We start from the raw sequence: 42,913 nt of genomic DNA, 5'->3' as shown, positions 1-42,913 counted from the left end.
TGTTTCTCGACAATTCAAGTATATATAAATCAGTGAATCTGTGCTTTTTTTATGCGCGAAATTGTATGAATACCCCAAGAAATATTATAGAACCTTTTTTTGCGGGTATTCAATAATACTCTGAAACTGAAAAAAACCGCTAGGCATTAAAATGCACTAGCGGTTTCTCTTATTTTTGCTCATCTTCACCAATTTTGTCTTTTGAAATAGCTGGTAAAATTGGTTGTTTTACATTACTATCTGTCACTTTTTCAGTGTTATATTTTGCTTTTAACTCAAAATATTTATCGACAGCACGTCGAGCTATCTCGTTATTATTTGATAAATGCTGAGTAGTGTTTGTTGTTGCCCATGGAATCACAACTGCATAAGCGATTTCAGGATTATCATACGGTGCAAAGCCAACATGTGTTAAGTTAATCGTATTTGTTCCATAATACTCACGTAATGGTCCATAATAAACTACCTCAGCTGTACCCGTTTTCCCTGCCGCTGTATACGGTGCATTTGCAAATTGTCTTTTTGCTGTACCATTTGCGCCCGTATAAACACGACGTAACCCTTGTTTTACATAGTTAATTTCATCTGATGAATTATCAATTTGATTTAAAATTGTTGGTCCTATTTCCGTCACTAATTGTCCTAGCGATTGCCCATCTTTTGATGGCTCACGTACCTCTTTCACAACATGTGGCTGAATGCGATAGCCGCCGTTTGCGATTGTCGAGATATATTGTGCCAATTGTAACGGTGTATACGTATCATACTGCCCAATCGCTAAGTCGAGTGCTTTACCCCCATAGGTTGGACCAGTTGGACCTTGTACCCCACTAAATTCATTTGGTAAATCAATCCCTGTATTTACACCTAACCCGAATTGTGCATAAGAATTACGCATTTTAGGGAATGTATCGTCTTTTAAACGAAGTGGCATCCCATAGCTATATGGAGTTCCATTAATAAGCAAAGCTGTTTTAAACATATAAACGTTAGAAGATTGCTCCAAGGCTCTTAAACCATCCATCGTAATATAGCCATTACGGTTAAAAATAGAAGATTTCTTTTTAGTATTCAATAATTGAATCGGTTCATCTCCAAATACAGTACTTGGCTTAATAGCTCCTAATTTATATCCAGTTAGTAATGTTGCTGCTTTAACTGCAGAACCAGACTCATAAGCTGTTGTGAAGGTACCATACGAATAATCGACGACTTCATTTTTCCCTGTTTCAGGATTTTTCTCAATCTTCTTACCAACCATCGATAAAATATCGCCTGTATTTGGGTCCATCATTACTAAAAAGGCACGATCAAGTAAACGGGAACCCCCCTGTGATTTTAATTTTAGCAACTCTTCCTCAACAATTTTTTCAGTTGCAGCTGTTAACTCGCTATCTAGTGTTAAGACTAAATCTTTACCAGGCTCACCTTCATAGGTTGTAACGGTATCGATTACCTGTCCTTTTTTATTCGTAATATTTTTAACAACTGATTTTTGACCTTGCAGTAAATCTTCATATTGCGCTTCAATATAACTTTCACCAACACGGTCATTTCGTGAATAATCACGAGCTAAATAATAATTCAGCTTTTCTTTTGGAATCCCTTTTGCTGGTACTGTTGTGCGTCCTAAAATAGCGAGTGATGATAATTTCAAACGCTTCCAGTCAGTTGTTGTGTTAACGCCTGGTAGTTGAGTTAAACGCTCAGAGACACGTGCAAATTCATCGGCAGATACATTTTCACTCTTAATAATTTGCGGTGATAAATTGTAGCCTGATACCATCTCTCGAAAGATTGCTAGTACTTCTAAGTCCTTATCTGTCAATTGTAGTATTTCTTCGTTTGTAATTCGTTCACGTACAAGTTTATCAATCTGTGCATTGATTTGACTTTCTGGTACATTTTCTTGTGCTCTAATTTTCTTTTTTTCTTTCTCTGTTACCTTTGCATAGGCAGCGTCATGATTTTTTATGATCCAAAAATCCTGTTTATCACGTAAAGTGACACGGTTTGTTGGCTGCTCAATCAATTGTGCTAGATTTTCGGCTATGTCTAGCATATCCTCCGTTTTTGTCGTCGACATTTTCGTATAAGTAATAGCATTTTCTGGTTGGTTATCCACTAAAATACGCCCGTATCGATCATACATACGGCCCCTTGGCACACTTGTATTGACAGCTACCTCCTCTTTACTCTCTAAATCGCGTACATACTCTTCCCCTTTTACGATTTGCATATAGCCAAGTCTAAAAATTAGCATCGAAAATACGATAAATATAGCAAAGAAAAGGACATTCATACGAAATGTTAAATTAGAGTGATGTTTTGCTTTAACACTCGTCGCGCGATTTTTTCCCGGTGCTTTGCGCATATGTATTCCCCTCCTCATCTAATTACAATTTAAATACACACGATATTTAGTATACCATTCGAAGGTACGACAGGAAAGCATGCACTTGCGAATTTATGATTGAAAACATCATTTATTTGACGGCACTTTAAGTTGAAAAGTTTCTGTTTTTTACCGATTACTAGAAAAATAATTTTCACATTAAATATTGGGAGATGAGGCACAATGTGAAGCTTCCATAAAAGTTCCGGCGATCCCCCTCCCTTTCAGCTAACTTCTGCCAATTTTAGGAACGTTGGAGAATTCACCTTCACCTAATATTCCTAAGATTATAGAACCTAAAAAAAGACAGCAAAAAAGGCTATGCCTCGGTGACTCATCACCATTGACATAGCCTTCAAATCAATTATGCCTCGGCATAATTTCATCCGGAATCGGAAAGAAGTTAAACAATAATTATTATTTTGCAGCTTGGAATTTAGCTTCTACTACATCCCAGTTTACTACGTTCCAGAATGCACCGATGTAATCTGGACGACGGTTTTGGTAGTTTAAGTAGTAAGCATGCTCCCAAACGTCTAAACCTAGGACTGGAGTTTTACCTTCCATAACTGGAGAGTCTTGATTTGGAGTAGATGTAACAGCAACTGAGTCACCATCAACGATTAACCAAGCCCAACCTGAACCGAAGCGAGTTGTAGCAGCTTTTGCGAATTCTTCTTTGAATGCATCAAAAGAACCGAATTTAGCATCGATTGCTTTTGCAACTTCGCCAACTGGAGTTTTTGAACCGCCTGGAGCGATTAATTCCCAGAATAATGTATGGTTAGCATGTCCGCCACCGTTGTTACGTACAGCAGTTTGTTTGTCAGCTGGAAGAGCATCAATGTTTGCGATAAGATCGTTAATATCTTTTTCAGCAAATTCAGTGCCTTCTACTGCTGCGTTTAAGTTTGTTACATAAGTATTGTGGTGTTTAGAATGGTGAATTTCCATTGTTTTTGCATCGATATGTGGTTCTAATGCGTCATAAGCGTAAGTTAATTGTGGTAATTCGTAAGCCATTGTTAAGTTCCTCCCTAAAGTAAAGAAATAATTAGTACATTCCTAGATTATCAAAATTGGTCAAACCATTCAACGAAAAATACTTCAAATTGAAGATTTCAGCCTTTTGACTGAAAAGCACATACGATTACTATCCTACCCTGTTTTTAAATGGTTAAACTTCATATGGAAGAAAATCATATCGCTATAAAGAACACAACAATCATGACGATTTGAATTACTGCTTTTGCAAGTGTTGATGTTAAGAAGCCAACGAGAGAGCCAATACCGCTTTTCACAGCCTCTCCAAATGTACGGCGTTCTACGATTAACTCTCCAATGACAGCTCCTAAAAATGGGCCGACTACTATACCTACAACCGGAATGACGAACGGACCAATTAATAAACCAAGGGTACTGCCCCACATACCAGCATTTGAACCACCAAATTTTTTAATCCCAAAGGCAGTTGCTACAGAATCAGCAACAAATAATATAACAACAAATATAATTTCACTCGCCCAGAACCACCAGCTTAGCTCCGCAAATGAAAAAAATAATCCATATACTATAAAACCACCGAGTAAAAAAAGCACACCTGGAATTATCGGGTATACCAATCCAACAAATGAAATGATAAAGCAGGCAATCACTATAATCCAGCCAACAACTTCCATAAAAATTCTCTCCTTTTGTCGTGCATCAGGTTAGTTAATCAGGAGAAGCTATTCTATTCTACTGACGTGAGCCGAGCCACTTCCTCGGCTCAATCAGCTATAAATGAGCATGCATAGCTCAAAATTAACAAAGAAATCCTGTTCCTACTCAACCAGCCTGATCGTGCATTGCCTTTCATACGGATTCACTAAGCTAAAAGTTTCGTTCATCTAATGTCTAATTCCTAAAATAGAGTCAGCTATATTTACAGCATGATCTCCTATACGTTCTAAATTGCTAACGATATCCGTATAGACGATTCCCGCCGCTCCATTACATTCATTTGTATTTAAGCGCGCAATATGCTTTTGTCTTAGCTTATCTTCCATATCATCTATCAAGCTTTCGAGCTCAGTTACTTCCTGCGCCAGGCTCAAACTAGCTGTATCCAGAGCCGCTAAACTCTTTCGTACAGCTTCAATCGCTAAGCTAAACATGCCTATTAAATCTTGTCGTGCTGACTTACTTAAACTTACCTCATGATGATCTTTATATTGTAAAAGCTCTAAAATATTTTCAAAATGATCGCCAATACGTTCAATGTCTCGTACATTTGTTAGAAGTGTATGGTGTCTTACTGAGTCTGCACGAGAAAGTGGCTGCTTAGACACCATCACTAAGTAATTCGTGATCTCCTTGTCTAAATGATTGAGCGCTACTTCTAATTGTAAAACTGTTGGAATGTGAGCAGCTTCACCTGTTTTCATATATAAAAATGTTTCTTCTAAACCATGAAGGGCATGATCCCCCATACGTAACACTTCCTCTTTCGCTTGTCCAAGTGCAATCGCTGGAGAAGAATCAATGAATGCTGGATCTAAATGCTTCGTTGTTACATCAATATTTCCATCATGCCCAGGAACTAGCTTCGTGACAAGTACAACCAATCCTCCAATAAACGGCAGCTGAATCATCATATTAATAATGTTAAATGAGCCATGAGCTACCGCTATTTGCATTTTCGCATCTAAATGGAATAGCCCGCTAATCCACTGAACGTAATGTATAAATGGTGTGAAAAACACCATGAAAATAATAGTACCTATAATATTAAATAGCACATGTGCCGCTGCCGCACGTTTAGCATATATAGAAGCACCAAGTGAAGCTAATACTGCCGTAATAGTCGTGCCTATATTTTCACCAAATAAAATAGGTAAAGCACTATCTAAGCCAATTAAATGCTCAGCATACAAGCCCTGTAGCACACCAACAGTCGCTGTTGAGCTTTGGACGAGCAATGTAAAAACTGTCCCAAGAAAAATCCCTAAAATGGGCTGATTGCTTAGATGAAGCGTTAATGATTCAAAGTCCGCTAATTGATGAAGTGACTGCATGCTTGCACTCATTAACTCTAATCCTAAAAATAATCCCCCGAAGCCAAATACTATTTGCCCGATATACTGATATGTCGCTTTCTTAAAGAAAAATAACAGCCCTGCACCAATCGCCAATAACGGATAAAAATAAATGCCGAGATTAATACCAATAATAAATGCGGTTATAGTCGTTCCAATATTGGCCCCCATGATGACACCGATTGCTTGACGCAATGTTAAAAACCCTGTACTCACTAGCCCAACCGTAATCACCGTCGTAGCAGTGCTCGACTGGATACAGATCGTCACAATTATGCCTACCAACACTCCCATTAAAGGGTTTGTTGTAAAACGATTCAACCATTCACGCAGTCGATCATCTGCCGATTTTTGGAGCCCATCCCCCATAAATTTAATAGAAAATAAAAAGACTCCTAAACCACCTAAAAATTGAAACAGTATGCTTTGCCAATCTATTGTCAATTGTATTCGCTCCAATTCCTACGTCTCTACTACTCTATTCCTAATCTTTAAATGATAGTATAGAAAAAGTAAAGAAAACCTTTAACTTCTTTACACAATATTAACATTTCATTATCGTATTCTCAGTTATTATTACTTATTTCATATCTTGTCAAAGTTGAACATGGTAAAATAGCGATTGGAGGAGATATGTTTATGAAACACTCACAACTATTTATCGATAGCTTAATTCATCCAAAAAAACTTGCTGCCTATCGTTTATTACCTATCGGAAAAGTCATCCAATATACCTTTCTTCTCATTACTGTTGTTACAGTTTTCTCATTTGGTCGTTTTACGGCTGGATTGTCTGTTGATACATTTGATATGAATAGTTTAAATGGTATAACTGAATACATAGAAGGCGTTAAATGGGTATTGTATCCCGTGACATTCATTATGCTTTTTGTTTTTACTACGATGCTTATTTTTGCACAAATTGCTCTCTATGCTTTGGCAGGTCTACTGATTTTAAAAGTCATGAAGCGTCGCGGAGAATACCGTCATATTTGGCGTACTACGACATTTGCTATGACTTGGGCGACTCTAATAAGTATGCTATCAGATTATCTACCGATTAACAGTACAATTATCTCTGTTTTCTCTTTATTTTTAACAGTGACTCTACTAATTGTTGCCATGACAAAGTATCCAAAACAACCAAACACAAAATAATGTGCATGATTCCCCTCTCTTCTAAATATAGTGTAGAAAAGGAGGGGATTTTTTGCGTGCATTAGTGTTAACAGCTATCATCATTATTTTTGCTTTTGTCGTGAAAGTAGATTTAACAGAAGGTTCATTACATTTTGCTGCCATTTCTCCGAAAAATACGGAAAACGCCCTTTGTGAAAAGCAGCTAGAGCCAGATTATATCACTATACAAACTATTCAAGGCGATACCATTCACAGCTTATTTGCACTTCATCCTGCCAAAGTACCCATGACCTTTCCTGAACGTTTACAACTATTTTATGAATTAAATCCGCACTTACAATTACAGGCTCTTATTCCTGGTGAAAATATTAAGCTTCCACTGTCCTTTGAATTTGAAAACAAATGTGGAAAATGAAAAGTTAGCGTTTCTTCCTTGTCCTTATTTTCTTACACTGCTAAAATAAATGTCAGTGACGGTCGAAAGTATGGCCCGAAAAGGAGAGAAAGTTAATGAGTGAAATTTGTCACCGTACAAATACACGTCCCGTACGTGTCGGTAATTTAACAATTGGTGGTAGTAATGAATTATTCATTCAAAGTATGTGTACAACAAAAACACATGATGTCGAAGCAACAGTAGCAGAAATTCTTCGTCTTGAGGAAGCAGGCTGTCAAATTGTTCGCGTCGCAGTACCAGATGAGCGTGCAGCAGATGCGATTGCAGAAATCAAAAAACGTATCAATATTCCATTAGTAGCTGATATTCACTTTGACTATAAATTAGCATTAAAAGCAATTGAAAATGGCATCGATAAAGTTCGTATTAACCCAGGTAATATTGGGCGTAAGGAAAAAGTTGAAGCTGTTGTTAATGCAGCTAAGGCTAAAGGCATTCCAATCCGTATCGGGGTAAACGCTGGTTCATTAGAACGTCATATTTTAGAAAAATATGGTTACCCTACTGCAGACGGTATGGTAGAATCTGCCCTTCACCATATTAAAATTTTGGAAGACTTGGACTTCCACGATATTATCGTATCCATGAAGGCATCAGACGTAAATCTAGCGATTGAAGCTTATGAAAAAGCGTCTAAAGCCTTTGATTACCCTCTACATTTAGGAATTACTGAATCAGGTACATTATTTGCTGGTACAGTAAAATCAGCAGCTGGCCTTGGTGCAATTCTATCAAAAGGTATTGGTAATACACTACGTATTTCACTATCTGCAGACCCTGTTGAAGAAATAAAAGTAGCACGTGAACTATTAAAATCATTTGGTCTTGCTTCTAATATGGCAACCCTTATTTCTTGTCCAACATGTGGTCGTATCGAAATTGATTTAATTTCAATTGCCAATGAAGTAGAAGAATATATTTCTAAACTTAGTGTACCGTTAAAAGTAGCTGTTCTTGGTTGTGCGGTAAATGGTCCTGGTGAAGCACGCGAAGCCGATATCGGTATCGCTGGTGCTCGTGGTGAAGGTTTACTATTCATGAAGGGCAAAACAGTTCGTAAAGTGCCTGAAGAAACAATGGTTGAAGAGTTGAAAAAGGAAATCGATAAATTAGCAGCAGAAATGGCAGAAAAACGCGCGGCTGAAGAAGCAGCAAAAGCGAACGCCTAAGGAGGTGCTAGCATGAAAAAGCCCCGTTTCGGTATTGATATCGATGGAACAGTGACATGTCCTAGTACACTCATTCCACATATCAATAAACAATACAATGTAAATATTACACTTGACGATGTGTGCGAATATGATTTTTTATCAGCATTTCCCCACCCCGTTGATCCTATAGCATTTAATACATGGTTTAAAGAAAATGAGCCGTTTATGTACGAAGTATCTGAAGTGGCGAAAGATGCGAAAGATATTTTAAATACGTGGAAAGAAAACTACGAACTTTATTACATCTCTGCTCGTGGTGAGAATGTATCAGATGTTACGGTAAATTGGTTTAAATCACAGTCTATTCCTTACGATTATATCGAGCTCATTGGTAGTCACGATAAGATTTCCGTAGCAAAAAAACATGGTGTTGAGGCATTCTTTGAAGATAAGCATGATAATGCGGTCATGCTTGCAGAGGACTTAAAAATACCAGTCGTATTATTTGACACTCCGTATAATCGTCTTGCGGTTCCGGACAATGTCGTACGAGTTTATAACTGGCAAGAAGCCAATCAATTTATCACTAACTATTTTAAATAAATAAAGGAGTCGTGTTCATGTATTGAACACGACTCTTCTTCTTTTATACATCAAGTATCCCTCGTAACCAACGCTCCACAAAATTTTCAAAGGTAATGCCATAATTTTCATAAACAGCATGGTATACGAAATAAGTTCCTAATCGCTCAAGTAATTCATCATTAATCTTCATCACAAACCGCTCCCTTTCTTTAATTTACTTAATTTTCAGATACTTAAAATTACAATTTCTCGAACATTCTAGTGGAGGTCGCATCGTTGCAAAACCGTCACAATCTGCCACCTTCATGCCCTTTCTTCATAGTTTTCTTTTCGTTAATATAGTAGTAACAACTTGCAATACTGGAGGGACTACATGTGAGATGGATGACAAAGGTAGCTTGTATAGCATGTCTTTGCACGCTGCTAGCTGGCTGTGGTGATCGTTTATCTGAAATTAAAGAAGCGGTTTCAGGCATAAATTCAGCAGCAGAAACTGCAGCCAGTGCAGTTGGTCGTGATGTACATGCTATACGAGCAAATGCCATTAACTATAAAGATACATCTTTTACGGTTAATGACCTGTTTAAAACTATTTTACGTGACGTACGCTGGGATTATGACGCTGAAAAAAGAGAGCTTCATGTGAGAGGCACGTGGCAAGCACCACTATTTTCTGAGCAGCAGTGGGATGATACAATGAAAAAACAACTAGCAGAAACAGGTGTAGTAAAGGTTACGTGCACTTTTGAGAACAATAAAATTGATAGTGCTCTTACAAATGTAACACTTATTTTTAATGACGAAACGATTCTAGAAATGACTGGCGAAGATGCACTTCATCACCTATATGATACATATTTACAAAAAGAAGCTTCGTAGCTTTTAAACAAGGCTGTTTTCTCAAAGATTGTTACTGTTTTTAAAAAAAAGGCAGATTTAATCTACAAAACATGTAGATTAAATTCTGCCTTTTTTTCTGATATTTCGTGAATAGAAAATTTAACTAAAGCTCCTCGTTTGTTTAAGTAATTCACAAGTTGCCAAAAAAAATTTCTTAGTATATTCGGTAAATCACAATTTTATCCTGTTATATTTTTTAATTAAAGTAACTAAAATTGCAAGAAGAAATACGAAAAGACTATTTATTAGCATACAGTAGGCACGATTAATATCTTTTACTTCCCCACCGTAAGCCCCGTTCATAAAAATGGCACCGCCTACTGAACCAGGGATACCATAAGCGAATTCAAAGCCCGTTAAAGAGTTTGTCTGTGTGAATTCTGATACACCAATAATAGCTGCACGGATTGCGCGGTAATAGTGTTCTCTTCTCTACTAAAGGCTGTTAGGTTCGTAAGGTATAACAACCCCCACAGATACCTCCTTCCTTTAAGCTCAAGTTAGAACAGTTCCCTAAGACGGTTAATGGAATGTCTTCCGTATAGCAATAGTTCACAACGTTTACGATTGGGCTACATCTGTTTGGAAAAATGACTACATCGGCTGGACCGCCTGTTTTCTTTTAATTGTAAGTGTCATTGTCTAGTTGCAGCTTCTTCTAGGCTGTTATTCTGTGATGCTAGGTGAGGATATGTATTTTTTCTAAATAATACTTCACGATAGCTAAATATTCTCTGGAGTAGTACTTAATACGAAATTCAGATGGTGTTGCAGCTGGTAAGCCGGTAACGTTTAGTCCTAAATCTTCAGCAATGGATTCGGCTCGATATAGATGGAATCGGTTTGTTACAACTACAACTGAGGAATCTTTTTCTATGTAATCCATTGAATACTGAAAGTTTTCAAGAGTGCGAGTAGAATTGGATTCGGTGATGATTCGTTGTTCATCAATACCTAATTGCATTAATGATTCTTTAATTACAGAAGCTTCAGACACAATTTCGTCCTGCCCCTGGCCACCAGAAGCGATTGCAATTGTATTTGGATTTTCTTTTAAGTATGCAGCTGCGGTCTTGATGCGCTCGAACAGCAGACTAGACGGTTGATCCCCCGATAAACGTGTACCTAAAATAATGAGGTAATCTGCATTTTCTTTCGCAGTATCTTTGCCTTGAGACACGATAAGTAAGTGTAGGCAAAGGAAAAAAACAAGTACTGCTGCGAGCAATATAGTGATAAGCTTGAATACCTTCTTCATAATAACCTCCTTTTACACTGTAACGATTGACATTATATAAATTATCGGTAGCAAATTTCAATTTATGAGATTGTTTTTTAAGGCTTTTCTAAAAGATCGTTGCTATTACTACCCTTTATATCTTTTCTTAAATAGCCTGTGGAATAAATATAAAACGACAGTTAATAAGCTCAGAATAGAAAATTGTATTGTTGATGTCTAAAATATAAATATAACATCTTCGCGTAAAACAATCTCGCCAGGTGGCAGTTCTTCAGAGGGCGAAGGGAATAAAATTAAAAGGAATAAATAATAACAGAACAAAAGAATCCTAAGAAGGCTATTTTATGTTCTTCAGCAAATAAGCCCTTTCACCAAAAGAAATCTTACAATTTCGAAATATTGGACTCTCATATTTGAAACCAACCAAACTAGCAAGTTATAATCAAAGTATCACGTGATGGTTTGGAGGTGTTTGCATTGGGACAGAGAGATTAAAAATTGGCGAGCTTGCAGAAAAAACAGGTATTACCAAAAGAACAATTGATTATTATACAAACATTGGCTTATTAGTAGCAGAACGTTCTGCATCTAATTATCGCTACTATGCCCCTACAATGATTGAACGACTTCATATTATTGAGCAACGCAAACAGCAAGGTCTTTCACTCATAGATATACAACATGAACTAAACATCACTCCTCATGAAGAAATCGATGTACAAATGCTACGTGTAAAAATGCAAGACTTAGAGCAGGATGTAACTTTTCTACTTGAACAAATAAACAAACAAGACAATAAAGATATTGAAAAGATTAAAAAAAATGTTTCTACCGAAAGTATTGCACTCATGCAATCTTTACTTTTACTTATTTATAATTAGGAGGTGACGTTCTGTTCATACAGAACGACTATTTGGAGACCATACTCAACTTATCGATTTTTACCATTTTATTAGCTTTAACTGGCTTTTTCGTGGCAACGGAATTTGCTATTGTAAAAGTACGTTCCTCAAGGCTTGATCAATTAATTGCGGAGGGCAATAAGAGAGCCATTTCTGCAAAGTATGTTGTCAATCATTTAGATGAGTACTTATCTGCCTGTCAGCTTGGTATTACTGTAACAGCGCTTGGTATCGGGATGGTCGGTGAAAAAACCTTTGAATTTATGCTACACCCTCTTTTTAACTTGATTGGCATTTCTGATAAATATATGACGATCTTTACAATTGGTAGTGCTTTTGCCATTGCAACATTTTTACATGTTGTTATCGGGGAGTTGGCACCAAAAACTGCAGCGATTCAAAAGGCTGAAACGATTACACTCCATTTTGCCAAACCTATTATGTTGTTCTATAAAGCGATGTATCCATTTATCTGGTTCTTGAACGGCTCAGCTCGAGTATTAATTAGCATATTTGGTATGAAGCCAGCTTCAGAGCATGAGTTATCACATACTGAGGAAGAATTACGATTACTGCTATCTGAAAGCTTTGAAAGTGGTGAAATCAATAAAACAGAGCTAAAGTTTGTAAATAATGTCTTTGAATTTGATGAACGTATCGCTCGTGAAATTATGGTTCCTCGAACAGAGATTATTGGAATTGAAAAAAATGAATCTTTTACAAATATGATTCATTTTATCGCCGAAGAAAAATATACTCGCTATCCTGTTTATGATGGTGATCGTGATAATATTTTAGGCTTTATCAACGTTAAGGAATTGTTTACACACAGTTTGCTTGAGCAACTTACAGACGATTCATTAATCCTTGAAGATTTCATTAATCCTGTCATACGAGTAATTGAAACGATTCCAATTCAAGAATTACTTGTGCGTATGCAAAAAGAGCGAATTCATATGGCCATTTTAATGGATGAATACGGCGGGACATCGGGGCTTGTAACAGTCGAGGATATATTAGAAGAAATTGTAGGTGAGATTCGCGATGAGTTCGATGAAGATGAAATTGCAGAAATCCGAAAAGTAAGTGACAATCACTATATTTTAAATGCAAAAATGCTCATTGAAGATGTTGAAAAACTATTGAATGTAACACTTGAAGCAGAAGAAGTCGAGACATTGGGCGGTTGGTTTTTAACAGTAAATAATGGCATTAAAGCAACTAAGAATATTGAGTTAGCCCCATATATTTTTAGTATTTATGAGCAGCAAGGCCATCGGATTCATTACATTGAAGTCCGTCCCCTTCGCAATATTTTACCTACTGTTTTAGAAGCATAATCTGACTGATACGGTTTTCTTAATAGTTTATAACAATTTTAACTTCACTAGTATCCTTCAAATAGGGCCATTCTAGTTTTTCCAAATACTTTTTTCTTATTCCATTATTAGGCATATCCATATATAATACATATATGGATATGATTCTATTTTCAGGGGGCATTACATATGAAATTGTTTAAACTATATCATTCGGACGGTATTCATATTATTACCGACGTCAAAAAACACAAAACTAACATTGAATTAAAAACAATTACAGGTGAAGTATTATATATTATCGTCGTAACAGATGAAAACTACACAGTGTACGATGATCGCTTTGCTGGTGCTTCAAAGCAATTAAATTCTGTGGAGGCATTTGATATTGACGGAAACTTCCGTAGCTTAGATTTCGATAATATGCGTTCACTCTTCAAAGAGGCATTTACGAAGCTATTACAAGAGATTGCAGAATGTGTCAATGAAAATGATGAGCTAGTAGATATTGATACACTACGTCATAAAGTAAGCGCTCAAATTAAAGGTATTCATTTCCGTGTTATTTCTGACACAAAAAAATACGAGATTTAAATATCTAACAGACTGTCCAAGAGTAGATTGCGGGACAGTCTGTTTTTTTACGTTTCAATTATTATTACTTTACCCGTAATTTAACCACAGTTACCCGCGAAACAGGGAAACATCTCTTAACACTTTCATGTATAATGGTATTTAACTATCTGAAAGAAAGGGTGTTTTGGATGAATCGTGAACAATTAATCACACTTATTTCAGAAAAACTGAAATTAATCCGTACCGAAAAAAATTTAACACAGGATCAGATGAGTGATCTACTCGGACTCTCTAAAAAAACACTTGTTCAAATTGAAAAAGGTCGTATTTATACTGGCTGGACTACAACGGTTGCGGTTTGTGCATTATGCCGAGAAAGCTCAATTTTACAGCATGAGCTTGGCGGGGATCCACTTGAGGTTGTCGACTTAATCGCAAATAACGGAACATTACTACCTAAAGAAAAAACGATGGGTGGATACATATGGTGGAAAAATCTTAGTGAGTATAATGGTTATCGCCTACAACAAAACGTCATTAGTCAGCATTTTCGAATTTTAGATACAGAAAACTATCGACTACTATCAACGTTCGACGAGTCAATAGCACAGCAAGGATGGGAAAAGCTTCGAGAATAATTAAATACTGTACTTGCGCATAGCGTAGAAGCATTACATCCAAATACTTCTACTTATGCACGGGTAGTACTAGAATTGCAAGAACATTTGTTAATGCTGCACTTGCACCACTACCTTTCTCCATTCGCCCTTTTTTTTCCTCTCTTAGCTCTTTTCATAATGCCTTTACACCTCGTGCATTAAATTGCTATCACCTTACCTCCTATAAAGATGGATTTTCTGTTCTATTATTACTCTTTAGCTACGGAAACATCACTGAATACATTAAAAAATGGCATCACTATATTCTTCATAATCTTATTGGAATGGCTGTAGCAAATAGTTTTCTCTCTTCGCTATTTCAACACTATAGACAAATGAATAATGAAATGGGATCACTTCGTCATATGATAAAGTGTAGTTAGAAACTGATAGTATGAAGTGATAACTTTTCATTCAAACTTTGGTTAAAAGCTCATTAGTCGAAATTTGTAAAACTATTCTCTATACTTAGTAATAACTTCTCTAATACTGGAAAGGATGCTCTTTTATGGATCGAATACTAGCAATTAGTGATATACATGGGGAAATAGAGCTTTTTGAAGAATTATTATTAAAAGCTAATTATGATACTATGCAAGATCAACTATTTTTACTTGGTGATTATATTGATCGAGGACCTGCATCTTGTGGCGTTTTAAACTTAGTGGGGGAATTGCAGGCAAAAGGTGCACGTGTTCTATTAGGAAATCATGAAGCCATTATGCTAAAAGCCTGTCGCTCTGGTCATCCTAAGCCATGGAATCATTGGGTGGGACTTTGCGGTGGTGATGCAACACTTGAAAGCTATGGTTATCAGTTAGACGATTTTAAAGAAGCCATTGAAAATGAGACATTACCTAACTTTATTCAGACCTTACCAAAGCTCGAAGAACATTTACAGCTTATCGAAACCTTTGATACTTACATCGAATTAGAGGATGCCATTTTTGTACATGGCGGTGTTGTTCCTGGAGTAGCTTTGGCAGAGACAGATCCCATACAATTTTTATGGATTCGTGAAGAATTTCATGTAGGTTATCAAGGCGAGAAAACTGTAATCTTTGGTCATACACCTACCTACAGACTTCACCAATGTCCAACAGATTACAGAGTCTATTTTGGTGAAAATAATATTATTGGGATTGATGGTGGAGCTGTTTTTGGAGGTCAGTTACACGCATTAGAATGGCCAAGTCGTCAAATAATCTCTGTGGAAAAGGAAAAGCCAACAAGTGTACTCTGTAAAATTAAAGACAAGTGAATGTATTATAAAACAGTAATATCAAGAGGTTGTCTTTAATGTCACACATTATATTAAATAATTAGTACATCACTTATATATAGTGGTGTACTTTTTTGTTTGTTAGACCTCTAAATGAACTCATTCACTACCACAACTAACCTGCATAAGGAAATATTTGCAGTAATTAAATGTTGCGGTAAAATAGAACATACATTCCTAAAACGTACATTTGGTTTGGAGGCATAGCTTGAAAGAATATATAGTAAAAGAAGTGGCTGACTTATTAGGTAAACACGAAGAAACTATTAAACGTTGGATACGGTCAGGCAAATTCCCTAACGCTTATAGAAATAGTGATAAAGAGGGTTGGAGAGTTATTGAATCGGATTTATTGAAACTTAATAAAGTGATCCCAGTTAGTGAGGTTAAACAGAATGGTACTATAAAACCAGAAGTCGAAGAAACAGAGTTATTGAAACTGGCGTATCAAGCAGTTACTCTTACTTTCCCTACTGATGAAATGTTATCAATCTTGTCTGTAGTGGGGATAAAACGGACCTTGGAAATATTATTGTAATGCAGCAGGCACCTTCAACAGTGAAGAATCCTTATGGGTTCATCAAAAAAGCAATACGTGAAAATTTAGGTACGATTTCAACTTATATCGAAGACATTAGGCAAATGAGAGTATGACCTATCACGAAAACGTTTGAAAATCCCGTTATAACAATCGAGAACCTACTATTCCCGTTTATAACAGGCTGGAAGCAGTTTAAACTCATAAAGTAAGGTGATTAAATATGTGTGCTAAATATTATTATCGATATTGTCCAGAAGGAACCGAAAGCCGTTATGGATTATTGTTTTTTCATAAAAACGGTCCTTTTCTACCTTTAACAGACTATTACCACGATTGTATAGGAAGGAATGACAAAAGTACTGCTAATAGCTATTTGAACAACCTTATTCTCTTCTTTAATTGGCTGGACGAGTATAGCAACTACCAAGGTGAAAGGGTTCGATGGGATAACAATCCTGAAGTCATACGAGTAGCTGTGGAAGATTATCTGATGAATGAAATGTATTGTAAAGTTAGAGAAAAAGATACATTTCGGTTCGTTAACAAAACAAACAAAAGCATTAAAACAGTTAGTCGTTTTCTTTCAGCGTTAAAATCATTCTATAAATCTCTGATTAGATTAAAAAAATACAAGTATTCAAATCCTATGATAGATTCTTATGCCATTTTAAATGAACATAGAAACAAAGGTGTAAGGAAGGACAAGCTTCGTATGCCCTCGGAGGCAGGAACGGAAGAACCTAGTTCAACCAGAAGATTAACAGATTCTTATTTCAAATTAATAAATGATGAATGGCAGCCTGAAATTATTGGAGATAAATTCCTACCTTTCGATATAGCAAAACCTTTAAACAGAAAGAAAATAGCAAAATAAATAAACCGCAAAACAACTTAGATTTGGACATTGATTTCAGGAAACTAAAACCCGACCGTAACCTTGATATTCTTCATAGAAAGTATTTGAAACTATCAAAACAAGAACTTGTCCAAAGACTGATTCTTGCTGAACAGTATATTTCAGAAAACGAAAACAAATGGGTTACAGCTCATTTTGAATCATTTAAGTAGTAAAAAGAAACAGTGATTGGCTATTGTCCATTATTTCCAAAATGTGGGTAAGTTTAAAGCCACCTCAATGAACCTCTTCATATCCAACTCGCCAATGCGTGTAGCCTTGCCAACCCCTTCTACGATAACGGTCTTTTCATCATCTATGATTGCTTGTGACTCTTCCATTGTATTCGATACTTCCATGATGAGAATCTCCTCTCATGATGGTGGATAATATGATATATGAATGTTCCGCTTGTCTCAATTCGAGATTCACTCATTACTTGTACTTTTAATTTTCATGTCATCCACTTCATCCTTTCGATGATGTTCGAAGTACATATAGGAAAAGGACACACTTTTTTAGTGCGAAAGGAATTTATTACAAACTAAAAATAACGTCATCGGCACAATAGCTGATGACGTTATTTTTTCGGCTTCGTTTTAACTTGTTCTTTATCGTCTCCTTCAACGTTCCTTTGACGCCATGTAGAACGGAGATCCATCTGAATCCCCGCAAATCAATTTTTCTGTGAAAAGTGTGAAGTAAAAATGTCCCCTGAGGGCTATTGTTTGCCTGTTACCACATTTGAAGTGGAGACGGACAAGTGCGGGTGCTTTCCCCTCATTTTTTTAATTAGGAATAGTATACTTTTTCTACTTTATATAATGTATGCTCGATAGTCGAGCAGAGAACGGCATCCACTTTGTAAAATTTAACTCGAAAGTATAAACTTTTCAAAAAGTTCTTTATATTATTTTTTTGCTTAAAGGCAGGGAGAAATTCTGAATTTTTCTCCACATCACCAAAACTTTGAATCCATTGCTCTACATAAGTCTGACTAAGTATTTTTCTATTTAAAACACTAATTATGGATTTTACCATTCTCTCATCTTCCCCATCGGAGTAAATTCGATCTGTTATGGTCATCTTTTCGTAAACCAAATCGAGGATAGTTAAGAGGTCATTTTTATCCAGTTCGGAACATTGAGCCAAATCTTCTAAAGCATCTGCTGCATGGGCTATGGCATGAGCCCAGCCTTTTTCTTCGTCATACCCACGGTAATCTCGCTCTTCTTGTACATTGTAAAATACTTTCTCTTTTATCTGATGAATTTGCTCTCTTGAGAGAAATGGTGATTCTCTATGCCTCATGAAGAGGAGTGGTATGACTAGCATGGAGAAAGATCGAGTGAAGACAGAGTCTGTATTTGTTTCACCAAGCTTAAAAAGCAAATGGTTTTTATCCAAAACAACCGGTAGAAGTTGTTCTAGTTCGTTTGCTGTTAGAGAATTATCAGGAATCCAATGTGATAAGGTTGTATAAATTAGCTCATCACGTAGTTGGGCATCCAAAGAACCTATGTTATTTATCATTTCAAGTATCAACTGGAATGTATCGGGAGGTGCTTGGTACCCATTTTCTTTTATTAATATCAACTTTTCTTTTAAATTCATTTTACACGCTCCTACTAGAAATTTTCTGAACTAACTTTTTCAAGGGTTTCTACTGACTATACGGCTTCGTACCCCTTCTTCCCTTACCATTTAAAATGATTTTCAAATTCCTTAACCGCAGCTTTTACAGATTTATATCCAGCTTCAGCGTACTTTTCCTCAAAAGAAGGAGGAGATTCATTCGAATTTGCATTTACTGTTTCAAAACACCACACACAAATTAATAGAATAAATAAAACCATTAGAAAAGGGGTACGTTTATCCAATTTCATCACCCTATTTTTTTTAGGTGTATTATGTCCTGTTCCTGTTCCGTTAGTTGCAAAAATCTTATTAGAAAACAACCTATATCTTTTATACTTATAAGTTTAAGAAATAGGCTTTAATGTACAATTAATAATTGATATAAGCTCCTTTTAAATTACCGCAACATTAGATTGACTTAATTGTTGTAGTAAATAGAGTCATCTGAGGTAAAAAAGAGGATAGATAGAGCGAATTCATTTTAGCTCTTCTATCCTTTAAATTTCTATACATATAATGTGTGACATTAAATAAGAATTCACTATTTAAAATAGTTTCAGCTTATAACTTGACTTTTAATAAAATAGAATAACCTGTTGGCTTTTCATGCTGACTCAAAGCTTTAATACAATTTAAAAATAATACCTACTAAAGAGTACACAATAACCGTTGTAAATAAAATTGTCATATGGATAAGTGAGAAAACAAACATTTTTGTCGCCCACTTTATTTGATCTTTATTACTATGATAACCGTAAATACTCATCACGAGCCATGCAATGCTTAGCAATAGAGCAACAAGCATAATGCCAACACTTAAAGTGCCAAATAAAAAGCTTGATAATATTAATAAGATTAAATAAAAGTTCGTTTGATAATAAGTACGACGCATCCCTTTTACAACTGGAAGCATTGGAACGTTGGCCGCTTCGTAATCCGCATGCTTACGAATGGCAATAGCATAGAAATGCGGCATCTGCCAAATAACCATAACTAAAAATAGGCCAAGTATCGCAGGATGTGTAATATCTGTAGAAACTGCAGCCCAACCAATTAAAGCTGGAATCGCCCCTCCTATACTCCCAACTTCTGTATTATAAATCGTATGTCGTTTTGTCCACATTGTATAGGGTACTACATATAAAAATACTCCTAGGAGACCAAATGCTGCAGCTAATGGTGAAGCAAGTGCCAACACAGCTGCTCCGATAATGAGCATAGCAAAAGCTAAAGTTAAGGCTGACTTAGCTGACATTTCACCAGTTACAGTTGGTCGACTTTTCGTACGAGGCATTATAGCGTCAATGTCTCGGTCATACACATTATTAAATGCTCCAGCAGCACCAATAACAAGTGCTGAGCCAATCGTTGCGAAAATAATTTCAGGTATATTCTCTACAAAAGTCATTTTATTTTTGTACATACCTAGCGTTAATCCAGCCCACATAGGAATTAAATTGGATTTAATGATTCCTGTTTTTACTGTCTGCGCTAAAATAGAAGAGCGTGAGGACTTCTTCACTGACTCCTTGGAAGGCTGTTGTTTATGCTCCGTTTTTAGATTTTGTTCCATTCATCTTAATTCCTTTTCTCTCTTAATTTCTACACGCTTTACCATTAGAAAGCGACAAATTTTGCATTAGACATATCAAATTATTATTCTACCTCTTTTAGATAGAGTCTGTCTCAATGTTCACATAAAGTACATGATTTTCTTTATTCTTTTTATATTCTACCTAATGAAAATAGAGATACACGTTCATTCACAACATCTTCTATGATACCACCGACTGACGTGAATTTGAACCTAATTGGCTTGATTCTTTGCATATTACTATTCAAGGAAAACAATCTACTCTATACTAAGGTGTATGTTTTAACTAGACGAAGGAGTGTCAACCACGTGAAATACGGATTTATCGGCCTTGGAAATATGACTACAGCTATTATTAAAGGTATGTGTAAAAGCGGAGATTTTGATCCTACTTTTATTTATGGCTATAATCGTACCAAAGCAAAAACAACAAAATTAGCAACCTCTTACGGTATTCAATCCGTAAGCTCTATTGAAGATATTATGTCAAATTGTGACGTCATTATCCTCGGTGTCAAACCCCAAATGTTACCAGATGTTTTGCCTGAGGTGAAAAAGCATTTACAAGACAACCATGTCATTGTTTCCATTGCTGCAGGTAAAAATATTTCATATTTTCAAGGTTATCTATCTGAAGTTACCCCTATTATTCGTGTAATGCCAAATATTAATGCGCTTATCGGTGCCTCTACAAGCTGCTATACAGCGAGTGAACAAGTATCAGATGTGCAGCTTCAGTATGTCGTTTCACTGTTTGAAACAGTTGGCACAATAATCGAGGTGCCTGAACACTTATTTTCCATATTTACAACGATTGGTGGTGCTTCACCAGCATTCACCTATATGTATATTGACGCTTTAGCACGTGCTGCTGTACGTGAAGGTATGCCAAAGAGCATGGCGCTTGATATTGCGGCAAATGCAGTACTCGGCAGCGCAAAAATGATTTTACAATCACAAGAACATCCCTGGGCACTTGTAGATCAGGTATGCTCACCGGGAGGCACAACTATTCAAGGTGTATCCTCATTACAAAGTAATCATTTTGAAACAACGATTCACGATGCAGTAACTGCCGTGACTGACAAAGATCGAAGCTTATCAAAATAGCTCTTGATTGATTTCTAAAGAATAAAAACGAAACCGAGACATCCTACATGTCTCGGTTTTCATTTCATTGAATATTATCTTGTAATTCCTGTGCTAAAAATGCAGTTAGATCACGTAAATTTTCTGGTGTAACACCGTGACCGTCTGGGTACTGTTTAAATGTCACAGTAGCTCCAAATTGCTCAAATATTTCTTTACTTTCAGTACCCCATTGTGACGGGATGACATAATCATAATCACCATGAGAAATAAATGCATGTAAGTGATTGATTGGGCGAATTGCATACTCCTCTGTCACGAATTTCGGCGTGTAGCCACTTAATGCTACTATTCCTGTAATTAAATTCCCCATTGCAAAAGCAAGGGACTGTGCCAAAACTGCTCCTTGACTGAATCCAAGCATGTACACTTTATGTGGATCAACTTGATATTCATCAATTGCCTCTAGCACAAATTTTTGTAGAGCCACTAATACTTTATCGAAAATTTCACGGTCTGGTTTACCAATATCTTGGATTGTGAAAAAAGCATAGCCAGGCTTTTGCGTAATAGGTCCACGTAAACTAAAGATATGACATTGCTCTTTAAAGTCCTGCACTAATTGTGGTAAATCATCTTCATTGCTACCCATTCCATGCAATAAAAAAATCGCTGGATATTTTCTATCTGGGTCCATATTCGTTGGTTGTGTATGTTTAAATGTAAATGGTGTATTCATAATAAAATTCCTTTCAGGTGAACTTAGTGTCACCTTATTATACTGCAAAAGATATCGGGACAAAAACAGGATTGCTTCGTTATCATAAAAAGCTTTCATCATTAAAAAATCTATAGACTTATGATAGATTGATTTCTATTCGACTGGGTGCTTTCCAGGGCGTACGATAAACCGCTTGGAACACGATGTTTTTATGTATGAAAGCATAGAAGCTAGGTAGGAAGTAACTGCCCGAAAAGCACGATTGGTGAAGACTAATAATCAGTGGGGTAAAGCCCCCACTGATTATAGTGTCACTTTATTAATAATCCCATCAGTGTGATAGGCAATATAGCCATTAATTATGCGAATCGTTTCTTGTGGATCTGCGTTAAATAGCACTTTTGATTGCTCTGGTGTTGAGACAAGTACCGTTAATAAATCAGCGCGCATTGAATGTCCCGCAGAGCTATAAGCATAATCATAAACAATATCTTCCTCTGTCACATTGTCAGTCACATACTGCTTATGAAACAATTCTTTAGCGGCATCCATTTGTTCAGCGACCTGCTGACGAATACGCATTTGATGCATCAATAGCTCTTCCTCAAGTACAGTGGTCTTTAACCACTCTTTCTTTTCGAGCATCTTCAAAAATTCTTTTTCCCAAACTTGCTCATTTTCAGTAAAATACAGCATATTCATCATTAACCTATCCCAAAAATCAATTTGAGACTGTGCTGATTTACGCTGCATCTCTATTACTTCTTTAAAGTGCTCCTCAACCTTCGTAATATTCATATTGCGCACTAAATGATTACATACATTTTCAATAAACTTATTTGCCACTTCTTGTGCCATCAAAAACCCGTCCTTTATATCTACAAATCATTTCTCCACTATCATATCATGATTGTAGAATATAAAGAAATGGGTAACGTTTAGATCTGATATAGGCTTCCACAGATTTACATAGCTAAAAAAACACCCTCTTCATAAGATAAAACAAGGATGTTGTAGGAACATTTTATACTTCAGAAGCAGTAATTGAATCTAACATATACTTTGCCTCATTGTGAAGCGTTTGGTAGTTCTCCTGTAATATATTTGGAGGTATTGGTTTACTGAATAAGAAACCCTGTACAGTATCACATTTGCTTTCTATTAGATATGATAGCTGTTCTATCTCTTCTATTCCTTCTGCTACTACCTTTAACTGTAGATGCTTTGCCATCGAGAGAATCATGTCAACTAAGGCCTTATCTGTAGAGTTCGATTGTATTTTCTGAACGAAAGATCGATCAATTTTTAAGCAATCTATAGGAAAATCCTTTAAATAAGATAATGACGAATAGCCTGTCCCAAAATCATCTACTGCGATCGTAACCCCAAGTGCCTTCAATTTGTGTAAAATCGTCGTCATATGATCAATATTGATGGTCATACTTTCTGTTATTTCTAGCTGCAAATAATTCGGCTCTAATTGTGTTTTCTCAAGAACATTATGAATCATTTCAACTAAATTTTGCTGAAAAAGTTGACCTAATGACAGATTGACCGCTACTTTAATAGGTGGCAATCCAGCTGCTTCCCAACTCTTTACTTGTTTACAGGCTGTTTCTAGTACCCATTGCCCTATAGGAACTATTAATCCCGATTCCTCAGCAATTGGAATAAAGACTCCCGGCGAAATCCAACCCTTTTTCGGATGCTGCCATCTAACTAAAGCCTCTACTGACTTAATTTGGCCAGTATGTAAATCTAGTTGCGGTTGATATTCTAAAAAAAGCTCTTGATTCGCTAATGCATCATGTAAGTCATTTTCTAATAAAAGTCGTTCAGTCGTTTCATTTGATATTGAAGACTCATAAAATCGTATACGTGTTGGCGTTTTCTGTGCTTCATGCATAGCATAAAGTGCAAATCTAATAAATTCCTCTTCCCTACTAGAATGTGTTGGAAATAAAGCAATACCAATATTTAATTGACTATTGAGGGAAAAATGTTGTATTTGGAATGACTCTTCCATGACAAATTGAAGCTGTTGACTTAGTTGAGTCAATTGATGGGTACTCTTCACCTCATCAATATAAACGACAAAATAATCTTCTCTCAGTATGCATAGTAGATATTTCTTTGGTAAAACATTTTTCAATCTTTGCGCGATTAAACTTATCATTTGGTCTGCATATGTACTACCTAAAGACGCTTTAATAGTTGAAATTCTTTCTATACCGATAGCAAGAATCGCCTTTTGTGATTTAGATATGTATAAATCTTTTTTTAATAATTCCATTAAAAAACGTTCATTTGGTAAATTTGTAATCTCATTATGGTAAGCCATAAAATGCATTTTTTCACGAGATTTTTCTAAATGCTCTTGTGTATCAACTAACTGCTTAAAAGGTTTTTCGATAGATGAAAAATAAATAGCTCTAAATAAAAGATAAAATGCACCTAACTCAAAAATATGCCCTATGAAGTTTTTAATATCATAAACATCTTGATAAAGCGTATAAAGATAATCGCTTATTATTAAATAAATCGAACTACCTAATAATAAAAATACAATTTTGGGTGCTTTTTTATAATTTTTAAGCAATAGACCTATAATCACCAAATGAAATGCTACAGCCGTATATTGTAGCGTATTTTTTAATGAGGTAGGACCTTCCCCTTCTATTATAAGAGGTGGCAAAATATGCGTTGGGGCATAGAGAACGCCAAAACAACCAATGATTATTACAAATGGCAAACTATAAATAAACCAACGATAAATTAATTTAATTTCCTTCTCCTTGATAAAAAAAATAAAAAGAACACCAATCGATAATAGTAATCGACCAAGCATATAAAACCAAGTTGCCGCATACGGTGTACTTTCAGTAATGAAGAAAGGCATTCCTTTATAGGTGATTGTATGCGCCATTTCTATGAAACTAATTGTTAAAAATAACGCCCCAGTATAGAGGACTCTTTTAGATAAAATATACGGTGAAATTAACCACGTCTGAATCGAAATAGACATCGTCACCACAATAATGAGAATTTCCATCATTAAATGAATCGTAGCATAGTTGTGCTCACCAAATATTCCATAAAATTCACCACTTCCTAATCCAAATACGATTAAGAAAATCATTGATACTAGGATAAATGGAATGAAGTGCCTCACAAATGAAAATTCCTCATTAAATTTCCACATTTTACTCCCCACCTTTGATCTCGAAATTTTCACAGATGTGTTGATTAACTATATTTACCGCCAAATCGGAAGCTGATTTCACTCAGCTAGTAGTTCTAGAAAAATAACGAATTTCACCTGAGATAAATCATGAAGTTTTCTTTCAGATCCACTATTTTACAAGAAATTTCGGAATAATTATACTATAAGATTACCATGAAATATCGACTTTTCAATTAAAACTCAAAACCGAATAGAAATAGGGATAAATAACAAAAAAATAGGTTCATTATCATAAAATATTATTTATTTCTGTTTGACTGAGCACCTTTATTTTGACGTCCGATTAGTCACTTGAGTTAACGCGCGAAAGCGTAGTGCTAACGAAGCGACAGCAACAAGGTTTTGTCTGTGCGAAAGCGAAGCGACAGCAACAAGGTTTTGTCTGTGCGAAAGCGAAGCGACAGCAACAAGGTTTTGTCTGTGCGAAAGCGAAGCGACAGCAACAAGCGTCTGCCTCCTGAAGGCATTATCACAGAACTTGATACTTTTAGTCTTCGCTCCTCAGGTCAGATTTCAGCAAAAAAAAAGACGTCTCAACTTATTGAGACATCTTCTATCGTTTCACTTACGTTACATAAAACATTTGTAACTGCCGTTTCACTTACGTTACATAAAACATTTGTAACTGCCGTTTCACTTACGTTACATAAAACATTTGCTGAAGAAGTTAAATGTTATGAAAATACATAGCTATCCATATTATCTATTGTATTTTGTATAGCATCTTTTAATGATCGCTGATGCTCGCCACAAACGTCTAGTGCCTCCTCTAATGTAATCGCGGCATTTGCCATAAAAGGTGCCATCTGCAAATCCTTTGCTAATTGAATAAGAACAAGTGCTTTATTCCATTTCCAACGCGCATTTTTTGGATCTAAGTTAATAGCTTGCTCTAAGAAGCCAAGTGCATCGAATGGCAACCACCCAAAGCGATGCATCGTTTGACCTGTGATGCCCCAATATAACGCCTTGTTAGGGTTTTCTTTTACTGCTTGTCTAAAACAATGGACACTCTCATTGTAATGATGTGCAAACAAAAACAGTTCACCTTGAGTAAAATATGATTGTGCCTTTTCATTTGAGGTACCTGTTTTTGCTACATCCTCAAGTTCTTTAATACGCTTTGAAAACTCTGTTTCATCTTTTATCGCACGAATTTCGACGACGGTATCCGATTCAGGATAACTTTCATCCGCTCGTTCTGCATGTTGAGTTTCAACAACCAGTGCAGGTTTTGGATAGCTAGCAAAATCATACTCTTCTAATAATTCGATATATTTATCAGCTAACGCTTTCTCATTTTCATCTGTAACTTGCTTAGCCGCCTCATAACACTTCATTAGCTCACCATTATAAAAATAATCATCCATTGTCATTCAATATTCCTCCAATGTACAACTCTTCAGTATATTTAGTATACACTAAACAATCAATTATGCCTCGGCATAATTGTGTCAGGAATCGGAAAGGAGGCTTTAGGCCAACAAATGTTTTTTGCGCGAAAGCGTAGTGCTAACGCAGCGTCAGCAACGTGTTTTGTCTGTACGAAAAAAAAGCGACAGCAAAAGGGTTTATCTGCGCGAAAGCGAAGCGGCAGCGGCAACAGCATGATGTTGGTCACTCAGTCGTTGCCACAGGACGTGGCGTTCTTAGACACCTCACCACCTAATGAGAGACTTCTATAGCTGACGCTTTGCTTTCGCTACAAAAAACATTTGCTGAAAGAAGTTAAAAAAAGACTGATCAAAATAACTTTTGATACAGTCTCAGCTTTACTTATTTTTTTAATACTTCTTTATTTAAAAATGTACGTAAATCTTCTTCTGGTAATGCACCTTCAAAACGTTGAACCTCTTTACCACCTTCAAAGCGAATGAATGTTGGTGTCGCAGTAATATGATATTTATCCCATAACTCTTGGTATTCCCAAACATTTAATTGAGCAATATCAACGCCAAGCTCCTTAGCAATCGGCATTAACTTAGGTGTAAAAGCTTTACAGTGCACACATGTCGGACTGAAGAAGTAAGCATTTACATCTTCACCAGCTTTTAATTTTTTTTCAAGCTCGTCAGGCAACATAATGTTTTGGTAATTTTTATCATCCAATTGATCGATTGTTTCTTGTTTCAGTTCTTTGTCGCCATAAGGATTCTTTGCACTTGATAATTTACTGTTGTTCGATACATTCGTTAGCACAATAATTGCTCCAAATAACAAAACAATAATTGAGCCAATAATTAGTAGTTTTTTCACTAGAATGTGTTCCTCCTTTTTTACACCAAAAAACCCTAGTTTTAGTGTATTCGCGATTGATTATAAATTGTTTTTAAATCCTAGTAAACTAATTAGTCTTTAAAAATAAGTTTTTCCATAATTCAAACATAATTTGGCCCAAGTTTGGGAACATACATATAGAATGCTCAATACGAATGTGGGGTGGTTAATATGAAACAACCTATCCGAAATGTTTTTCAAATTTATAAACATGATATCCATAATATCTTAACAAACTGGGTAGTTGCTGTCATTATTGGTGGGCTTATTTTTTTACCTTCGCTTTATGCATGGCTCAATATCTATGCCTCTATGGATCCCTATGCTCATACAGAAAACATGAAAATTGCTATTGTCAATGAAGACACAGGAGCGAATGTTAGAGGCGAGGATATTAATGTCGGTAACGAGGTAGTAGACACTTTAAGTACCAATCAAAACTTTACTTGGGATTTTACTTCTCATGAACAAGCCATTGATAATTTAAAAAACGGTAACTATTTTGCGGTTATTGTTGTCCCTAGTGATTTTTCTCAAAAACTAACCTCCATCCTGTCAAATGTGCCTACTAAAGCGCATATCGACTATTATGTAAATGAAAAAATTAATCCAATCGCACCCAAAATTACAAGTAAAGGTGCCAGTGGCCTAACGCAACAAGTTTCTAGTGAGTTTATTTCAACTGTCAATGGAACACTTTTTTCTATTTTTAATACGATCGGTGTTGAAATGGAAAAAGAAATTCCAGACTTAAGGAAGTTTGAAAATTATGTTTTTACAATCGAACATCATCTCCCAGATATTGAAACATATTTAGCGCAAACTGCCAAAGGTGGGAAAGAAGCTGAAACATTACTAAACCACTCAATTACCCAAGTTCCTGAGGTTGAAAAATTAACAAATGATGGTCTTACAACTATCCATCAAGGTTTAACATTGATTAATGAAGCTGATACATTGTTCAACCAGCTATCCCCTATCATTAAAAAAGATCTAGAAGCTGTACAAAATATTGCTCAACGATTTACAGATATAATAGGGAAGCTACAAAATGCTAATGTGGATTCAGCTACCATTGCACAAATAAAGGAGACGATTAAAAACCAGCTGGATGCCTCACGTGAAAAAGTAAATACTAGCATCCAAACACTTGAAGCACTTCAAAAATTAACACAAGCTGATGCTTCGACTCGTAAGCAGCTCGAAAACAAAGTGCAAAACATCCTGACAGCCCTACAGCAAAGTAATTCTGAAGATGTTAAGACTTTACTAACGAATAATAAAATTATTGAACAACTTGAAGCTATTCGTGGAGATTTACAGGCAAATCCTAGTTTAACCGATTATTCTTTAAGCTCTTTAACAGCACTAAATCAGCTAAACACATTACTTACAGACATCTCAACTAAAGTACAACAGTTAAATAATATTGATGTCGAAACGATAAAAAAAGATCTGGCCGATGTTCAAAATGTTGCACAAAATGCTTCTAACAATCTTCATCAATTCCTTACGCATTATAACGATAAGCTAGAGCCACAAATTCATACGACCTTGTCTTCTGCCAAAAAAACGTTAACAAATGCATCAACTATGCTTACGAATGTAAAAAGCTTTCTGCCTCAAGCAACAGATCGTTTAACAAATGCGAAAAGTATGTTAGCAACAGCTAATAAGACAATTGGTACAGTACAATCAGATTTCCCTGCTTTAAGTACAAAAATCAAGGCTCTTGCAGACAAGCTGAGAAAATTAGAAAGTGAAGCTGATATTTCTGAAATCGTTCAATTATTGAAAAATGACGTCAATGCTGAGCGGGATTTCTTTGAGGAGCCTATTAAGCTTCAAGAACATAGAATGTTTCCAATTGCTAATTATGGAACAGCCATGACACCGTTTTACACTGTGCTTTCCATCTGGGTTGGTTGTTTATTATTAATTTCTCTTTTATCTGTAGATATTCACGACAATCATCAATACAGTATTCGCCAAATATACTTTGGACGTTTATTAACATTTGCAACTTTTTCATTTATTCAAACGCTCATTATTACAATAGGGGATATTGTTCTTTTAGACGGATCCATTAGTGCTCCTTACTTCTTTATTCCATTTGGGCTATTTATTAGCTTAGTGTTCATTACGGTCGTCTATACGCTAGTATCCGTATTCGGAAATGTTGGAAAAGCGTTAGCCATTGTCATGTTAGTGCTGCAAATTGCTGGTTCTGGTGGCACATATCCCGTTGAATTACTACCTAAGTTTTTCCAAATAATAAATCCATTTCTTCCTTTCACTTATGCAATTGGAATGATGCGAGAGGCGGTTGGTGGTATTATTTGGTCAAAGGTATGGATTGATCTTGCCTTTTTATCTTTCTTCTGGCTCATTTTCATTCTATTTGGTGTCTTCTTGAAAAAATTACTGAGTGAAAAAATGGAACTTTTCATGAACAAAACGCGTGGATTAGATATTTTCCATTGATTTTTGCTAGTGCTTCTTGTAAATACTTCAACGAACGATGTTATAATGGAAGTATTGTAAACATGTAGGAGGCGCTTTTATTGAAAAAACTTCTATCTATTTTTGTTTTGTCGTTATTCGTGTTAAGTGCTTGTGGTGTAGATAAACAGGTTGTTGAAAAAAAGCAGAATGAAGCACAAAAAGAAGCTTCACATGAAGAACATGGACATGCTTCTGGAGACATTCAGGAGGAAACTGCATCTGCTGATGTTTTACCATCGTTTTTAGATAATAAATCAGAAGATATCCGTTTAGTGTATCAAATTGCTGGACAGTCTACAGAAATATTAGAGTGGATACCATGCTATTGTGGATGTGGTGAATCAGCTGGGCATAAAAGCAATTTAAACTGCTTTATTCAGGAAAAGCGCGAGGATGGAACAATTGTCTGGGATGATCACGGTACCCGTTGTCTCGTTTGCTTAGAGATTGCTGTACAGTCTGCAAAAATGCATAAAGACGGTATGAGCCTGAAAGAAATTCGTCAAACAATTGATGAGACTTATAAAGAAGGTTACGCAAAACCAACACCGACTGATATGCCTGCTTAATAAAAGCAAATGCGCTAAAGCGCTCGTTTACATCCGACAAGCGCTGGAGAGCCCGAAGCAAAAGTAAACGCTCCACCACTTTTGCCCGAGGGATCGAAGCGACCTCGAGGATGTAGCGCTTTAGCCTAGACGCCGACTATGCTCTAGGTTTTACACATGTAAAAAATCTATAGTTTCCTTAATAACAAAAAACTCATCGTTATGATGAGTTTTTTTGTTATTTAACGAGTTGTAGCACCGTTTTAAAATGTGGATGATCTGCACGCTGTAGCAGCTCATATAAAATCATTTCTGTACTTGTTGGTAAGATTCCAAGTGCCTTCATCTTCTCTAGCCCTATCTCTTTATTAGCCTTAGTACGAGAGGACACTGCATCTACAACAACTTCAACCTCAAACCCTTGTTCTTTTAGCTGTCGGGCTGTTTGGTAGACACAAATATGTGTTTCGATACCTGTCACGATAAATTGAGAACGCCCACTTGCCTTCAATGCATCGACAAACTCTTGTTCCTGGCACGCACTAAAAGCCATTTTAGCAATAGGTTGTTGACCTTGAATATGCTGAGCAATATTTAACGCAGTACCACCTAAACGACTAGGATTTTGTTCAAGCCATAAAATAGGTACCTCCAATGCTTGCATAGCTTGTACCAGCTTGGCCACATTTTCAATCACCGCTTCACTTTCATCAACAATTGTCGCTAACTTCCCTTGTACATCGACGACAACTAAACACGCTTCTTCTATTGTAAACATTTAAAACACCCCTTATATCCGTATTCACAATTTATTATACAGAAAGTTACTTGGTTTATGTGGTAGGTTAGAAAAATTTCGTCCATCTGGTGCTCCAGAAGTTGTAGATGTATTAATAAAAATCGTTAATATTAATGCAACGAATATACTTATTCAAATTAATCGTTCTTTATTTTTCATAATTTTGCCCTCCTAATTTAAATTAATTTTATAGGCAATGTTGGCTGCTTTTTTTGTGTTCCTTTCTCTTTATGTAACTATTCCTTTTCAATGTATTAATTCATACCTTATAAGAGCTTAGACTACACCAGCAGAAAGCGTCTTTCTGGAGTGGAATGTGCAAGCGAGTACATATTTGATAGAAGTAATCCTATTCGAACAAACACGAACATTTTATAAATCCGCTGTTTAAGTAACGTGTAAATCACGAAATATTAACTCATATATGAACACCGATATTTCCGTTTGTTCGTATTTAAACTCAAAATGCTATTGTGAGTTTTAACTCAATTGTGTACATTTTGTTGCGAGCCTGTCATTATTCTGCTTGAATAGTGAGAATTTTATTTTTTCTCTTGAAAATTGAGTTATAATCCAGTAAAGTGCTTTTAACGGTCAGTATTCCGCTTAATCTATTATCTATAAATGAAAAAAGTTAGCTAGATGACTATGAGCTGATTGTAAAAGCCTGCAAAAACCCTATAATAAAGCTTTAACCTTATAAAACCAAACAAGGAGTGTACCACTTTGACACAACGTGCATACAATTTTAACGCAGGCCCTTCTGCCCTACCACTAGAAGTATTAGAAAAAGCCCAACAACAATTAGTAAACTTCCGTGACTCAGGCATGTCTATTATGGAAATGAGCCACCGCAGTGCCATTTTCGACGAAGTACATAATGAAGCAATTGCTTTATTGAAAAAGCTTTATGCTATCCCAGAAAACTATGAAGTCCTTTTCCTACAAGGTGGAGCTAGTCTTCAATTTACTATGATACCGATGAACTTCCTACAAGCAGATCAAAAAGCAAGCTATGTATTATCAGGTTCATGGTCTGAAAAAGCATTCAAAGAGGCTAAATTATTTGGTACGCCAGTAGAAGCTGCTAGTACAAAAGAAAATAAATACCGTAATATCCCAGCTTTAGCAGACATTCAATTTAATGAAGAGGATGCCTATTTGCATATCACTTCAAACAATACGATTTACGGTACACAGTGGAAGGAATTCCCAGAAACGAGTGATGTACCGTTAGTTGCAGATATGTCTAGTGATATTCTTTCTAAACCAGTCGATATAAGTAAATTTGGTCTTATTTATGCAGGGGCTCAAAAAAATCTTGGTCCTTCTGGTGTAACTGTAGTCATTATTCGCAAAGATTTGTTAGAGAAAGCAAATGTAAATATTCCTACAATGCTTAAATATTCAACGCATGCTGACAGCAACTCTTTATACAATACACCACCAACTTTTGGTATCTATATGTTAGGTGAAGTATTAAAATGGGTAGAATCAAAAGGCGGCGTTGCTGAAATTGCCAAGCATAACGAGTTAAAAGGAAAAGTAATTTATGATGCTATTGACAATAGCAACGGATTCTATAAAGGTCATGCAACACTTGAAAGCCGTTCTTTAATGAACATCACTTTCCGCGTTGCTGATGAAGAGCTTGAAAAACAATTCCTTGTTGAAGCAAAAGCAGCAGGATTTGTTGGACTTAATGGACACCGTTCTGTAGGCGGCTGTCGTGCTTCTACTTACAACGCTGTACCGTTAGAGGCTTGTGAAGCATTACGTGACTTTATGGTAGAATTCCAACAAAAACATCAATAATAAAAAGATCGACGAATGAATTACTTAACGTAATCATTCGTCTTTTTTGATATTTGCGAAGATAAATACCCGTGAAGTAGCAAATACCTTCTATTCAGAAATAAATCTTTTTAAATGCCTACCGGACATATTACCAATCTCCTTTCATTCACAATTCATAGATTATTAGAGCAAGGCGTAATAATAGTCGGTGCAGGCTTTGTAACTCGTTACCTGCAACAATTCTAACATTGAAGATACTTAAAACAACATAGTTACTATTAAAGGGGTAGTTCCAAGTGAAACCTCACTTGGAACTACCCCTTTCTTCAAATTTACATGTCAGATTTTACAAAGTTCCATGCTTACAATCTGGACATTTACCATAGATCTCAAATTTATGATTTTCAACTTCATAGTCTGGTAGCTTTTCTCCAAGCATTTCCATAGGGCAGAGATTTAGCTCCTTAACATTGCCACAATCCATACAAATAAAATGATGGTGATGATGTTCAGACTCACAATGCATACGGAAATTTCGCTCCCCAGATAACTCAGTTTCCTCCAATATTCCTAGCTTCACAAACGTTGCAAGGTTGCGATATATCGTATCGAAACTCATACCTGGAAAATCTTTTTTCAAAACATCTAATAGGTCTCGAGCAGTTAGATATTTATCTGTTGCTGCAAACATATCTAATAATAACTCCCGCTTATCTGTTTTTTTAAAGCCATTTTCTTTTAAAATTTCCCACGCTCTAGAAACATTCACTGCGCTACCTCCTCCCGTTTTGTAGCCATTTTAAATACTATTTTCTTCACTAGTATAACAAGTAACAAAATTAAGATAGAAGTGACGACAATTGTACCACCAGGTGCTAAATCTAAATAAAAGGCACTGACTAAACCGATTAACACAGCCGCTTCGCCAAAGACAATTGCATAGATGATTGTTTGCTTAAAGCCCTTTGCAAGTCGCATTGCAGCAGCCACTGGTAACGTCATAAGTGATGATACAAGTAAAATACCAACGATGCGCATACTTGCAGCAATAACAAGCGCTGTAACAATCATAAATAAGAGATGAATCCAACGTGCAGGCAGACCGCTAGCTTTTGCATATTCCTCGTCGAAAGATAAAACAAAAAGTTCTTTAAAAAATATAAACAAAAAGATAATGACCACGACAGCAATTCCTACCACTACCCATAAATCCTGACGTGATACAGCTGACACTGAACCAAATAAATAGCTCATTAAATCCGTGCTAAAGCCACTTGCAAGCGAGATAAATATAGCACTAATACCAATCCCACCTGACATAATAATTGGAATGGCAAGCTCTTCATAGTGCTTATATAAACGTCTAAGACGCTCAATTAATATTGAACCGCTGACAGAGGCCAGTATGCCTAAGTAAATTGGATTTAGCATTGCCAAGGCTGTAACAGATTGACTGATATATAAGCTTCCCGCTATACCTGCCAGTGTCACATGTGACAAGGCATCTGCAATAAGCGAGAGCCTGCGAACGACAATAAAAACACCTAGCAGCGGTGCCAATATGCCAATTAATAGCCCAGAGAAAAAGGCATTTTGTAAAAATTCATAGTTAAAAATTGCTTCGATCATTATGCCTTCTCCTTCTAGTGAATCTTTCTCACAGAATGGCCATACCATGCATCAAGCGCATCCTGAGAAATTGTATCAAATTCATTTTTGTAACCGTGGAAGTGGATGGTTTGATTTAAACATGCCACATGACTAATACGGTTCGATACTGTATCAACATCGTGTGTTACAAGAATCATTGTAATTCCCTGTTCCCGATTCAATTTCGCCAGCATATCATAAAATGACTGCACATTCTCATGATCAATGCCGACAGTTGGTTCATCTAATATTAATAGCCTCGGTTCACTAACCAAAGCTCTTGCAATAAAGACACGTTGCTGTTGTCCACCAGATAACTCACCAATATTACGATTCATAAATGCTTCCATTCCAACCGCTTTTAATGCTTCTAACACTTTTTCCTTCGCATCTCGTCCAGGTCTTTTAAATAATCCTAATTTTTTGGATAATCCACTTTTCACTACTTCTTGGACGGTTGCTGGAAACCCTGAATTGAAGGCATTAGATTTTTGTGACACATACCCTATCCATTCACGATGCTTAAAAGTCGTACTTGGTTCACCAAATAGCTTTATTTCTCCTGACATTGGTTTTAGTAACCCTAAAATAATTTTTAATAATGTAGATTTCCCTGATCCGTTCGGACCGAGAAGTGCTAAAAAATCTCCCTCTTCTACACGGAAAGAGATATTTTTTAATACTTGCGTATAGTCATATTGAAATGACACGTTTTCAATGTCAATTAATGATTTTTTCATGTATGTTCTCTTCTTTCTAATTCAAAATCATTACGATTTACAAGTTGTAAGTATAAATGAAAGTACAGTATTTGTAAAGAAAATAAGATTGCTATTCTACTGTTACTATTTCAAGTTGTTATAGACTTTGATTCTGAAACATTATGTGAAAGATTTTCATAGCTTCCACGACGTTCACAAGAATGTTTTTGTTTCAAGAAACTAAACAATTTTAAAAGGAGGATTAGCTTTGAGTATTCAATTTTTACAGCAATTAACACAAAGTAGTGATAAGGAAGTTGTTGCGATTGCACGTGCTGAAGGATTTGAAATTACTACTTCTGAAGTAAGAAAACTCCGGCCTTATTTGGAGCAATTCTCATTTACGTGGCTCTTTTTAGGTATTCCAAAAGATATTCTTGTAGAGGTTGAAGCTGTTTTAGGTAGAAAGCGTTCCAGACAATTGATTGCATTGTTTACGAAATAAAAGAAAGGCCCGAAAATCAGTCTTATACTAGCTGATTTCGGGCTTTTTATTCTATCCTCTTAGAGCATCGATTAACTCTGGTTTAAACTCGCCATTACGAAGCATTTCAATTTCATGTTTATAAGGAGCCGATTTTGATTTGGCATCACTATTTAATGCAACATATGGTGTTTCTAAGATTTTAGGAATCTCCATTAATTGTGGATGATGCACAATATTTTTTAATGCATCAAAGCCAATATGACCGAAGCCAATATTTTCGTGACGGTCTTTTCCTGCACCACGGACATTTTTTGAATCATTGATATGCAGGACTTTGATACGATCAACACCTATTAGTTTATCAAACTCATTTAAAACGCCATCAAAATCTTCTACAATATTATAACCAGCGTCATGAGTATGGCATGTATCAAAGCATACTGAAAGACGCTCATTATGTGTCACGCCATCTATAATTTTAGCAAGCTCTTCAAAGGAACGACCACATTCAGTTCCCTTTCCCGCCATTGTCTCTAATGCGATTTGTACAGGATAATCCTGTGACAACACTTCGTTTAAACCTTCAATAATCTTGGCAATACCTGCGTCTGCTCCCGCACCTACATGGGCACCTGGGTGCAAAACAATCTGTGTTGCTTCCAACGCCGCTGTACGTTCGATTTCAGTCTGTAAAAAATCTACACCTAGACGGAAAGTTTCAGGTTTTTCTGTGTTCGCAATATTTATAATGTATGGAGCATGGACAACAATATTCGTCATACCATGCTCTTTCATGTGTAATAAACCGTTCATAATATTGAGGTCAGCAATTGCCTTACGACGAGTGTTTTGAGGTGCTCCTGTATAAATCATAAAGGTATTTGCCCCATATGAAAGGGCCTCTTTACTTGATCCGAGCAGCATTTCTTTTCCGCTCATTGAAACATGTGATCCAAGTAGCATTTGAATGCCTCCTTATTTTTTACCGCGAGCTTTTAAACGACGTTCACGTTTTTTAACTTTTTCCATTTCCCATTTCATATTACGCTTGTAGCCTGGTTTTACTTTTTTCGGCTTACGCACTAATGCTTTTGCTTTCGCATCGATTTCATTTTCATGCTTCACACGATTTTTACGTGCATGGCGATCTTTTAGTTCAGTCCATTCACCATCTTTTACATCTTTTTGAACCAATGGAATGCCCATTTTCTCAACACGTACTACTGCATCCTCATCTGATGGCTCAAACAAAGTGATAGCAGTTCCTTTATTCCCTGCACGCGCTGTACGTCCCACACGATGAATAAAGAATTCTAAGTCCTCTGGAATTTCGTAGTTAATGACATGTGAAATCCCTTGAATATCGATACCACGCGCTGCAAGATCTGTTGCAACGATATATTGATAGTCCAACTCTCGAATTTGCTTCATCATCCTCTTACGATCACGTGGACTTAAATCACCATGTATTTGACCACAGCGAATCCCGTTTTCATTTAAGAAGCCTGCAACATGCTCTGCAGTTTTGCGTGTATTGGTGAAAATTACCGCTAAAAATGGGTTGATTCCTTCAATGACATCCAACAAACGTTTGTTACGTGATTTAGAACGCACTGGTACAAGCACAAAGTCAATTCCTTCTGCGACCGGGCGTTTATCGTTCATATGGATATGAACAGGTGCTTCCATATATTTTTTTAAGAAAGGCTGAAGCTTTTCTGGAATTGTTGCTGAAAATACAAACATTTCAAGGTTTTCTGGCATTTGGGAAGCAAAACCATCGATTTCCTCTATAAAGCCCATATCGAAGGCTAAATCTGCCTCATCGACAACTAAAATTGGCGCCGTATGCACAAATAACGCTTGCGCTGAAACGAGATCACGAATACGTCCTGGCGTTCCGACAACAATTTGTGGTTGCGTTTTTAACTTATCAATGGAGCGTTGTTTGTCCGTACCTCCAATAAATAGTTTCGCTTGAATAGTTGTTCCTTCTATTAATTGATTTAACGCATCAAAAATCTGTTGCGCAAGCTCACGTGTAGGAGATGTAATAACAGCTTGTACTTCCTGCTTGTCAGCATTAATTCGTTGTACAATCGGAATTAAAAAACTATGTGTTTTTCCCGTCCCTGTATGTGCTTGTCCGATTGCACTCTTACCTTTTAATAGTAGCGGAATGATTTCCTTTTGAATCGGCGTTGGTTCTGTAAAGCCAAGTTTTGCAATTGCGTCCTGCAAAAATGGTTGAAAATTATAATCAGTATATTTTGACATAATTCGTTCCTCCTAACATCTTTTCCATTGTATCATGATTCAACTTGTAGGACTATTAACGTCCTATTATCTAAAGCATGAACATAATTTTATATTTTTATCATAGCTGTAGCGAAGCCCTTATCAAAGTTACTCGAAATGCAGTAAATATGCAATAAAAAAAGCGCTCAGACTGTAGACAAACACTACTTCTGATTGCATAAAGCTGTATGATAATTTGTTCGTCAGACCTCTCATTCCCATTTTGTGAGGAATGTCGAAACTTTTGATACACTTTATTTTATTATTTTATCGAAAAGTTGAAGCGCTATAATGCTGTAAAAAAAAGCCAGGAATTAGTATTTTTCATGTCAATTTACTGTCAACTAATGCCTTGAAGAATTACCATATGTTACGATAAAAATGTAAGATACTAGAGGAGGTTGACTTATTATGAAAGCAGCAAGATGGTATAAAGCACAAGATATCCGTGTAGAAAACATTGAAGAACCAGTAATTTCACCTGGAAAAGTAAAAATTAAAGTACATTGGACAGGGATTTGTGGTAGTGATTTACATGAATACGCAGCTGGCCCAATATTCATTCCAGTGGAACAACCTCACTATGTAAGTAAAGATATTGCGCCCATTGTTATGGGACATGAGTTTTCTGGAGAAGTAGTAGAAATCGGCGAAGGTGTTACAAAGGTACAAGTTGGAGATCCTGTAGTTGTAGAACCTATTCTTGCATGTGGCGAATGTGCAGCTTGCCAAAAAGGAAAATACAATATTTGTAAACACTTAGGATTCCACGGTCTTTCTGGCGGTGGCGGAGGTTTCTCTGAATATACAATGGTAGATGAAAAAATGGTACACAAAATGCCAGAGGGTCTTTCCTATGAACAAGGTGCACTTGTTGAACCAGCGGCAGTAGCATTACATGCAGTTCGTCAAAGTAAACTAAAGGCTGGAGATACAGCAGCTGTCTTTGGTACTGGGCCAATCGGTCTTCTTGTAATCGAGGCATTGCGTGCAGCTGGAGCAGCCGAAATTTATGCGGTAGAGCTTTCACAAGAACGTGCTGCTAAAGCATTAGAGCTTGGCGCTACAGCAGTTATTAACCCTAAAGATGAGGATGCAGTAGCTCGTCTACATGAATTAACAAATGGTGGCGTAGATGTTGCATTTGAAGTAACAGGTGTTCCTGTAGTATTACAGCAAGCTATTGATTCAACAACATTTGAAGGTGAAACAATTATCGTTTCTATTTGGGAAACTGCAGCTTCTATTCTGCCAAACAATATCGTACTGACAGAGCGTTCTGTAAAAGGGATTATTGCTTATCGTGATATTTTCCCAGCTGTTATGGAATTAATGAAACAAGGCTACTTCCCTGCTGAAAAACTTGTGACGAAACGAATTGCTCTTGATGAAGTCGTAACAGAAGGCTTCGAGGCACTAATGAAAGAAAAAAATCATATTAAAATCCTTGTAAATTCACAAGCTTAATTTATTTATAGCGACAGGTAGAGAAAACTAAGAAGCTTTTCTCTACCTGTTTTTAATTTTGTTAACCCTCTTTTTTCTCCATTTTTTTCATAATATCCAGATTCGCCATTAGGAAGTTCACCTTATTTTCTCCAAAAATCCCTAATGAACGCTTTTCCGTATTTGCTTCTATAATTTTTTCAATCTCATCCTTCGAAATCCCACTTGCTTGGGCAATTCGTTCGACTTGTATTTCTGCAGCCTTCACACTAATATGTGGATCTAACCCCGAGCCTGAAGCGGTCATTAAATCAGCGGGTATGTCATGTCGTTTTACGGATGGGTTTGCTAGTAAAAACTTCTCGATATCTGCTTCTATTCGCTTCTTTAATTCTGGATTGGATGGTGCATAGTTATAAGTCCCAGAACTGACACCACTATAGTTCACCTGGCCATTTTCGTCTGGTATCGTATCCTCTTTCGTATAGACATTATAGTTTACAGACGAGACACGACCCCAGAAATATTGTGGTGCAGTAAAAGTTTGACCGATTAATTCTGAACCAACAGCTTCACCATCCGTTTCTATTAAACTACCATTTGCTTTATGATGAAATAAACCTTGAGCTAATGCAGTCACTGCAAATGGGTATATAAAACCACATAAAACGAACATTGTCATTGTGATTAAAAATGCTTGCTTTGAATTCTCAAAAAGTTTTCGCATGTCCTTCCTCCTATAATCCAAACGAATGGAATAGTGGTCCAACTAGTAAATCAATCAACTTAATGCCAATAAAGGGAGCGATAATCCCACCTACGCCATAAACAAGTAAGTTTTTATTTAATAATTTTGCAGCACTCATCGGCTTATACTTTACACCCTTCATTGCAATAGGTATTAATAGCGGTATAATCACTGCGTTAAAAATTAAAGCAGAAATAATCGCACTTGATGGAGAATTGAGGTGCATAATGTTTAATGTACCCATCTCTGGTACAGCGACCATAAGCATAGCTGGAATAATAGCAAAATACTTTGCGATATCATTTGCAATACTGAAAGTTGTTAACGCACCTCGCGTCATGAGCAACTGCTTCCCTATTTCTACAACTTCAATAATTTTAGTAGGATTTGAATCTAAATCGACCATGTTCGCAGCTTCCTTTGCTGCATTCGTTCCCGAATTCATGGCAAGACCTACGTTAGCTTGTGCTAATGCGGGGGCATCATTCGTTCCGTCACCTGTCATAGCTACTACTTTCCCTTGTGCCTGCTCATCTTTAATAACTTGAATTTTATCTTCTGGCTTACTTTCTGCAATAAAGCTATCTACTCCAGCTTCCTTTGCGATAGCTGCTGCAGTTAGTGGATTATCTCCTGTACACATGACCGTTTTAATGCCCATGGCACGAAGCTGATCAAAACGTTCCTTAAGTCCTGCCTTTACGACATCCTTTAAGTAAATGACACCTAAAATTTTATCGTTTAACGCTACTACAAGTGGTGTCCCGCCAACAGAAGATACTTGTTGAATCAGCTGTTCCAAATTTGTAGGAATGCTATGACCTGCTTTTAAGCTCTCTTTTTTAATCGTATCATAGGCTCCTTTTCGAATTTTTGTGCCATCCTTCATATCCAAACCACTCATACGAGTCTGTGCGGTAAATGGAATATGTTCACTTGACTTGATAATGTTTTCTTCATCGTCCGTATTTACACCTAATTCACAAGCAAGTGACAAAATAGACTTTCCTTCAGGTGTATCATCTGTTAAAGAACTAAGCCATGCAGCCTGCATTAAATCTTTACTGTCCACCCCTTTTACTGGTAGAAATTCAGCTGCCATGCGATTTCCATAAGTAATAGTGCCAGTTTTATCTAAAATTAATGTATCTACATCTCCACACGCCTCTACGGCTCTTCCAGACATCGCAATAACATTAAACTGAGTAACTCTATCCATTCCTGCAATACCGATTGCCGACAATAATCCACCAATTGTTGTGGGAATTAAACAAACTGTAAGGGCAATTAATGTTGCGATAGAAATCGGTACATTTAAATAAGTTGTCATTGGATAGAGCGTCACAACAACTAATAAGAAAATAATCGTTAAACTTACTAAAAGTGTATTGAGCGCTATCTCATTTGGTGTTTTTTTACGACTGGCTCCTTCGATGAGCGTGATCATTTTATCTAAAAATGATTCACCAGGCATCGAGGTAATTTCGATCATCAGCCAATCACTCGTAACCGTCGTACCACCTGTAACTGATGAAAAATCTCCCCCCCGCTCCTTTACAACAGGCGCAGATTCACCTGTTATTGCAGATTCATCTACCGTAGCGATTCCTTCAATGACTTCTCCATCATTAGGAATAACCTCTCCTGCCTGAACTAAAACAATATCACCCTTTTTTAATTCATGTGCTTGTTTAAGTATTTCAGAGTCATCACTAAGTAAAACACGAGCCTGTGTAACTGTTTTAGTATTTTTTAACGTTTGAACCTGTGCCTTTCCTCGCCCTTCAGCAATCGACTCAGCAAAGTTTGCAAATAGAATGGTTACAAAAAGAATGACAGCGACGATCGCATTATACAATCGATCATGTTCTCCTCCTCCGCTACCAAACATATTCGGAAAGAAGGTTAATAGCAGGACAAACATAAACCCTACTTCTACTACAAACATAACAGGATTTTTCACCATATATACTGGACTAAATTTCTTTAAAGCGTCTATAATCGAGCTTTTTAGCATATTGCCCGTCATCAAACCTTTTCTTGCTGTTTCCATAAGTGTCTCTCCTTATTAAAAATCAATTTCGCCTTGGCGTAATTGCGTCCGGATTTTGAATTGTGCCCGGGCCTGCACGAGGGCCAACACGATGTCGGTCATTTGGTAATGCCACAGGACGTGGCGTTTTTACCGAGGGCCAACACGATGTTGATCATTTCGGTAATGCCACAGGACGTGGCGTTTTTACCGAGGGCCA

Annotated in this window: 42 protein-coding genes; 19 read left to right on the top strand and 23 right to left on the bottom strand. The window is 36.5% G+C overall.

All coding sequences use genetic code 11. The features are described 5' to 3' along the window. Positions 1-169: 169 nt before the first annotated feature. The 4 genes from ACIQLB_RS23580 to ACIQLB_RS23565 form a co-directional block, all read right to left on the bottom strand. Positions 170-2,374: a peptidoglycan D,D-transpeptidase FtsI family protein gene (locus tag ACIQLB_RS23580; protein ID WP_400731141.1), complete on the bottom strand. Its 2,205-nt coding sequence runs from the start codon at positions 2,372-2,374 to the stop codon at positions 170-172. A 438-nt stretch (positions 2,375-2,812) separates the two neighbouring features. Next, on the bottom strand, positions 2,813-3,418 hold the full coding sequence (locus ACIQLB_RS23575; RefSeq protein WP_053485466.1) for a superoxide dismutase: 606 nt from the start codon (positions 3,416-3,418) through the stop codon (positions 2,813-2,815). 176 nt (positions 3,419-3,594) lie between these two features. Further along, on the bottom strand, positions 3,595-4,074 hold the full coding sequence (locus ACIQLB_RS23570) for a DUF456 domain-containing protein (protein WP_400731140.1): 480 nt from the start codon (positions 4,072-4,074) through the stop codon (positions 3,595-3,597). Positions 4,075-4,284: 210 nt separating this feature from the next. Then, entirely contained in the window at positions 4,285-5,916 is a 1,632-nt protein-coding gene (locus ACIQLB_RS23565; RefSeq protein ID WP_400731139.1) for a Na/Pi cotransporter family protein, read from the bottom strand. A gap of 195 nt (positions 5,917-6,111) precedes the next feature. Between ACIQLB_RS23565 and ACIQLB_RS23560 the strand changes: the two genes are divergently transcribed. The 4 genes from ACIQLB_RS23560 (at position 6,112) to ACIQLB_RS23545 (ending at position 8,823) form a co-directional block, all read left to right on the top strand. Further along, the gene (locus ACIQLB_RS23560; protein WP_400731138.1) at positions 6,112-6,630 is read left to right on the top strand and encodes a DUF1189 family protein; all 519 of its coding nucleotides are present in this window, start codon (positions 6,112-6,114) and stop codon (positions 6,628-6,630) included. Positions 6,631-6,682: 52 nt separating this feature from the next. Further along, positions 6,683-7,027: a hypothetical protein gene (locus ACIQLB_RS23555; protein ID WP_400731137.1), complete on the top strand. Its 345-nt coding sequence runs from the start codon at positions 6,683-6,685 to the stop codon at positions 7,025-7,027. Positions 7,028-7,122: 95 nt separating this feature from the next. Beyond that, positions 7,123-8,238 carry a flavodoxin-dependent (E)-4-hydroxy-3-methylbut-2-enyl-diphosphate synthase gene (ispG, locus tag ACIQLB_RS23550; protein WP_400731136.1) on the top strand — a complete coding sequence of 372 codons (1,116 nt, stop codon included), beginning with the start codon at positions 7,123-7,125 and terminating at the stop codon, positions 8,236-8,238. A 12-nt stretch (positions 8,239-8,250) separates the two neighbouring features. After that, complete coding sequence (locus ACIQLB_RS23545; RefSeq protein WP_400731135.1) at positions 8,251-8,823, top strand: 5' nucleotidase, NT5C type; 573 nt, start codon at positions 8,251-8,253, stop codon at positions 8,821-8,823. Between the two features lie 43 nt (positions 8,824-8,866). On the opposite strand, the gene ACIQLB_RS23540 is transcribed toward ACIQLB_RS23545, so the two are convergent. After that, positions 8,867-8,998: a hypothetical protein gene (locus tag ACIQLB_RS23540; RefSeq protein WP_255505234.1), complete on the bottom strand. Its 132-nt coding sequence runs from the start codon at positions 8,996-8,998 to the stop codon at positions 8,867-8,869. Positions 8,999-9,189: 191 nt separating this feature from the next. Between ACIQLB_RS23540 and ACIQLB_RS23535 the strand changes: the two genes are divergently transcribed. After that, entirely contained in the window at positions 9,190-9,684 is a 495-nt protein-coding gene (locus tag ACIQLB_RS23535; RefSeq protein WP_400731143.1) for a hypothetical protein, read from the top strand. A 700-nt stretch (positions 9,685-10,384) separates the two neighbouring features. Here ACIQLB_RS23535 and ACIQLB_RS23530 read toward each other — a convergent pair. After that, positions 10,385-10,963, bottom strand: coding sequence for a YdcF family protein (locus ACIQLB_RS23530; protein WP_400731134.1), 579 nt, complete (start codon positions 10,961-10,963; stop codon positions 10,385-10,387). A 458-nt stretch (positions 10,964-11,421) separates the two neighbouring features. Between ACIQLB_RS23530 and ACIQLB_RS23525 the strand changes: the two genes are divergently transcribed. The 7 genes from ACIQLB_RS23525 (at position 11,422) to ACIQLB_RS23495 (ending at position 17,098) form a co-directional block, all read left to right on the top strand. Then, a complete protein-coding gene (locus ACIQLB_RS23525) occupies positions 11,422-11,826 on the top strand; it encodes a MerR family transcriptional regulator (RefSeq protein WP_400731142.1) in 405 nt (134 codons plus the stop codon). 32 nt (positions 11,827-11,858) lie between these two features. Continuing rightward, the gene (locus tag ACIQLB_RS23520; protein ID WP_400731133.1) at positions 11,859-13,187 is read left to right on the top strand and encodes a hemolysin family protein; all 1,329 of its coding nucleotides are present in this window, start codon (positions 11,859-11,861) and stop codon (positions 13,185-13,187) included. A 168-nt stretch (positions 13,188-13,355) separates the two neighbouring features. Beyond that, positions 13,356-13,760: a hypothetical protein gene (locus ACIQLB_RS23515; protein ID WP_400731132.1), complete on the top strand. Its 405-nt coding sequence runs from the start codon at positions 13,356-13,358 to the stop codon at positions 13,758-13,760. A gap of 170 nt (positions 13,761-13,930) precedes the next feature. Next, positions 13,931-14,380 (top strand): helix-turn-helix transcriptional regulator, encoded by a 450-nt coding sequence (locus tag ACIQLB_RS23510; protein ID WP_400731131.1) that lies wholly within the window; start codon positions 13,931-13,933, stop codon positions 14,378-14,380. A 529-nt stretch (positions 14,381-14,909) separates the two neighbouring features. Then, positions 14,910-15,662 carry a metallophosphoesterase gene (locus ACIQLB_RS23505; protein ID WP_400731130.1) on the top strand — a complete coding sequence of 251 codons (753 nt, stop codon included), beginning with the start codon at positions 14,910-14,912 and terminating at the stop codon, positions 15,660-15,662. Between the two features lie 229 nt (positions 15,663-15,891). Then, positions 15,892-16,221 carry a helix-turn-helix domain-containing protein gene (locus tag ACIQLB_RS23500; RefSeq protein ID WP_400731129.1) on the top strand — a complete coding sequence of 110 codons (330 nt, stop codon included), beginning with the start codon at positions 15,892-15,894 and terminating at the stop codon, positions 16,219-16,221. 223 nt (positions 16,222-16,444) lie between these two features. Then, positions 16,445-17,098 carry a hypothetical protein gene (locus ACIQLB_RS23495; protein WP_400731128.1) on the top strand — a complete coding sequence of 218 codons (654 nt, stop codon included), beginning with the start codon at positions 16,445-16,447 and terminating at the stop codon, positions 17,096-17,098. A 224-nt stretch (positions 17,099-17,322) separates the two neighbouring features. Here the strand turns inward: ACIQLB_RS23495 and ACIQLB_RS23490 are convergent, their stop codons facing one another. The 4 genes from ACIQLB_RS23490 to cyoE form a co-directional block, all read right to left on the bottom strand. Next, positions 17,323-17,478, bottom strand: a complete 156-nt coding sequence (locus ACIQLB_RS23490) for a hypothetical protein (protein ID WP_400731127.1) — start codon at positions 17,476-17,478, stop codon at positions 17,323-17,325. 433 nt (positions 17,479-17,911) lie between these two features. Then, entirely contained in the window at positions 17,912-18,733 is an 822-nt protein-coding gene (locus ACIQLB_RS23485; protein WP_100795914.1) for a DUF2785 domain-containing protein, read from the bottom strand. A gap of 83 nt (positions 18,734-18,816) precedes the next feature. Next, the gene (locus ACIQLB_RS23480) at positions 18,817-19,077 is read right to left on the bottom strand and encodes a hypothetical protein (protein ID WP_400731126.1); all 261 of its coding nucleotides are present in this window, start codon (positions 19,075-19,077) and stop codon (positions 18,817-18,819) included. Between the two features lie 302 nt (positions 19,078-19,379). Beyond that, entirely contained in the window at positions 19,380-20,330 is a 951-nt protein-coding gene (gene cyoE / locus ACIQLB_RS23475) for a heme o synthase (RefSeq protein ID WP_400731125.1), read from the bottom strand. A 330-nt stretch (positions 20,331-20,660) separates the two neighbouring features. On the opposite strand from cyoE, the gene proC reads away from it, so the two are divergent. After that, on the top strand, positions 20,661-21,461 hold the full coding sequence (gene proC / locus ACIQLB_RS23470; protein WP_400731124.1) for a pyrroline-5-carboxylate reductase: 801 nt from the start codon (positions 20,661-20,663) through the stop codon (positions 21,459-21,461). A gap of 64 nt (positions 21,462-21,525) precedes the next feature. Here the strand turns inward: proC and ACIQLB_RS23465 are convergent, their stop codons facing one another. The 3 genes from ACIQLB_RS23465 to ACIQLB_RS23455 form a co-directional block, all read right to left on the bottom strand. After that, positions 21,526-22,179: an alpha/beta hydrolase gene (locus tag ACIQLB_RS23465; protein ID WP_400731123.1), complete on the bottom strand. Its 654-nt coding sequence runs from the start codon at positions 22,177-22,179 to the stop codon at positions 21,526-21,528. Between the two features lie 285 nt (positions 22,180-22,464). After that, positions 22,465-23,019, bottom strand: coding sequence for a hypothetical protein (locus ACIQLB_RS23460; protein WP_400731122.1), 555 nt, complete (start codon positions 23,017-23,019; stop codon positions 22,465-22,467). A 166-nt stretch (positions 23,020-23,185) separates the two neighbouring features. Further along, positions 23,186-25,363 carry a bifunctional diguanylate cyclase/phosphodiesterase gene (locus ACIQLB_RS23455; protein WP_400731121.1) on the bottom strand — a complete coding sequence of 726 codons (2,178 nt, stop codon included), beginning with the start codon at positions 25,361-25,363 and terminating at the stop codon, positions 23,186-23,188. A 356-nt stretch (positions 25,364-25,719) separates the two neighbouring features. Here ACIQLB_RS23455 and ACIQLB_RS23450 point away from each other — a divergent pair, with 356 nt between their 5' ends. After that, positions 25,720-25,866, top strand: a complete 147-nt coding sequence (locus ACIQLB_RS23450; protein WP_400731119.1) for a hypothetical protein — start codon at positions 25,720-25,722, stop codon at positions 25,864-25,866. Positions 25,867-26,079: 213 nt separating this feature from the next. Here the strand turns inward: ACIQLB_RS23450 and ACIQLB_RS23445 are convergent, their stop codons facing one another. Next, positions 26,080-26,781: a tetratricopeptide repeat protein gene (locus ACIQLB_RS23445; RefSeq protein WP_400731117.1), complete on the bottom strand. Its 702-nt coding sequence runs from the start codon at positions 26,779-26,781 to the stop codon at positions 26,080-26,082. Between the two features lie 400 nt (positions 26,782-27,181). After that, the gene (locus tag ACIQLB_RS23440) at positions 27,182-27,661 is read right to left on the bottom strand and encodes a thioredoxin family protein (RefSeq protein ID WP_400731115.1); all 480 of its coding nucleotides are present in this window, start codon (positions 27,659-27,661) and stop codon (positions 27,182-27,184) included. Between the two features lie 192 nt (positions 27,662-27,853). Between ACIQLB_RS23440 and ACIQLB_RS23435 the strand changes: the two genes are divergently transcribed. Both ACIQLB_RS23435 and ACIQLB_RS23430 read left to right on the top strand, forming a co-directional pair. Further along, the gene (locus tag ACIQLB_RS23435) at positions 27,854-30,166 is read left to right on the top strand and encodes a YhgE/Pip family protein (protein ID WP_400731113.1); all 2,313 of its coding nucleotides are present in this window, start codon (positions 27,854-27,856) and stop codon (positions 30,164-30,166) included. Between the two features lie 80 nt (positions 30,167-30,246). Further along, entirely contained in the window at positions 30,247-30,756 is a 510-nt protein-coding gene (locus ACIQLB_RS23430; RefSeq protein WP_400731111.1) for a PCYCGC motif-containing (lipo)protein, read from the top strand. A gap of 217 nt (positions 30,757-30,973) precedes the next feature. Here ACIQLB_RS23430 and ACIQLB_RS23425 read toward each other — a convergent pair whose 3' ends face one another. Continuing rightward, a complete protein-coding gene (locus ACIQLB_RS23425) occupies positions 30,974-31,513 on the bottom strand; it encodes a hydrolase (RefSeq protein WP_053484612.1) in 540 nt (179 codons plus the stop codon). Between the two features lie 747 nt (positions 31,514-32,260). On the opposite strand from ACIQLB_RS23425, the gene serC reads away from it, so the two are divergent. Next, positions 32,261-33,349, top strand: a complete 1,089-nt coding sequence (serC, locus tag ACIQLB_RS23420) for a 3-phosphoserine/phosphohydroxythreonine transaminase (RefSeq protein WP_400731109.1) — start codon at positions 32,261-32,263, stop codon at positions 33,347-33,349. Between the two features lie 328 nt (positions 33,350-33,677). Here the strand turns inward: serC and ACIQLB_RS23415 are convergent, their stop codons facing one another. The 3 genes from ACIQLB_RS23415 to ACIQLB_RS23405 are packed head-to-tail and all read right to left on the bottom strand — an operon-like array spanning position 33,678 to position 35,721. Next, positions 33,678-34,100: a Fur family transcriptional regulator gene (locus ACIQLB_RS23415; RefSeq protein ID WP_400731107.1), complete on the bottom strand. Its 423-nt coding sequence runs from the start codon at positions 34,098-34,100 to the stop codon at positions 33,678-33,680. Continuing rightward, on the bottom strand, positions 34,097-34,960 hold the full coding sequence (locus ACIQLB_RS23410) for a metal ABC transporter permease (RefSeq protein ID WP_370042946.1): 864 nt from the start codon (positions 34,958-34,960) through the stop codon (positions 34,097-34,099). The genes ACIQLB_RS23415 and ACIQLB_RS23410 overlap by 4 nt, the downstream gene beginning before the upstream one ends. Positions 34,961-34,974: 14 nt before the next feature. Then, complete coding sequence (locus ACIQLB_RS23405; protein ID WP_053484616.1) at positions 34,975-35,721, bottom strand: metal ABC transporter ATP-binding protein; 747 nt, start codon at positions 35,719-35,721, stop codon at positions 34,975-34,977. Between the two features lie 229 nt (positions 35,722-35,950). Here ACIQLB_RS23405 and ACIQLB_RS23400 point away from each other — a divergent pair, with 229 nt between their 5' ends. After that, positions 35,951-36,187 carry a Nif11 family protein gene (locus ACIQLB_RS23400; protein WP_053484617.1) on the top strand — a complete coding sequence of 79 codons (237 nt, stop codon included), beginning with the start codon at positions 35,951-35,953 and terminating at the stop codon, positions 36,185-36,187. A 51-nt stretch (positions 36,188-36,238) separates the two neighbouring features. Here ACIQLB_RS23400 and ACIQLB_RS23395 read toward each other — a convergent pair whose 3' ends face one another. Together ACIQLB_RS23395 and ACIQLB_RS23390 are read right to left on the bottom strand one after the other, a co-directional pair. Continuing rightward, positions 36,239-37,132 carry a deoxyribonuclease IV gene (locus tag ACIQLB_RS23395; protein WP_400731103.1) on the bottom strand — a complete coding sequence of 298 codons (894 nt, stop codon included), beginning with the start codon at positions 37,130-37,132 and terminating at the stop codon, positions 36,239-36,241. 12 nt (positions 37,133-37,144) lie between these two features. Next, positions 37,145-38,446 carry a DEAD/DEAH box helicase gene (locus ACIQLB_RS23390; RefSeq protein ID WP_400731101.1) on the bottom strand — a complete coding sequence of 434 codons (1,302 nt, stop codon included), beginning with the start codon at positions 38,444-38,446 and terminating at the stop codon, positions 37,145-37,147. Positions 38,447-38,878: 432 nt separating this feature from the next. Here ACIQLB_RS23390 and ACIQLB_RS23385 point away from each other — a divergent pair, with 432 nt between their 5' ends. Then, complete coding sequence (locus tag ACIQLB_RS23385) at positions 38,879-39,934, top strand: 2,3-butanediol dehydrogenase (RefSeq protein WP_400731099.1); 1,056 nt, start codon at positions 38,879-38,881, stop codon at positions 39,932-39,934. A 61-nt stretch (positions 39,935-39,995) separates the two neighbouring features. Here the strand turns inward: ACIQLB_RS23385 and kdpC are convergent, their stop codons facing one another. Both kdpC and kdpB read right to left on the bottom strand, forming a co-directional pair. Then, positions 39,996-40,640, bottom strand: a complete 645-nt coding sequence (kdpC, locus tag ACIQLB_RS23380; RefSeq protein ID WP_400731097.1) for a potassium-transporting ATPase subunit KdpC — start codon at positions 40,638-40,640, stop codon at positions 39,996-39,998. Between the two features lie 10 nt (positions 40,641-40,650). Beyond that, positions 40,651-42,714, bottom strand: coding sequence for a potassium-transporting ATPase subunit KdpB (gene kdpB, locus ACIQLB_RS23375; protein WP_400731095.1), 2,064 nt, complete (start codon positions 42,712-42,714; stop codon positions 40,651-40,653). Positions 42,715-42,913: the final 199 nt, after the last annotated feature.

Origin of the sequence: Lysinibacillus sp. NPDC092081, assembly GCF_044755845.1 — a bacterium.
Lineage (GTDB): Bacteria > Bacillota > Bacilli > Bacillales_A > Planococcaceae > Lysinibacillus.
The sequence above is the reverse complement of the archived record's forward strand: the minus strand, read 5'-3'. Positions and strand labels throughout refer to the sequence as shown.

Excerpts from the sequence above, each read along its gene's own strand:
- ACIQLB_RS23460 (WP_400731122.1), bottom strand. The coding sequence starts at position 23,019 with ATGGCACAAGAAGTGGCAAATAAGTTTATTGAAAATGTATGTAATCAT.
- ACIQLB_RS23485 (WP_100795914.1), bottom strand. The coding sequence starts at position 18,733 with ATGAATTTAAAAGAAAAGTTGATATTAATAAAAGAAAATGGGTACCAA.
- kdpB (WP_400731095.1), bottom strand. The coding sequence starts at position 42,714 with ATGGAAACAGCAAGAAAAGGTTTGATGACGGGCAATATGCTAAAAAGC.
- ACIQLB_RS23455 (WP_400731121.1), bottom strand. The coding sequence starts at position 25,363 with ATGTGGAAATTTAATGAGGAATTTTCATTTGTGAGGCACTTCATTCCA.
- ACIQLB_RS23405 (WP_053484616.1), bottom strand. The coding sequence starts at position 35,721 with ATGAAAAAATCATTAATTGACATTGAAAACGTGTCATTTCAATATGAC.
- ACIQLB_RS23390 (WP_400731101.1), bottom strand. The coding sequence starts at position 38,446 with ATGTCAAAATATACTGATTATAATTTTCAACCATTTTTGCAGGACGCA.
- ACIQLB_RS23445 (WP_400731117.1), bottom strand. The coding sequence starts at position 26,781 with ATGACAATGGATGATTATTTTTATAATGGTGAGCTAATGAAGTGTTAT.
- ACIQLB_RS23505 (WP_400731130.1), top strand. The coding sequence starts at position 14,910 with ATGGATCGAATACTAGCAATTAGTGATATACATGGGGAAATAGAGCTT.
- ACIQLB_RS23495 (WP_400731128.1), top strand. The coding sequence starts at position 16,445 with ATGTGTGCTAAATATTATTATCGATATTGTCCAGAAGGAACCGAAAGC.
- ACIQLB_RS23580 (WP_400731141.1), bottom strand. The coding sequence starts at position 2,374 with ATGCGCAAAGCACCGGGAAAAAATCGCGCGACGAGTGTTAAAGCAAAA.
- ACIQLB_RS23535 (WP_400731143.1), top strand. The coding sequence starts at position 9,190 with ATGACAAAGGTAGCTTGTATAGCATGTCTTTGCACGCTGCTAGCTGGC.
- cyoE (WP_400731125.1), bottom strand. The coding sequence starts at position 20,330 with ATGGAACAAAATCTAAAAACGGAGCATAAACAACAGCCTTCCAAGGAG.
- ACIQLB_RS23410 (WP_370042946.1), bottom strand. The coding sequence starts at position 34,960 with ATGATCGAAGCAATTTTTAACTATGAATTTTTACAAAATGCCTTTTTC.
- ispG (WP_400731136.1), top strand. The coding sequence starts at position 7,123 with ATGAGTGAAATTTGTCACCGTACAAATACACGTCCCGTACGTGTCGGT.
- ACIQLB_RS23510 (WP_400731131.1), top strand. The coding sequence starts at position 13,931 with ATGAATCGTGAACAATTAATCACACTTATTTCAGAAAAACTGAAATTA.
- ACIQLB_RS23490 (WP_400731127.1), bottom strand. The coding sequence starts at position 17,478 with ATGGAAGTATCGAATACAATGGAAGAGTCACAAGCAATCATAGATGAT.
- ACIQLB_RS23385 (WP_400731099.1), top strand. The coding sequence starts at position 38,879 with ATGAAAGCAGCAAGATGGTATAAAGCACAAGATATCCGTGTAGAAAAC.
- ACIQLB_RS23570 (WP_400731140.1), bottom strand. The coding sequence starts at position 4,074 with ATGGAAGTTGTTGGCTGGATTATAGTGATTGCCTGCTTTATCATTTCA.
- ACIQLB_RS23545 (WP_400731135.1), top strand. The coding sequence starts at position 8,251 with ATGAAAAAGCCCCGTTTCGGTATTGATATCGATGGAACAGTGACATGT.
- kdpC (WP_400731097.1), bottom strand. The coding sequence starts at position 40,640 with ATGCGAAAACTTTTTGAGAATTCAAAGCAAGCATTTTTAATCACAATG.
- ACIQLB_RS23425 (WP_053484612.1), bottom strand. The coding sequence starts at position 31,513 with ATGTTTACAATAGAAGAAGCGTGTTTAGTTGTCGTCGATGTACAAGGG.
- ACIQLB_RS23530 (WP_400731134.1), bottom strand. The coding sequence starts at position 10,963 with ATGAAGAAGGTATTCAAGCTTATCACTATATTGCTCGCAGCAGTACTT.
- ACIQLB_RS23575 (WP_053485466.1), bottom strand. The coding sequence starts at position 3,418 with ATGGCTTACGAATTACCACAATTAACTTACGCTTATGACGCATTAGAA.
- ACIQLB_RS23395 (WP_400731103.1), bottom strand. The coding sequence starts at position 37,132 with ATGCTACTTGGATCACATGTTTCAATGAGCGGAAAAGAAATGCTGCTC.
- ACIQLB_RS23435 (WP_400731113.1), top strand. The coding sequence starts at position 27,854 with ATGAAACAACCTATCCGAAATGTTTTTCAAATTTATAAACATGATATC.
- ACIQLB_RS23465 (WP_400731123.1), bottom strand. The coding sequence starts at position 22,179 with ATGAATACACCATTTACATTTAAACATACACAACCAACGAATATGGAC.
- ACIQLB_RS23515 (WP_400731132.1), top strand. The coding sequence starts at position 13,356 with ATGAAATTGTTTAAACTATATCATTCGGACGGTATTCATATTATTACC.
- ACIQLB_RS23560 (WP_400731138.1), top strand. The coding sequence starts at position 6,112 with ATGAAACACTCACAACTATTTATCGATAGCTTAATTCATCCAAAAAAA.